The organism is Embleya sp. NPDC008237, from assembly GCF_042956465.1.
In the GTDB taxonomy this organism is placed as follows: Bacteria; Actinomycetota; Actinomycetes; order Streptomycetales; family Streptomycetaceae; genus Embleya.
Genome location: NZ_JBIBGL010000010.1, coordinates 56,512 through 111,821, shown reverse-complemented (window position 1 = coordinate 111,821; position 55,310 = coordinate 56,512). Strand labels below are relative to the sequence as shown.

Sequence of the window (55,310 nt, the reverse complement as noted above, 5' to 3'; positions counted from 1 at the left end):
TCATGCTGGAAACCGTGCTGTCCCTGCTCGGCCCACCGCGCCGGGCCGCCCGCCGGCCGTTCGACCCGAACGCGTTCGAAACCGGCAACCTGCACCCGTGGGCGCACGTGCAGACCGTCGCGCTCAAGGTCGCGCTCGCCGACCTCACCGGTCACGCGGACGAGATCGCCCCGGCCGAACTGCGCCTGCTCGTGGACACCCAGCAGGGCCCGGGGGTCTGGGAGGGCAACATCCTGGTGCACCTGCTGGTGCTGCACGCGCTCGCCGACCGGCCGCATCTGGATGCGCTGCTCGTCAACGGCGTGGCCAAGGCACTGGCCCACCAACGTGCCGACGGCGGAGTGCCGTTCGTGACCGACACCGACACGTGGTGTGCGGTCACCGCGGGCGTCGCGCTGGATGCCTCCGGTGCGCCGTACGAGGTTCGCCGGCGGATCGGTGACCACCTCGCGGCGGGCCAACGGCCGGACGGCGGTTGGTCGTACACCGACGCGGCGGCGCTCGCCGACGTGGACGACACCTCGGTGGCGATCGAGTTCCTGCACGCCACCGACCCGGTGCGCTACCGGCGCACCATCGACTTCGGCCTGCGCGCGTTGTGGTCCTATCAGGGTCCGGACGGCGGATTCCCCACGTACATCACCGGTGCGCCGTCGGAGGCGTGCATGACCGCCGCCGCGGTCAACGCGCTGAGCGTACGCGCGTCACGACACGTGCAACGGATCACCGCCGGGCGCCGGTTCCTGGCCGCCGCGCAACACCCCGACGGCACCTTCGAACCGGACTGGAGCCGCAGCCGCTACCACTCGATCTTCCGCGCCCTGCTGGCCATCGACGCCTGCGGCCCGGACGCCTACCGGGCCACCGTCAAGCGGGCGCTCGTCGCCATCCGCGAGGGGCAGAACCCGGACGGCGGCTGGGGCCAGCAACCCGGCGACCCCAGCGACGCGATCAGCACCGCCTACGCCCTGATCGCGTTGTGTCGGCAGAGCGACCCGCGCCCGGTGGCGCGCGGCGTCGAGCACCTGCTGGCCGCACAACGCGGCGACGGCGGGATCGAGTCGGTACCGGACATGCTCGGCACCAGACCCTTCCTGTACGTGATCCCTTGTCTGGCCGACCACTTCACCCTGCTGGCCCTGGGGCACCTCGGCAATCGACTGGCCCTGCGCGCGCATCGTCGTTCGGGTACCCCGCGGGGCCGAGGCGTGTCGGCGGCGCAACCCACGACTCTGCGCGCTCCCGCGCCCGGCACCGCCGGATTGCGCGGCGGGGGCAGGAACACTCCGACGCAGACCGGCGAAAGGAGCCCGGCGTGAGCACACCCACCGTCGTCGACCTCCCGATCAGCTTCCATCTGCCGAAGCTCGCGAACCTGTTGCCGATGACGTTCCATCCCGAGACCGACCGGCTGATGCGCGAATCCCGCTGGTGGGCGCACCGGCACCTGGGCTTCGCCTACGCCGGCGACGCCGCTCGGATCGACAAGAACGTGGACGGAACGCTGCTGGTGTCGTTGTCCGTTCCGCACGCCGACTACGAACTCGCCCTGACCACAGCCAAGGTGATGAACTACCTGATCGGCATCGAGAACAGCCTGGTGGACAAGGCGGGCCTGGGAGGCAGTTCGTTCGCCACCCGCAACGTCTTCGGCCGCTTCATGTCCGACCTGCTCGGCTGGGGGGACGGCTCCACCCCGCTGCGCGAGGACTTCTCCTGGTTGCGCGAACGCATGCCGCCCGCCCGCTGGATTCGTTTCGTGTCCTACATGGAGGACTTCGCCCACGGCTTCACCACCGAGCTGGAGAGTTGGCGCGACGCCGGGATATCCGACTACGACACGTACATGGACGACCGTCGGCACAGTCTGGGCGTGCGCTGGTTGTTCGGCTTCGCCGAGGAGGGCGTGCCGGGTGTGGCACTGTCCCAGGAGGCGTTTCGCACCGCCGAGATGGTGGCCCTCCACGACACCGCGATAGACGGATACACGCTGATCAACGATCTGGTCTCGTACCGCAAGGAACTGGTCATGGACGACCGGGTGAACCTGGTCTACTACCTCGGCGAGGCCGAGGGGCTCGACCTCGAAGGCGCGATGAACAAGATTTGCGGGCTGATCGACGCCACCGAGCGCAAGTTCCTCGACCTGCGCGACCGCATCCTGGCCGGCCCGCACGGCGGCGAACCGGGGATGCGGGCCTACCTCGACGAGGTCGGTCACGTGATGACCTCCAACCTGTGGTGGGCCACCGTCAGCAAACGCTACGAACCCGGCGGACTGGGCTGGGACGGCTCGACCGCCGGCACCATGACCTTCCACCGGGACCGCGCCGTGTTCGTCCCGGATCCCCAGCCGGGCGGGTGAGCGGCCGCCAACCCGTGCCCGCCGCGGCCGGGCTCCCGCCGAGGCCGACGGCGACCCGACGACGGGCCGACCGCGTGCGACTCGCATCGACCCCTTGCCTTTCCCGGTGATCCCGCCGCCGACGCGCGTTCTCCGCGCGTCGGCGGACTTTGCCCGAACCTGACACAACGTCAAGGGTGCTTCGGGGCGGCTTTAATCATTCACTCATGTAGCACGTCCATGCTGCCTACATGGACTTTCCGCGTTGTGGCACCCCGCGTCCTGCGGTTCGATCCGGCTCGCACCCCGCACGGCGGGCGCGACCGCCGGCCGCGCCCCGGCGAAATCGGCGGGCCCGCGGCGAGGTGATCGCCGAGTTCGGGGCAGGCGCTTGTTGATGGCCATCTCCTTCGACGACAGGCGGACCCGCGGACGCCGCCCGACCCGGGCGCCGAAACCCACGACCGGCCCGACCACGACCGGCCCGACCACGACCGGCCCGCACGCCGCCGGCCGCCGGCCGCACCTGCACCGGATCGACCTGATCCGTGACATCGCCTTCCTGTGCGTGATCGTGGTGCACGTCATCGGCGTCACCTACCCGTTCCCGGGCGAGGGCCCCGCGTTCACCCAACTCGTCCTGCACGCCACGCGCGCGGTGTTCTTCTTCGTCAGCACGTTCGTGCTCTTCCACAGCGCCTACGGTCGCCCGCTGCGGGTCGGCGCCTTCCTCGGCAAGCGCTTCAAGCTCCTGGGCGTGCCGTATCTGCTGTGGTCCACCGCCTACTGGGTGCTGGGCGACCACACGCGGATCCGGCACGACCTGCCCGGCGCGCTGACCGATCTGCGCGGCGGCATCGTCTGGGGCGGCTCCTGGTACCACCTGTACTTCCTGCTCGTTTCGCTCCAGATCGCCGTCCTGCTCCCGCTCCTGCTCAAGCTGGTCCGGGCCTGCGCCGGACGGCACCTGCTGCTGCTCGCGGTCGCCGGCATCGGGCAACTCGCCGCGCTGGTGGTGCTGTTCCACGAGACGCCGCTGAGCGGACCGCTGGAGTGGTATCGCATCCACGGCGGCATGCTGCTGCCCACCTACGGCTTCTTCGTGCTGGCCGGCGCGCTCGTCGCGGTACACCTGGACGCCTTCCACGCCTGGGTCCTGGGCCACACCCGGACCATCTGCGTGGGCACGCTCGCGATGCTCGCACTGACCTACGCGTGGTACCGGCACACCGTGGCCGCGGGCCGGGACACCGCGACCGCGTCGATCGCCACCCAGCCGGTGAGTCTGCTGTGGGGGCCGGTCGCGGTGCTCGCGCTGTACGCCGTGGCCACCCGCTGGGAACGCGCCCGGACGCCGATCCCGGGTCGGCGCGCCGCCGCACGCGGAGCGCAACTGGCCTTCGGCGTCTACCTCGCCCACCCGATGATCCTGCGGCTGCTGGAACTGAACGGGTTCGTCGCCGCGTTGCCGTGGGCCCCCGCCGTCGACACCGCCGTACTGGCGGCCGTGGTCGCGCTCGCATCCGCCGGATTCGCCTGGCTGGTCGCACGGACCCCCCTGAGCCCGTGGCTGATCGGCCGCGAGCGGGCGCGGGGCCGCCGGGCGGCCCGGTCCACCCGGTTCACCCGGTTCACCCGGTTCACCCGGTTCACCCGGTCCACCCGGTTCACCCGGGCCGCCCGGCGGCCCGGGCCGGCGCCCGCGAGTCAGCAGACGGGCAGCAGATCCTTCGCCGAGCCGGTGGTCTCCAACCAGGCCTCGGGCGCGTAGCCGACGCCCTGGCCGGTGGTCACGAGTACCCACTGGTCGCTCTTGCCGCCGCGCCAGCCGTACACGTTCGCACCCTTGGCCCGGCAGGTCGCGGTCAGTCGGGTGCCCGCGCTCACCTCGGCGACGGTCTTGCCCCCGCCCGGCTTCTCGCGTATCTCCAGGCCGATCGCCTGGCGTGCGATGACCGCCAGCTTGACCGTCGAGGTGGGCGAGGGCACCGACGACCCACTCGGCCGCGCGGACGGATTCGCCGCCCCGGAGGCATTGGGCAGCGCGGTCGCCGCGGCCGACTTCTTGCCGTTGTCACTGCCCCCGGAGGACAACAACCACCACGCCAGGATCACGATCGCGCCGACGATCACCGCCCCGATCACCAGACCGTTCCCGGTCCTCGGCGGGCGCGGACCACCCGCGCTCGCCGCTCTACGGGCGAGCGTCATTCGACGCCAATCGAACCGGGACGATCCCGCAGACGGCATGGTGACTCCTTCACACGGACGTGCGGTGGTACGGGGAACTCGGTACGTGCCGATCGGTACTCGATTCTTCCGTGTACCGACCCCGTCACGGTAAAGCGATCCGGAATCGCCGCGCCGTATGATTCCCGGCCACATGTCGCATCCGACCCCTATGGTCGGCTCATGACCTCTGCGTTGCCACGGATCAGCGACGATGAACGACGAGCGCGTTTGGGCATTCGGCATCGCCTGGCGCCGGGCGCACGGGCCGCGAACGCGGAGGACGCGGCCCGCGCCGTGCTCCTGCTGCACGCCACCGACCCCGCCACGGTGTACGTGTCCACCTGCGCGCGCCTGGCCGAACCGTCGTCGGCCGAGGTCGAACGTGCGCTCTACGACGACAAGTCGCTGGTCCGGATGCCCGGCATGCGCCGCACCGTCTACGTGGTGCCGCGCGAGATCGTGCACGTGGTCCAGCGCTCCAGCACCGACGCGGTCGCGATCACGCAGCGCCGGGTGATGCTCCAGTTCCTGGCTTCGGGCGGTTACGACGAGGCGTGGCTGGACGAGGTCGAGACCGCCACCGTGGCCGCGCTGACCGAGTTGGGCGAGGCGACGGCGATGCAACTGGGCGAGGTGGTACCGCAGTTGCGCACCCAGATCCGGGTCGCGATCGGCAAGCCGTACGAGGCGAACCAGGGGGTGTCCACGCGGCTGCTGTTCACCCTCTCGTGCGAGGGCCGGATCGTCCGGGCCAGGCCGCAGGGTTCGTGGTTGTCCAGCCGGTTCCGGTACACCATCGCTCCGCCGCTGCCGGAGATCGGCCGGACCGAGGCCAAGGCCGAACTGGTGCGCGGGTGGCTGGCCGCGTTCGGGCCCGGCACGTCGGACGACCTCAAATGGTGGACCGGCTGGACGGTGGCCGACACCCGCCACGCACTCGCGGCGGTGCGTGCGGTGGAGGTCGCGTTGGACGACGGGAGCGTCGGCTACGTGCTGCCCGGCGACGAGGAGCCGGGCCCGACGCCGGAGCCGTGGGCGGCGCTGCTGCCCGCGCTGGACGCCACGCCGATGGGTTGGAAGGAGCGGGACTGGTACATCACGCCCGACCTGCGCGAGCGCCTGTTCGACCGGATGGGCAACATCGGCCCGACCGTGTGGTGGAACGGCCGCGTCGTCGGCGGGTGGGCCACCCGGGCGGACGGAGAGGTGGTCTGGCAGGCACTGGTCGACCTCCCACCCGAGGCGAACAAGGCCATCGAGGCCGAAGCCGCCCGACACACCTCGTGGTTGGCCGGCACGTGTGTGACCCCCCGCTTCCGGGTGCCCCTGGAGCGCGAGCTGAGCGGCTAGTGCCGGTGCGGCGTCGCCCGGGTTCAGGGCCGGTCGGCCGTCACGGACAACTCGGCGGCGGTGTGCGTGGTGCGGGGTGCGGTGGTGTAGACGATCAGGAGCAGGTCGGGGTCGCCGGGAAAGGACAGGCTCTCGTAGGCGGTGTCCAGCACGCCGCCGTCGGCGGTGCGCAGGCGCTTGGTGCCGTGGGTCTTCTCGGCCACCTGGTGGGCGTCCCACAGCGGTCGAAAGCGCGGGTTGCCGGCCGACAACTCCTCGACGAGGGCGGCCATCCGCGCATCCGCGGTGTGCCGCGCGGCCTCCAGGCGCAGGAACGCGACCGTGTCGGCCGCGACCTGTTCCCAGTCCGGATAGAACCGACCCGCGTCCGGCGACAGGAACGTGTGCCGCGCCATGTTGCGCTCGTGCGGCGCCATCGCGCTCAGCCCCATCATCGCGTCGGCGGCCGCGTTCCAGGCCCGCACGTCCATGCACGGGCCGAGGACGAACGCGGGCGCGTCGATCCGGTCCAGGAGCACCTGTACCCCCGGCCGGGCCGTCGACGGGGCGACCCGCCGCGCGCTCGCCCGGGTCGGCCGGGCCAGATCCCACATGTGCTCGTACTCGGTCGGATCCAGCCGCAGCACGCGCCCGATCGCATCCAGCACGGCGTCCGAGACGTGCTGTCCCCGGCCCTGCTCCAGCCGCACGTAGTAGTCCACGCTCACGCCCGCGAGCTGCGCGACCTCCTCGCGCCGCAACCCGGCCACCCGACGCTTGCGCCCGAACACCGGCAACCCGACCTCCTCGGGCCCGACCCGGGCCCGACACGCGCGGAGGAAGTCACCCAGTTGTTCGAACGACGCATTGCTCATGCCCGGACTCTAATACCGTGCCCGGCACCGCGCCCCACCCGCGCTTTCCCCCGCCGACCGGTCCCGAGGGTGGTACGGGCAGACCCAGGAAAACGTGGGCTCTGGGTGTGCGTCGCGGGCGCGGGCAAGGTTGGCCGGGTCGGCGGGGAACACGCCTCGCCCACCGCTTCCAACCGGAGTCTTCCCATGAGCTACACCGCGCTTGCCGGTCGGATCGCCGTCGTCACCGGAGCCGCCAGCGGTATGGGCGCCGAGACCGCCCGGCTGCTCGCCGCCCACGGCGCGCACGTCGCGCTGCTCGCCCGCCGCGAGGACCGGCTCAAGGACCTGGCCGCCGAGATCACCGCGGCCGGCGGCACCGCCCTGGCCGTCGCGGTCGACGTCACCGATCAGGATTCGGTGGACGCCGGCGCGGCCCGGATCCGGGCCGAGTTCGGCCGGGTCGACCTGGTCGTCAACTCGGCCGGGGTGATGCTGCCCAACCCGCTCGACGACGGCCGGATCGACGAGTGGACCCGGATGATCGACACCAACGTCACCGGCGCGCTGCGGATCATCCGCGCGTTCACCGCCGACCTGGTGGCCGCCGCCGCGGACGGGCGGGCCGCCGACCTGGTGGACATCTCCTCGATCGGCGCCCACGTGACCTTCCCGAACTACGCGGTGTACGGCGCGACCAAGGCCGCGCTCACCCACCTGTCCGCGTCCCTGCGCAGCGAACTGGGCCCGCGCGACGTGCGGGTCACCAACATCGAGCCGGGCCTGACCGACACCGAACTCGGCTCGCACATCGACAACGTTGACCTGGGTGAATCGGGCCAACTGGGCGCCATGTTCGATGCGATCGGCAGCCTGGCCGCGAGCGACGTGGCCGACCTGGTGGCATACGCGGCAACCCGGCCGCGCCACGTCAACCTGCGCCAGATCGTGATCCTCCCGACCCGCCAGGCGTGAAGCGCGGCGCGGCGGACCGACTCCGGCCGCGATCGCGCCGGTTCGGCCCGCCGGGGTGATGTTGCGCCGGCCGGGGGGTGTTGACTATGACTTGTCAGGCCCGCCCGCCACCCCGTACGAGGAGCCTTCCGTGGCGTTGTTTCGTCGCCAGTCCCGCAACCAGCAGAACGCCGCCTGGGGGCAGGACGTGCGCGGCGTCCTGATGAGCGCGCCGCCGGATCGCATCCGCCAGGATCTGCGACTGATCATCAGCCGACCCGGCCCGCACCTGGGCATGCAGGGCATGGTGTGGCCGCTGGGCGATCGCGGCGAGATCGTCGCCGTGGCGTGCGTCAAGGGTCCGGACGGCGCCGCCGTCACGGTCGAGACGCCGATGGTGCAGCACTGGGGGATGGCGGTGGAGGACGTCTGGCTCCAGGCCGCGACGAACCTGCGGATGGAACGCTACGGCGGCACGCCGATGGACATCTCCACCGGCAGCACGCTGCATTCGCTGCTCGGCCAGGGCTGGCCCGGCTCCGCCCAGCTGTTCCGGCTCGGCGAGGCGATCGGGGACCCGCTGCGGGCGGGTGCGCTGGTGTCGCTGCCGGTGGACAACTGCCTGCTCGCGCTGCCGCTGACCTCGCAGCGCACCGTGGGCATGGCCGGCTTCGTGCTGAAGACCGCCCAGGGGCTGACCCGGGACCAGCAGGCCCTGTCCACCGGGATGTTCTGGTGGCACGAGGGCATCCTGGAGGAACTCGAAGTCAACTGGCAGGGGCCGGAGCACGCCACACTGACCGGGTCCGCGCGATTCGGGCAGGTGGTCCGGGCACTGCCGCCCCAGTGAGCGATCCGCACCGGCCCCGCTTCCGCCGTCCACTCCGTACCGAGGTGCCGTCATGCCCGCTGTGTTCTCCGAACTCGTCGTCGACGCGAACGACGTGCCCACCCTCGCCGAATTCTGGCGTCGAGTGCTCGACTGGGACCTCACCGTGCAGGGTGAGGACATCGAGCTGAACGCGCCCGACGGGTCGCTGCCCACGATCCTGTTCGTGCCGGTCCCCGAGGGCAAGGCGGTCAAGAACCGGCTGCACATCGACGTCAGCCCGGCGATCGGCTCGGACCAGGAGAGCGAATTGGCCCGCCTGCTCGCCCTCGGTGCCAAGCCCGCCGACGTCGGCCAGGGCGAGCAGAGCTGGCACGTGCTGACCGACCCCGAAGGCAACGAGTTCTGCCTGCTGCGCACCCCCAAGTAGCCGGGCACCCGCGATCCGCCGCCCGCCCCCGTTCCGACGCGGGCGCGGGCCCAGGCGCGCGGCGCCTCCGGCTCACGTCTCGGTCAGCCGGTACCGGTAGTGCTCCCGCTCCACCGTCCACGTGCGCGCGGCCGGTTCCGCCGCGTCCGGGAAGGCGGTGCCCGCCGGGACCGCCTCCAGGCGCAGCCGGTCGGCGTTCACCACCGGCGCGCCGGCCACGCCGTAGTACAGCTCGACCGCCGCGTCACGGTCGCCGTAGACCTGGATGCGGTCCCGGACGAGCACCGCGAGCGCGGGCCGCTCCGGGTCGAACAGGCCCCACGTCATCGCATCGCCCGGATGCCCCAGGAACAACACCGAGCGCGGTTCGGCCAACGCGAATCCGGTCAGCCGCACGTCCACCGGACCCAGCGCCGGGCCCGCGTCCACCGCGCCGTGGTCGAGCAGGTCGCGCAACACGTCCAAGGCGGCCGGCGGCAGATTCTCGCCGATCACCGCGAGGTCGCCGGTCAGCGCGTGGGTCCGGCCCGGCCCGGCGTGCGGGCCACGCAGCTGGAGGAACCCGCAGCGGGCCACCGACGCGCTGGTCAGCGTCGCGTCGGCGGTCCGCTCCCACGCGACCGCCAACTCCAGGCCCGGTCGCAGCCACATCGGGGCGACCAGGACGCCGTCCGGCGCGAGTTGCTCCACCCAGGCCGGCGGCAGATCCGGCACGCCCACCGTGGCCTCGATCCGGTCGAACGGCGCCCGGTCCGCGACCCCGGCCCAGCCGTCCCCGGCCCGTACGTCCACGTGCGTGCCGAGCCCGGCCAGGCGCCGTGCGGCGGAGCCCGCCAGCTCGGCGGACACCTCGACGCTGACCACCTCGCCCTCGGGACCGGCCAGCCGAGCCAGCAGGGCCGCGTTGTACCCGCTCCCGGTACCGATCTCCAGCACCCGCATCCCGGGGCGCACGGCGAGCTGTTCGAGCATCAGCGCGACCATCGCCGGCTGGCTGACCGTGCTGTCCGGCAGCCCGCGTTCGTCGGTGGACAACACCACGACCCGGTCCTCGTAGGAGCGGGCCGGCGAGGTGGCCCCGGGGGTGAACAGTTCGCGCGGCACCTGCGACATCGCGTTCGCCACCGCCTCGGTGCGTACGCTCCCGGTCAGCCGCAGCCGCTCCACCAGCGCCATCCGCAGGCGGGCCGCCGTGCGCTCGTCGCTCATGGCCCCCGTGTACCCGCCCGAACGGGTGTCGGCACCCGGTACGGCGCTTCGGTGCCCGCGGCGCGCCCCCCGGCTCGGGTCGTGCGCCCCCGCGGTGTGCTCACGGGTGGGCGGCGCGGGATCCGGTGCGGGCGGCGATCTCGTTCATGGACAGGTAGGCGTCGGTCTTCTCCAGGTTGCCCATCCGGCCGTCCAGATCGGACATGAAGCCGAGCCGGACCAGGTCGTCGCCGGCGAACGCGTGCTGCACCCAGTTGGACAACACCCGGGTGCGCGCCCGGATCGAGGGCACGGTCATCAGGTGGTATCCGCGGGTGATCGCCTGGGCGGGCAGGCCGCGCATCTCGTACCCCAGCGGCCGGGCCACCGCCTGGGTGCCGCCGAGGTCGACGACCAGGCCCAGGTCCTTGTGCCGGAACGGGCTCAGTCGCCCACCGCGCAGCGACGCGACCACGTTGGCCGCGGCGATCTTGGCCTGCCGGTGCGCGTACTGCGCGGTGGGCGGGCAGATCGCGCCGTCGCCCTTGGCCAGGTCGGGCACGGCCGCGGCGTCGCCGAGGGCGAATACGTCCGGGTGGCCGGGCACGGCGAGATCGGCGGCGACGGCGAGCCGGCCGCGGACCAGTTCGGTGCCCATCGTGCCCACCAGCGGGCTCGCGGTGACGCCCGCCGTCCACACCAGCGTCCGGCAGGGGAGCTTCTCGCCGGTGGTCAGCGTCACCGAGTCCTCGGTGATCTCCTGCACGCTGATCCCGAGCCGCACGTCCACCCCGCGCTTGGCCAGCATCTGCAGGGTGGCCTTGCCCAGGTTCTCGCCGAGTTCGGGCATCAGTCGAGGGGCCACGTCCACGATCATCCAGCGCACCTGCGCCGGGTCCAGGCGCGGGAAGTGCCGGAGCGAATTGGTGGTGAGCATCTCCAGGCACGCGGCGGTCTCCACGCCCGCGTAGCCGCCGCCGACCACGATGAACTGACAGCGCGACGCGCGCTCGGCCGGGTCGGTGCTGGAGTTGGCGATCTCCAACTGGGCGATCACGTGGTCGCGCAGGTAGACCGCCTCGGCCAGGTTCTTCATGCCGTGCCCGTAGGTGGTCAGCCCCGGGATGTCGAAGGTGCGGGTCACGCTGCCCGGGGCCAGGACGAGCTTGTCGTAGTGCTCGTTGGTGATGTCGCCGGAGATCTTGCGGACGACGCACACCTTGGCCGCGAGGTCGACGCCGATCGCGCCGCCGGGCAGGACGTGGGTGCGCTTGAACATCCGATGCAGCGGTACCGCCGTGGTGCGCGAGGACAGTACACCGGCCGCGACCTGGGGCAGCAGCGGACGGTAGACCATGTAGTCCATCGGACTCACGAGCACGATCTCGGCCTCGCGCGGCCCGAGGGTTCGTTCCAGTTTGCGCACCGTCTCGAACCCGGCGAATCCTGCTCCGACGACGACCACCCGCTGCACCATGGTTGCCCCTTCCGGGAAGGCTCGGACAGGAAGCCCGAGACCATTTGGCACATTTTGTCCAAACATATGGGGCTCGTCGGTGGGACACGACCGGGGCGGGCCATCCGGGGCGGCGCGCCGGCGAGGGCTCGGACGGCTCAGCCGGCCGGGCGCCGGGACCGACCCAACGCGAAGCCGGCCGCGACACACAGGACCGGGGCGGTCAGGAAGCCGGCCACCAGGTTGAGGCCGCCGTAGCCGGCCAGGCCCAGGACCGACCCGGAGGCCGCGCCGCCCGCCGCACCGGCCAGGTTCATCAGCAGGTCCGACACGCCCTGCACCCCCGGTCGCTCGCCCGCTGGCACCGATTCGCCGAGCAGCGCCGACCCGGCGACCAGACAACACGACCAGCCGAAGCCGAGCAGGATCAGGCCGACCATGGTGCGCCACGTGGAGTGGCCGGAGGTGCCCGCGACGAGCACGGCGAGCAGCAGCACGAACTGGCCGCCCAGGATCACCGGGATCCGGCCGAACCGGTCGGCGGCCCAGCCGACCACCGGCGACAGGGCGTACATGCCCGCGATATGCAGGCTGATGGTCAGCCCGACCAGGGTCAATGCGGTGCCGTGGTCCTTCATGTGTACCGGTGTCATCGCCATCACCGACACCATCACCACGTGTCCGAACGCCACCGTGGCCAGCCCGAGCATCGCCCGCGGCGCCCGGCGGACGACGGTCAGCGCACCGCGCAGGTCACCGCGCGGCTGTTGCCGGTCGCCGAGGTCGGCGCGGGCGATCAGCAGCGGATCCGGGCGCAGCGCGACCCACAGGATGCCGCCCGCGCCGGCGAACGACACGATCGAGAACAGGAACGGCCCGGCCAGCTCGGGCAGGCCGAGGGCGCGCCCGATCACGGCGCCCGGCTCGTTCAGGTTGGGGCCCAGGACCGCGCCCACGGTGGTCGACCACACCACGATCGACAGGGCCTTGGCCCGGCCCGCGTCGTCGGCGAGGTCGGTCGCGGCGTACCGGGACTGGAGGTTGGCGGCGGTTCCCGCGCCGAACACGAGCAGCGCGGCGATCAGCAGCGGGAACCATTCCAGTACGGCCGCCAGGATCACCCCGCCGGCCGCGAGCGTCGCGAGCCCCCAGCCGGCGGTGAGCGCGACCCGGCGACCGTGTCGGGTCGCCGCCCGCGACATCGGGATCGCGAACACCGCCGCGCCCAGGGTGATCGCGGTGGTCGCCAGGCCCGACCAGCTCTTGGATCCGGACAGGTCCTCGGCGAGCAGCCCGCCGACGGTCAGCGCCGACCCCATCCCCACGCCGCCGACCACCTGCGCGGCGATCAGGATGCGCACGGTCCGCCGCTGAAGCGCCGATCGGTCGACCCGCTCGGGGTCGGCCGACTCGGATATGGCCGGATCCAAGTCGGTCATGCCGGGTTCACCACCAGATCTGGAAGGGATACACGAAGCACAGCGTGACGGACGGCCCCGGGTCACCCCAAGCCGGGGCGATGGTGACCGGGTCGCCGGGTCGGTGTGGATCGTTGCGAGGACAAGATCATTCCACTGGAGTGGGCGGGCGGTCGGCTGCGATGATGCGGGCGTTCCGGGATGCGGGCGTTCCGGTGGGATGGTCGACGATCGTGGGGGAGCGGACATGTTCATCGCCGAGGTGGGCGGAGTCGAGGCGCCGGATACGGCGACGGCGCGGGCCGCGTACGGGGTCTGTGCGGAATACGCGGAGATCGGGCTGCGCAACCACTCGGTACGGTCGTACTTCTGGGCCGCCTCGGTGGGGGCGGCCCGAGGGATCGGGTTCGACGCCGAACTGCTCTACGTCGCGGCGCTGTTGCACGACCTGTCGCTGACCGCCCCGTTCGACAGCCACACGCTCGCGTTCGAGGAGGCGGGTGCGCAACTGGCCCGGGTCTTCGCGGCGGGGGCGGGCTGGGCGGAGTCGCGCCGGGATCGGCTGGCCGAGATCATCGTGCTGCACATGCGCGACGCGGTGCCGGCGGAGGTGGACCCGGAGAGTCATCTGCTCCAGATCGCGGTGGGGGCGGATGTGTCCGGGCGGGCACTGGATTCCTTCGATCCGGACTTCGCCGCGGCGCTGCTGACGGCGGTGCCGCGGGCCGGGTTCGCGCCGGCCTTCCTGCATGCCGCGCGCGATCAGGCCGCGCGGAAGCCGACGAGTGCGGCGGCCGAACTGATGCGGAGCGGATGGGCCGAGCGGATCTCCGGGAATCCGCTGGATCGCTTGGAGCGCTGACGTGGGGTTCGTAAGGGAGGCCGGCCGGGTGTGCCCACTCGCCGTCCGGTGCGTGCGCCGGCGCCGGCGGGCGGGCCCGGTTGCGGGCCGGCGCATGCCCGCCGGGCGCGGCCGGGTGTGTTCGGCCGCGGCCCGGGGTATGCGCAGGCGCCTCGGACCGCACGGATCGGCTGACTCATGACGCTGCTCGACGAAGACCAGGCCTGGGCACTGCTGCGTGCCCTGGACGACCCGGAGCATCTGACGGCTCCGCCCGACTACGACCCGGTCGCCACGCACGAGCGTTTCGACCGACTGGTCGAGCGCCTGGAGGCGGACTTCGGGTGTCGCTGTCCGGTCGAGGGCACGGCCCGGGCGGCCAGTCGACACGGGGCGATCGTGGTTCCGGCGGCGGCACTGGCGGGGACGGGGCGGATCACCCTGGTGGTCAGCAACTTCGGCGACCTGGTCGCCACGAGCGTCGACGCGCCGGACGATCACCCCGTCGGCGCGGCGCCCGCGTACGTCTCGCCGGCGGACCGGGAACGGGTCGAGGCCGCGCTCGACGACCTCGGCTATCGGGTCGTGCCGGAGGATCTGTTGCGGACGACGTACGACGGGACGAGCCGGCTCGCGGACCACTACACGGTCGAGGACGGGCCGACGTGGTGGATCAGGTTCTTCGACTACCCGTGACCGGGGGTGCGGGTGCCCGGGGTGTGGGTTCTCGCGAGGCCGCGCGGGGCTGCGCGGACTGCGTCGTCTGCAACGGGCGTCGGGAGCGCGGGGCAGGTGTCGGCGAGGGTGGTCGGGTGCGGGTGTGGGCCGCCCGATCCGGGGCCGTCGGTGGTGGCGGTTCGACCATGCCTGGCTATGGTGACTGTTCCATGACGCTTCAGGTGCCGATCGGCGACACGTTGCGGGCCGTGTTCGGCCCGCCGAAGAAGGCGAAACTCCTGGACAGCAGCCCGCGTTCACGGGTGTGGCAGGTGGAGTTCGGCGGTGAGCGGGCGATCGTCAAGCAGATCACCGACGCGGGCGACAACCGGTACGGCGCGCCCGAGCGGTTCGCCCGCGAGGTCGCGGGCCTGCGGCTGGCCGCCCGAGGCCCAGTCGGCCCCCGCGTGCTGGGCGCCGATCCCGACGGGTGCGTCATGGTGCTGGAATACCTCGACGACCTGGGCCGGACGGACGACTGGATGCCCGGCCACGCCGAGGCCCTGGCCCGACTGCACGCGCTCACCGGCCCGGCGGATGCCACGGAACTGCCCGCGTGGCGACCGCCGAGCGAGGCCGACGCGGACTCGTTCCTGGCGCTGGCCACGACCCTCGGCGTACCGATCCCGCCGGGCGCACCCGACGAGTTGGCCGCGCTGCTCACCCGACTGGATCCGGCCGGTCGGTATGCCCTGCTGCACGGCGACCCGTGTCCGGGCAACGACCTGCGGACCGTCGACGGGGTGCGCTTCGTCGACTTCGAACAGGCCGCGCTGGGTGACGGTCTGGTCGAACTGGCCTACTTCCGGGTCGCGTTCCCGACCTGTTGGTGTGCGATGTCGGTGACGGGAGCGCCGTTGGCCGAGGTCGAGGCGGTATACGCGTCGACATGGCGGACGTTGACCGGGCAGGCCACGGACACGGAGGCGGGGATCGCCGACGCGTGCGCGGGCTGGCTGATCCGCGGCGACGCGCTGGTCGAACGGGCGCACCGGGACCAGGCCGACCAACTGGCCCGCGTCCCGGTCGCGGACTTCACGTGGGGCCCGGTCTCGGCCCGCGAGCGACTGGTCCACCGGCTCGACGTCGTCGCCGCCACGACATCCGAACCACTCCACGAACTGGCCATCCTGGCACGCCGATTGCACCACCACCTGCTCAAAACCTGGCCGACCCTCCAGCCCTTGCCGGGTCCTGAAACACGCCCCTGGTAACCCCCACTGGGCTACGCCGCGCCGTGTTCCGCCGCGCCCGGCTATGCCTTGCCGGGCTACGCCGCCCGGCCTGGCGGCGCCGTGCTCCGCCGCGCCTTGCCCGGCTCTACAGCACTTCGGCTCCACCGCGCCGCCATGCCTGGCTCCACGGCCCGTGCTCCGCCCCGCTGCGCCGTTGTTCGGCCCCGCGCTGCATCCCGTCCCGCGTTGCTGCGCCGTTGCGGCATGGCATGTCGCGATTCGCCTTGCTCTGTACGTCGGCGCCGCTTCGCCCCGTTCCGGGCGCGCACCACGCCGGGCGCCACGTGTTCCGCCCGGCATTGCCTCCGCGTCACGCCCGGCGCGCCACCCCGCGCCACGCTGTGTGCCTTGCTCTGGGCCGCCTCGTCCCTTGCTCCGCTCCGCCTACCTCTCGGCGCCTCCGCTCGGTCTCGGAGGCTGGATCGTTGCGACCACTACATGTGAAGTACTATAAATGTAGTCGTTGATGGACGGCGTCAGCACACATCGCCAGACAGGAAAAGAGACCGCATGCGAAAGCTCACGTACTTCATCGGCGCGACCCTCGACGGCTTCATTGCCGACAGGGACGGCAATGTCGACTTCTTTCCGGTGGGCGAGGACGTCCTGGCGCACCTCGTTGCCGAGTATCCGGAGACGATCCCGGCACATGTCGCCCCGCACGTGGGGGTCGCGCCCGATGCCGAGTTCCGGCACTTCGACACGGTCGTGATGGGCCGGGCCACGTACGAACCGGGGCTGCGGGCCGGGTTCGCCGATCCGTACAGCCACCTGCGCACGTACGTCGTCACCGGCAGCATCACCGAGAGCCCCGATCCCGGGGTGACCCTGGTGGCCGGCGACCCGGTCGCCAAGGTCCGCGAGTTGAAGGCCGAGCCGACCGGCAAGGGCATCTGGCTGGCCGGCGGCGCGCGTCTGGCGGGGAGCCTGATGGGTGAGATCGACGAACTCGTGATCAAGACCTACCCGATCCTGATCGGCACCGGGATCCCGATGTTGTCCGGCGGGTTCGACGTCACCGCGTTCACCCGCACGGGCGGCACGGTGCTCGCGGGCGGGATGTCCATCGCGACCTACGTCAGGACGTGACGGGGCGGCGGCCGTGGCGATGTCGTACGCGCGTCGGAGGCGCGGGCCGTCGGATCCGGGGTCAGTCGAGGGCGAGTTCGAAGTCCAGGACCCGGTGTTCGATGCGTAGGCCGGCGAGGGGCAGGGCCTGGCGTACGGCGCCCTCGGTGTCGCCGTCGAACTCGAACACCGCGAGTTCGCGCACGTCCGGATGGTTCCGGCGGATCGACTCCACCAGTTCGGCGATCAGGGCGCCGAGGATGTCGGCTGCGACGCCGGGTGCGGTGATCGCCTCGCCCGCGTTGAGGTACGCCCGGTCGTCCTCGACCGAGACGGTGAGTTCGGCGCCCTCGCCGATCAGGCCGACCCGGGGCGGCGGCAGCGTGCGTACCCGGACGGCGGGCAGTCCGCCCGGTGCCCACCAGCCGTTCGGGTCCACCGTCCAGATCCGGGCGATCTCGCCGGTGACCCGGGCCGCGAGCGCGCGGGCGGCCGTGCCTTCCGGCCCGGTGTCGGTGCCGCTCCAATGCAGCACCCGGGCACCGACGGCGCGGGCCTGCTCGGCGGCGCGCCGGTACATCAGCACGAACGCGTCCCGTTCCTCGGCGGTCGCGGGCGCGTCCCCGGCGTAGGACCCCCGAACCAATCGGCGGGCGAGTCGATCGGCCCGCTCGCCCTGGGCGGCGACGCCGGCCTCGCCGTCGCCGTCGATGCTCACCCAGCCGAGCAGCCGGCCGGCGCGACGTGCGGTGACCGTACCGATCCGATCGCCGGACCCGCTCGCGTCGACCTCGGCATCGACATCGACATCGGCGTCTATGTCGGCGGTCGAGGAGGTCCGCGACGGCGGCGTCGGGGCGGGAAGGCCCCCCGACGCGTACACCTCGGTGGCATGCCGCTCCCCGATCGCAGGATCACTGTCCCATTCGAGGGAAATGTCGCGCTTCATGGACCCATCGTCCCCCCGACCGGGTGGGCCACACACGGATCGGCTGCTCGTGTCGTTCGAGGGTCCGAAGTCGTCGGTCGGATCCGCGCCTCGCTGGTTGCCGCCTGAGTTACCGCTCCCGAGGCCGCTCGAACGAAGCGGCCTCGGGGAGTGCCCCGGTCCCGGCCCTCCGCCGTGGGCACAAGGCAGGGGCGGGGGTTACCGGGGCCGGGGTCTATTCGCCCAGGTCGCGTTTCCAGTGGTCGGTGATGTTGCCGATACCCCAGACGAAGTCCGGGTCGGGGATGGGGATGGCGAACGGGCTGGGCCAGTAGCCTTCGAGCTGGACCTGGCCGTTGCTCTGGTCGGCGACCGCCTTGATCGCGTTCGACTCGGCGTCGACGAAGGCCTCCAGCGGAATCAGGATCAGCTCGAGATCCTCGAAGATCTCGGTGGCCATTTCCAGCACGTTGTTGAACAGCTCGGACGAGTTCTCGATCAGCTCGACGGCCGCCTTGTTGAGATGGATGGAGTACCAGAGGCCGTCCATCTCGCAGGCGGCCATGGGGCCGTCGTCCGCCAGGATCTGCAGGGCGAACGCGCGCAGGGCCTCGCCCGTCAGCCCCTGTTTCGCCGCCTCCTCCTCCCAGGCCGGCCGAATCACGCCGAGCACGTCGCGCGCCGCCACGCGGGGCCTGGCCCGTGCCTCCAGGGCCCGGCGCGCCGCCGCCTCCACGTCGAGCGCCGCCGCCGCGTCGAAGCCCTCGATCCTCCGCCCCTCCAGTGCGGCCCGGAACCGGGCGGCCTTCTCTCGGACCTGCTCCTCCGTGACCTCGCCACTGCCGTTCGCCATGGCTCTCGTCCTCCCCTGTCGTCAGGCGCGCTGATTCCCCCCGCGCGGATCCCCCCATTCGAGCGCAGGACGTCGCGGAATCCCCATCGTGGAATCAGCCAACTTCCGTCGGTCGTCGGCGCCGCAGGCCGAAACGGTGGGACGGTCACAGGCGGACCCCGGGTCCACATCGGTCCGGACGTGGTCTCCGGCTCGCCGCCCGCTTGCCCGCGGCCGGGTGGTGACCTGCCCGGCGCTCGGCCGAGGTCGGTCGTGCCCCACGGGGTGGACGCGTCGCGGGCTACGGCTGGAGCGCGCTCACAATCGCGTCGGCGAAGCGGTCGGCGGAGCCGTCGGCGTAGGCGAGAAACAGGGACGGTTCGGTCAGTTCGAGTTCCAGCAGGGTGGGTGTGCCGTCGGCGGCCGGGATGAGGTCGACGCGGGCGTACAGCAGGGGCCCGACCGGGATCTCGGTCAGTACCCGGGCGGCGACGGCGAGTTCCGCGGCGGAGGGTTCGCGTGCCTCGATCCGTTCGCTGCGATACAGGTCGCCGACCGTCTCGGCGGTGCCGTCGAGCATGGCGCCCTTGCGGACGGCGTGGCTGAAGACGCCGTCGAAGTAGACGAGTGCGGTCTCGCCGACGGTGTCGACGGCCTCCAGGTACGGCTGGACCATCACGGTCCGGCCGCTCGCGAGCAGGTTCGTGGCGTGCCCGGCGGCGAGCGCGCGCTGTTCGGGCGAGGCCAGGTCGTAGCGCTCGGTGTCGAGGGAGCCGGCGCTGATCGCGGGCTTGACCACATGCAGGCCGGACGTGGGCAGCGTCACGGTCGAGTCGGGCTCCAGCCACATCGTCTCCACGACGGGCAGGCCGGCCCTGGTGAGGTCGCGCAGGTAGGTCTTGTCCGTGTTCCAGGCCACGATCGACGCCGGGTTGGCCAGGCGCGGCACGCTCGCGGCCCAATCGATGAACTCCTTGCGGCGCGCCGGGTAGTCCCATACCGAGCGCAGGATCACCAGGTCGTAACCGGCCCAGTCCACCGCCGGGTCGTTCCACACGGCGGCCTCGGCGCGGATGCCGCGAGCTGCCAGCGGTTCGAAGAGCAGGCGCTCGTCCGGGTCGAGGTCCGGCAGCTCGGCGCAGGTGACGAGGGCGACGCGAGGTTCGATCATGCGGTCAGATTATCCGGACACGCGGATGGAAGATCACACAAGTCCTGCCGTGTCTCGTATGAACGAACGACGAGTTGGTCGATGCGATCTTCCGACGGCCGGCGGTGCATCGTGCAGGGCGGCCGTGCCTGGGGTGCGCTGCGGAGGCGGGGACGGCGACGCGCGGCGGGCGTCGACGGCCGGCGACGGCGACCCGACCCGACCCGGTCCGGTGCGGTGGCCGACGGTCGGATCCGGGATGGTGCCCGATGGTCGGGTCCGCCGCCGGGAGTTTCGGTACGTCTCCGGTGGTGAGAACCATGACAGGGATCAAAGCTTGGGGGCACCGTGGTCGGCACATCGGACAACGCGCCCTTCGGGCCCGCCGAGATCGTCGCCGTACGCCACGGCGAGAGCATGGCCAACGCGGCCTTCGCCGCCACCGAAGCGGCCCTCCGCTCCTCCCCGGCGGATGGGCTGCCCGAAGCGGGCGACGGGATGAACGGGTTCGATCCCGCGATGGTCGGTCGGGACGCCGACATCGCGCTCACCGCGCGGGGCGAGGATCAGGCCGGTGCGGTCGGGCGACGGCTCGCGCTCAAGGGCGAGACGCCGGACATCGTCCTGGTCTCGCCGTACCGCCGGGCGCGTTCGACAATGCGCATCATCGCCCGCGAAGCCGCCCGGCTGGGCCTGCTGTTGCCCGCGCCGCGTCGTGACGAGCGGCTGCGGGATCGCGAGATGGGGGTCCTGGAACTGCGGACGGCCGCCGCGATCGAGCGGCTCAACCCGGAGGAGGCCGAGCGTCGGCGCCGGGTCGGCGACCTGTACTACCGCCCACCCGGCGGCGAGTCGCTCGCCGACGTCGCGCTGCGGCTGCGCACGCTGCTCACCGACCTGCGGCACGAGGCGCCCGGTGCGCACGTGCTGATCGTCGGGCACGACGCGACCGTACTGATGCTGCGTTACATCCTGGAGGGCCTCACCGAGACGGACGTCGACCGTCTGATCCGGACCGACCCGGTGGGCAACGCCTCGATCTCCCGCTGGCGCGTTCGCGACGGCAGGCTGCGTGCGATCCGCTACAACGACATGCGGCATCTGCGCGGGATCGACGTGCGCTGAGCGGGCACGGTCGCGCCGGCGACCGAGGATCGGCTGTCGCGGTCACGGTGCCTCGCGGCGGCCGGCGGTCGGGCACGGGGGAGTGGGCCCGACCGCCGGCGCCTTGATACCCACGGGATGCGGCTGCGCCGTCGCGCACTGGGGGTGTCAGGTCCCCTCCCGTCCCGTTCGGTGCCCTCTGGTTTCCCCTCCGCGAGGCCGGAAAACCGTCTCCGATCGAAGAGGTCGAACCCGGCCGGACCAGGCTGCCAACCGATCGCGGACACGTCCATTCGGAGGCGATAGCGCCATTACCGAACAGAAACTTGACGATGTGTCAGTAACCGGAAGAGGAACCCTCGCGCCCCATTTCGCCGCTGATCAGCCGCTTGATCACCGATCGGGCGCCCCGCTCCGAACGGGCCGATCCGCCCCCCGTCACGCCCCGACAACCGTCCGGTCGTCGGCTGCGCGTTCGTGCCGACGGCCGGCCGCCCCGGTGCCGCGCTCACTCCTTCGACAACCGCTCCAGTGCGCCGATCAGGTCCGGGTACCGTCGGGTGCGGGCGCCACCGTCGACGCCGTACACGCTGCCGGAGACGAACGAGGCCTCGTCGGAGGCCAGGAACAGGACCACGGCCGCCACCTCCTCGGGTTCCGCGAACCGGCCCAGCGGGGCGTTCTCGACGTATTCCTCGACCACGCCCGGGACATGCCACATGCCCGCGGTGGCCTGCGTGCGGATCAGGCCCGGGGCCACCGCGTTCACCCGGATGCCGGACGGCCCCAGTTCCAGCGCGGCCACCTCGGTCAGGGCGACCACGCCGGCCTTGGCCGCGCAGTACGCGCCCATCCCGCGACCGGCCTGGACCGCGTTGAGCGAGGCGAGGTTGACGATCGAACCGGCGCGGCCGTCCTGGGCGCGCATGACCCGGCCGGCGTGCTTGACGGTCAGGAACGCGCCGTTCAGGCACAGGTCGACGACGCGGCGCCAGGTGGCGTAGTCGTGGTCGGCCAGTTCGGCCGCCGTGCCGCCGCCCGCGTTGGCCACCGCGATGTCCAGGCCGCCGAACTCGTCCACGGCGGCCTGTACCAGCGCCGCCACGTCGTCCTCGACGGTCACGTCGGACAACCGGGTGACGCATCGCTCGGCGCCCAACTCCTCGGCGAGCGTCGCCAATCCGGCCGCATCGATATCGCCCGCGACCACGTACGCGCCCTCGGCGGCGAGGCGGTGCGCGACGGCCCGCCCGATGCCCGCCGCCGCCCCGGTCACCAGCGCCACCTTGCCCGCGACGCGTCCCGCGCCGACACCGCCGTCGATCCGCGTGCTCACGCCGTGGTCCCCTTCGTGTTCTCGTAGTCCTTCACGGCCCCGCCGACGGCCTGCGCGGTCTGGTCGCGCCAGGTCCCGGACAGGCCCACCTGCCAGTCCTGGGAGGCAAGCGGGCCGTGCGCGGCACCGGTGAAGTACGGGATCACCTCGCGCGCGATCAGTTCGTAGGAGCGCTTCGTCGCCTCCGGGTCCGCGAAGTCGGCGCCCATGAACAGGTAGGTGCCGAAACCGCCGGACTTCTGCCACAGCCGCTCGATCTGACGGATCGCCATCTCGGGCGTGCCGCAGATGAACGAGCCGGTCCGATTGCCGTGGTCGATGCGCTCGGCCAGTGGCGTGCCGGTGTCCAGCGGGATCGGCAGCACCTTGGCCTGGTAGTTCTGGATGCCTTCGAGGCCGTACGCCACCTCGCGGCGCGCCTGCTCCTCGGTCTCGGCGATGTGCATCATGCCCATCAGCCGCCACTTGGACCGGTCCATGGTCTGCCCGTGACGACCCGCGACCTCGTTCGCGATGCCCCAGTGCGTGCCGAGCGCGTCGAAGCCGCCCTCCTGGCTCGCGGCGATCGAGAGCATGCCCGCGCCGAACCGCCCGGCCGTGCGCGGACCCGCCGGAGAGAAGGTCGCGGCGACGGCGAGTTCCAGCGAGGGGTGGGTGTACGGCCGCAACTGCAGGCGAGCGTCGCGCAGCGTGAACCAGTCGCTCTCCCGGGTCACCGGTTCGCGGCCGGCGAGCAGTGCGACGATCGCCTCCAGCGACTCCTCCATCATCGCCCGCTGACGAGCGGTGTCGATGCCCAACATGTGTGCGTCGGAGGCGAGTTGACCCGGGCCGACGCCGAGCATGACCCGGCCGCGGGTGAGGTGGTCGAGCAGGACCAGCCGATCCGCGACGTGCAGCGGGTGGTGATAGGGCAGCGAGACGACGCCCGTGCCGAAGCGGATGTGCCGGGTACGGGCCGCGGCGCTCGCGATGAACAACTCGGGCGAGGCGACGATCTCCCAGCCGCCGGAGTGGTGTTCGCCGATCCAGGCCTCGGCGTAGCCGAGCCGGTCCAGGTGCTCGACCAGGGCCAGGTCCTGTTCCAGCATCAGGGTCGGGTTGCGCCCCGCCTGATGGAACGGGGCCAGGAAGACCCCGAACCCGAGCGGACTGCGCTCGCCCAGGGCGACCTGCCGGGCGATCTGCTGCGGTTCCGTGTGTGCCACCGCGACTCCTTGGATATCCCCGAAACTGATGAGCCGTCACCGTTCCAGGTTGCGATGCGCGAATCAATAGTTGCACTATGCGAAAGGTGTCGATCCGCGTGCGCTCTCGCGGCCGTGTGATCGACACTCCTTCCCGTGGCATCGACACCCGGCCGGTGGCATCGGCACTCCTCCCGGTGGCAGCGGCCCTCCTGCCGGCGTGTCCCGTGCCCTCCTCGCGGCGCGCTACCGTGCGGGGGAGCCCGAAATGCGTTGGCCCGGTCGGCGTGGAGCGGGTAGGAAGGGTTGTCACCCTCGGAACGCCCGGGGAGACCACCCTCGGATCCCCCCGACCGCAGGACGAAGGACGCGCCACGCCATGGGCTACATCGATGTCAATACCGTCGGATTCACCTTGCCCGACGGGCGTGTCCTGCTGGACGAGGTGTCCTTCCGTGTCGGTGACGGCACCACCGTGGCGCTGATCGGTGCGAACGGCGCCGGCAAGACCACGCTGCTCCGGATCATCACGGGTGAGCTGAAACCCGACAGCGGCGCGGTCGCCCGAACGGGAGGGCTCGGCATCATGCCGCAGTTCGTCGGCCGGATCCGGGACGCGTCCACCGTGCGCGACCTGCTCGTCTCGCTCGCCCCGCCGCGGATCCGGGACGCGATGCGCGCCGTGGACGAGGCCGAGCTGGCGCTGATGGAGAACGACGACGAGAAGCACCAGATGCGGTACGCCACGGCGCTCGCCGAGTTCGGCGACGCGGGCGGCTACGACATCGAGCCCGCCTGGGACCAGTGTTGTCAGGCGGCGCTGGGCACCACCTACGACGGCGCCAAATGGCGCGAGGTGCGCACGCTGTCCGGCGGCGAGCAGAAGCGGCTCGCCCTGGAGGCGCTGCTGCGCGGCCCGGACGAGGTGCTGATCCTCGACGAGCCGGACAACTATCTCGACGTCCCGGGCAAGCGCTGGCTCGAACAGTCGCTGCGGGAGAGCCAGAAGTCGGTGCTGCTGGTCTCGCACGACCGCGAACTGCTCGCCCAGGCCGCCGACCGGATCGTCACGATCGAACTCGGCGCGGCGGGCAACACGGTCTGGATCCACGGCGGCTCGTTCGGCACCTACCACGAGGCCCGGCGGGCCCGGTTCGAGCGCTTCGAGGAATTGGGCCGGCGCTGGGACGAGGAGCACGCCAAGCTCAAGGCGTTGGTCCTGATGTACAAGAACAAGGCGGCGTACAACGACGGTCTGGCCTCGCGGCTGCAGGCCGCGCGGACCCGGCTGCGCAAGTTCGAGGAGGCCGGGCCGCCGCAGAACATCCCGCGCGAGCAGGACGTCAAGATGCGGCTGCGCGGCTCCCGCACCGGCAAACGCGCGGTGATCGCCGAGGCGCTGGAACTGACCGGCCTGATGCGGCCGTTCGACGCCGAGATCTGGTACGGCGACCGGGTCGCGGTGCTCGGCTCGAACGGCTCGGGCAAGTCGCACTTCCTGCGCCTGCTCGCGGCCGGCGGTACCGATCCCGAGGTCGAGCACGAACCGGTGGGCGACACGGTGATCGCGCCGGTGGCGCACACCGGCCGGGCCCGGCTCGGGGCACGGGTGCGGCCCGGTTGGTTCGCGCAGACGCACGACCACCCCGAGTTCGCGGGCAAGACGCTGGTCGACATCCTCGGCCGGGGCGACGAACACCGCAGCGGGCTGGGCCGCGAGGGCGCCGCGAAGGTGCTCGACCGGTACGAACTCGCCTACGGCGCCGAGCAGCCCTTCGACACCCTCTCCGGCGGCCAGCAGGCCCGATTCCAGGTGCTGTTGCTCGAACTCTCCGGCGCCAACCTGCTGTTGCTCGACGAGCCGACGGACAACCTGGACCTGGTCTCGGCCGAGGCGCTCCAGGACGCGTTGGAGGCGTTCGACGGCACCGTGCTCGCGGTCACCCACGACCGGTGGTTCGCGTCCTCCTTCGACCGCTTCATGGTCTTCGGCCAGGACGGGCGGGTCCGCGAGACGGACGGCCCGGTATGGGACGAGGGGCGCGTCGAGCGCGCCCGCGGCTGAGCGAAGCAGCCGGGTGGGGGCGGGTGCCGGGAACCGGAATGACGTCGGCGGGCGCTCTGCCCTACGGTTCGGCGGATGCATCCCCACTTCGACGCGGCGAACGAATCGAACGAGCCGACCGGATCGCCCGACCCGAACGACGTGATCATCCGGTGCAACGACCGTCCGGCCATTCGAATTCGCCTGCGCGACGCGGTCAGCCCGGACGACGAGGTCGCCGCGCGCTACACGGCATCGCGGCTCGTGCATTACACCGTCGAGATCCAGGCGCCCGGGATGGCCGCGCATCTCGATCGGGTGGTCGCCTGGACCGGCGAGGCCAGGGAGATAGACGGCTTCCTGACCGATCTCGCCCGTGACTTCGGCGGTTGGGACGGCGAACGCCGCTGGCACACCGACGATCACGACCTCACCGTCACGGCGGCCTTCCGGTCCGGCGGGCGGGTCGAACTGACCTGGGAGCTGCGACCGCGGCGGATGGGCGGCTGCGGCTGGGCGGCCTCGGTGACCCTGGTGGTGGAGGCGGGCGAGCAGTTGGCGGCGCTCGCGGCGGACGTCCGCCACTTCCTGTCCTGTCCGGGCGGATGAACGGACCCCGAATCGACCCCGTGCGGCGCGCGCCGGCCCGGCTCGTCGGGTCTCCGACTCATCCGTGCTCGGTGAAGGCCGCGGCGATCGCGTCGCGGTCGCTGCCCGAGGCGATGAGCAGGCGCAGCAACACCCGTGCCTTGTACGGGTCGAGCAGACCGGCGTTGAGCAGACCGCGGCGTTGCAGGTCGGTTTCCGAGCCCGGCGCGCCGTAGGTGTGCCGCAGCACGGAACCGGCGCCGGTACGCGAGGTCAGTACGACCGGGAAGTGCGCGGCCAGTTCGCCGAGCACCGGCGCCAGCCCGGCCGGCACGTGGCCGACACCGAATCCGGCGACCACCAGGCCCCGTTGGTCGGTCGGGAAATCGGCGAGCAGCGCGCCGTCGTCGTCGAGGGTGACCGTGTACAGCGCGACCCGGGCCGAGGTGAGCGCGGCCGGTTCCGGGATCGGCAGCGGCGCGTGTACCGGCGGTGTGGCCAGGATCCGTACCCGGCCCTCGACCACGACCCCCAGTGCTCCGGTGTCGGGCGAGCGGAACGTGGCGGTACTCGTACTGTGCGTCTTGCGCACCCGGCGCGCGGCGTGGATCTCGTCCCCGAACACCACCAACGCGCCCAGCCCGCGCGCCGGTTCGGCCGCCGCGACCCGGGCGGCGGCGAGCACGTTCGCGGGGCCGTCGGGCCCGGCCAGTGTCGGGTTGCGCATCGCGCCGGTGAGCACGAACGGCTCCGGGTGCGGCCAGACCAGGTCGACGAGGTAGGCGGTCTCCTCCAGCGTGTCGGTGCCCTGGGTCACCACGACTCCGGTCGCCCCCGCGGCGACCGCGCGCGAAGCGGCGGCGACCACGTCCAGGACCTGAATGAACGTCAGACTCCCGCTGGGCACCGCCTGTACGTCCTGCACGTCGAGTGCGACACCCAGATCCGCGAGGCCCGGCACGGCGGCGGTCAACTGCGCGCCGTTGAGGCGGGCGACGACCGTACCGGCATCCGTGCCGACCGCACCGGCCATCGCGATCGTGCCTCCGAGTGTGAACAACGCGACGCTCATCGGCGGAGTCTCCTCATCGATACCTTCAGCGAACGCCGCCAAGGTAGCCGCCCCCGACGTCGGCCGATGGCCGGCGCCGTCCCGAGCGACACGCGTGCGTCGTCGGCGTCGCCGCGGACGCGGTGGGCCGGGTTCGAACACCGGGCCCGGACGTGCAGCGACCCCGAGGGACGGAGGTCCACTCGGGGTCGCCGGGGGATTTCTTTGTTGCCCTGTCGCCGTCCACTGTCCGGCGGTGCCGCGTGCCGTTCGGCCGGTGGTGACATCGTCCGGTCGGTCCGGATCGTGCGTCGGGGGTCACCGTCGCCGTCACCGGGTGAGCAGCTGCAGGTTCCGACGCATGCGTACCGATTCGACCGCGGCGGCGCTCTGCACCACCTCGTGGGCCACCCGCTCGGCACGCCGGGCCTTGGCGGCGGCGCGCCGGGTGCGCAGGGCCGTCATGACCAGGCGGTCCTGCTCGGCACCGGCGAGAAGCTCCTGCTGACGGGTCTTGTAAAGCTCGTACTCGATCACTGTGTCCACCTTCTGTTACTTCGACCCGGTCTCCCCGGCTCGTGGTAACAGCTTCTCGCCCCAGTGGGGGTCCGGACATGAGGCGGATGCCGCATCTATCCCGCCCCCCGAACCCGGCCCGATACCTAAGCCGCGCCGAGGAGCCCTAAGGCGAAGCAAGGCGGAGTAAGGCGGAGTAAGGCACCCTCTGAGGCCCCCGAGCCGGCCCGGTCCGCGGGGCCGAGCGGCGGTGCGGGTGCGGCCCGTTGCGACGGGTGGGCGGCCGGCCGGGCGATCGATCGTATGCGGAGGTATACCGCCGATCGGCGCGGCGGACAACCGCCGTGGGCGGGGTCCCGGCCGACCGAGGCGGGCACGCGCGCGGACGCGGCCGGGAGCTATGCGTCGGGCGGGGCGACGGGTCGAGGAGCGGCGATGGCGGTACCGACGCGTGTCGGGCGGGGCGCGATGCGGCCGAGATCGGCTCCGCCGTGCCTTCCGGGGCGGCACGCGGGCTCGACCCCGGGCCGGCCGCCGTCGCCCGGCCCGCGAGGATGGCGGTCATGGCGTCAACCGTGCTCGCATCGCTGACCGTGCCCTGGATCTCCACCGCGCACCGGATGGACGTACTGCGCTGTGCCGACCCGCCCGAGGGCTACATCGTCACCACCGCCTTCGTCCTCGCGTTGGACGGCCTCGGGCGCACGCTGCTGACCCGGGTGGACCGCCCGGGACGCGGCTGGGAGGTGCCGGGCGGGCACCTGGACCCGGGGGAGACTCCGGTCGGAGCGGCGGCGCGCGAGCTCGCCGAGGAGGCCGGGCTGCGGGTGGCCGCCGAGCGCCTCACCCTGTTCGGTGGCCAGCGGATCACCCTCCTGGACATGCCGCCGGCCGACTACCGCTATCCGCGCCGGACATTCCAGGCGTTCTTCACGGTGCGGCTGCCGGATCCGGGCGTGCCGACCCGGCCCGACCCCGGGTCCGAGTGCGACGCGGCCGAGTGGGTCGAGCCGGCCGAGGTGGCCGCGCGCTGCCCCGGCGCGGCCTGGCAGGCGCTGCACGCTGCGCTGCTCGGCTGAGACGGCCGCCGCGGCCCGGCGCCGTCGTACGGCCCGGGCGGCCGTACGGTCCCGCCCGCCGATCCGGGGTCGCCCGACGTCGACGGCCCGCCCCGCCCGCCGATCCCGGGCCGCCGCACCCCCCGACTTCGCACCGACCCGAAACGGGCTAATCTGCACCGATGATCACCGTCTCCACCGCCAACGTGAACGGCCTGCGTGCCGCCGCCGGCAAGGGCTTCACCGAATGGCTGAACACGACCGAGGCCGACGTGGTGTGCCTCCAAGAGGTGCGGGCCACCCCCGACCAGCTCGCCGACGAGGTGCGCGACCCCAAGGGTTGGCACGCCTACTACGCCCCGGCGACGGCCAAGGGCCGGGCCGGCGTGGCCGTGTACAGCAGGGTCGAGCCGACCGCGGTGCGGATCGGGTTCGGGTCGGCCGAGTTCGACGCGGCCGGGCGGTGGATCGAGGTGGACCTGCCCAAGGTGACCGTGGCCAGCCTGTACCTGCCCACGGGCGAGGCGGAGACGCCCAAGCAGGAGGAGAAGACCCGGTTCATGGCCGACCTGGTCGCGCACCTGAAGGTGATGCGGGCGACGGCGGCGATCGGCGGGCGCGAGTCGTTGGTGTGCGGGGACTGGAACATCGCGCACACCGAGCACGACATCAAGAACTGGAAGGGCAACGTCAAGAAGTCCGGCTTCCTGCCGGAGGAGCGGGCCTGGCTCGACGCGTTGTTCGGCGCGGCCGGCTGGCACGACGTGGTCCGCCGGATCCACCCCGACGGCCCCGGGCCCTACTCGTGGTGGTCCTACCGGGGGAAGGCGTTCGACACCGACGCGGGCTGGCGGATCGACTACCACGTGGCGACCCCGGCCCTGGCGAACGCGGCGGTCACCGCCGTGGTCGAACGCGCCGACACCTACGCGGAGCGCTGGTCCGACCACGCGCCGGTGACCGTGGCCTACGACATCTGAACCGCCCGAGGCAGCCGAGCCCGCAGCGATCCCGGCCCGGCCCGGACCGCCCGCCGGCCGAGCCGGGCCCATTCGCGGGGCCGGAGAGGGATCTGCCCGCTCGGCGCCCGGTCAGGGATCCGGTCGCCCCGCCCCGATCAGGAAACCTGGCGCGCCGGGACCCGATCGGCGAACCGGACGCACCGGACCCGGTCAGCGACCCGGGCCGGGTCGGCCCGAAATCGTGCCCAGCGCGTGCCCGAGCCGGGCCAACCAGGCCGCCTCCGGCCCCCGCGCCGACGGATGCGCCGCGCGGAACCTGTCCCAGTCCGGCACCGACCAGGACGCGACCTCGCCCGGGGCGACCGGCACCCCGCCCACGACCCGACCCAGCAGCTCCCGGCGCAGCCGGGTGTGCGGCGATTCGGCGAGCAGGACCGCGTCGTACAGGTCCTTGGCGAAGACGCCGGCCTCGGCCGCGTCCCTGCGCAACCAGCGCAGCTTCCAGGCCAGGGACAGCGCCCGGCTCGCCGCCGGCGCCACCACCGGCGGCCCGCCGCCCGCGCGCGGGATCGCCGTCCAGCGCGCCGGCTCCGGCACCCACTCGTCGAAGGCGTAGTCGACCCGGATCGTGCCTTCCGGCAGCCCGTCCGCACGCCAGGGGACGATCAACCGCACGCCGCGCGCGCCGTCGCCGTCGCCGTACGAACCTCCACCCTCGGAGTGCGCGCGACCGGCGTCCAGGACCACCCCGGCGCCCGCATCGGGGCACCTCGCCAGGGCCTCGACGAGTTCGTGGTGCGGTGACTCGCCCACGTCGGCCCACTCGTCGTCCCACTCGGCGTCCCACCGGTCGTCGTACTCGTCGTCGTACGGGTCGTCGCAAAGGGTGTCGACCTGTACCCACGCGGTGCCCTCGGGCGGTGGGCAGGCCCGGATGCCCCGCGTGTCGAACTCCTCGTCGCACCACAGGTCACCCGCGCCCGCGCCCGCGAACACCTCGGGCCACTGTTGGACCACGGCACGCTCCGGGACGTGCGGGTGTGGGCGATCCGGCCGGACCGGCCGGATCGGCGAGGGCGACACGACCCAGTCCAGATCACCCGGCTCGCGCGCCGCCGCGCCCAACCACGCGATCAACGGCATGCTTCCGCGCAGCACCAGTGCGCCGGCCGAGGGGCCCTCGGTGCACAGCCGCAGTGCGTGCTCCAGCGCCCGCCGCCGAGCGGCCCACCAGCGCCGATGCTGCGTCGGATCGGCGAACGTCGGTGCTTCGATCCCGCGCCCGCGATCGGAGGCCGGGCCGTTCGGTGTGCTCGCGGTCACCCGCTCACCCGCTCACCCGTTGCCCGGCTCACCCGCTCACCCGCTCAGCCGGGCGGTGGGGCCCGCGGTCGCCGGGTCGTCGGTCCGGTCCGTCGTCATGGCGAGTGCCGAAGTGGGTTGGCTCCAGCGGGACTTCTTCCGGCAGCGCGCGCAGCACCAGTGTGTGGTCGTCATCGCCATCAGCTCGGCCATGCGCTCCCGTGTGACGTCGTCGGCCGGGGTGTACACCATCATCCGGGTCTCCGGCACGCTCGGCAGCAGCTTGGTGCCCGCGAACTCCATCCGGCCCAGCTGGTTGTGCATGATCCGCTTGACGTGCCGATTGCCCGAGCCGACCTCGCGGCGCGCCCACAGCCGGGCGAACTTCGGACTGCTGCTCGCCAGGCGTCGCACGAACGACTCCCACTCCGGTTCGCCTACGTGCCGGGCGAACGAGGCCTGCAACTCGGCGACCATCCGCGGTTCCTCGAAATCCCGGTCGAGGAACGGATTGCACGGGTCGGGCGACATGAACGTGGCCCAGATCACGTTGCGTTCGTCGGCCGCCTGCTCGACCAGGCCGGGAAACAACTTGTGGTACGCCTCGTTCCAGGCCAGTACGTCGTACCGGGCGTTGTACACGGCGGCCGGATTCGGGACCAGGCCGTCCAGGATCTCCTGGATCTCCACCGGCAACGTCGTCCCCGACGGCGCCTCGATCTCCCACGGCACCTGGGCGAGTCGGTACAGGTGGGTGCGCTCGGCCGCGTCGAGCCCCAGTGTGCGGGCCACCGCGTCCAGCACCTGCACGCTCGCGTTGATCGGACGGCCCTGCTCCAGCCACGTGTACCAGGTCACCCCCACACCGGCGAGCATCGCGACCTCCTCGCGGCGCAACCCGGGGGTGCGCCGGCGCAGGCCCGGCGGCAGGCCGACGTCCTCCGGGGTCCGGCGCTCGCGCCGGCTGCGCAGAAATGCGCCCAGTTCGGTGCGTCGGCTGGCGGTGTGGGTGCTCATCCGGCCATCCTCGTGCCTGCCGTGGTTCGCTGCCAGGTGCTCTCGGTACCAGGATCGACAGGCTCTCGGCAACAGGACCACACTGCCCGCACGCTCCTGGCATGACCACCACGACCGCGGCGCCGGACACGGCGCGACGCGCCCATCCGCTCCTACTGACCGCACTGCTCACCGCCCAGTTCATGGCGTTGCTGGACACCTCCGTCGTCAACGTCGCCGGCCCCACGATCCGTACCGACCTGGACACCAGCGGCGCGGGACTGCAACTGGTCATCTCCGGCTACACCATCGTCTACGCGATGCTGATCGTCACCGGCTCGCGGCTGGGCGGTCGGCACGGCTTCCGCCGGGTGTTCGGCATCGGCCTGGTCGTCTTCACCGCCGCGTCGCTGCTGTGCGGCCTGGCCTGGGACGACACCTCCCTGATCGCGGCCCGCGCGATCCAGGGCGGCGGCGCCGCGCTGATGGTGCCGCAGGTGCTCAATCTGATCCAGGCCACCTACGCGGGCGCCGACCGGGCCCGGGCGATGGGGCGGTATGCGGCGACCATCGCGGGCGGCATGGTCGCCGGCCAGGTGTTGGGCGGACTCCTGGTCAGCGCCGACCTGTTCGGGCTGTCCTGGCGGCCGGTGTTCCTGATCAACATCCCGGTCGGGATCGCGCTGTACGTGCTCGCCCGGCGGGTGATGCCGGCCGGTGGTACCCCCGCGGCACGCGGCCTGGACGTCCCGGGCCTGGCACTGCTCGCTCCCGCGCTGCTCGCGCTGGTCGTCCCGCTGGTGATGGGGCACGAGTTGCACTGGCCGACCTGGGGCTGGTTCAGCCTGGGCGCATGCGCCGTGCTGTTCGGGCTGTTCGCGATCGTCGAACGACGCGCGGCGGCGCCGCTGATCCCGGTCGAGCTGCTGCGGGTGCCGGGTGTGGTGGCGGGGGCGGCCACGCTGCTGTTGGCGATGACGGCATTCGGCGGGCTGATGTTCGCCACCGCGTTGTACGTGCAGAGCGGGCTGGGCTACAGCGCGCTGGAGGCGGGGCTGACCTTCATCCCGTCCTCGGTCGTGTTCGCGACGGTGTCGCTGCGGTGGCAACGGTTGCCCGCGGCCTGGCATCGGCGGTTGCCGATGATCGGGATGCCGATCGGTGCGCTCGGGTTCGCGGCCACCGCGTGGGGGTTCGGCAGCGGACAGCCGCTGGCGGTGCTGCTCGCCACGATGATCCTGAGCAGCTTCGGACTGGGCGTCGCGTACAGCCCGGTGATGATGCTCGCGCTGCGCCGGGTTCCGCTGCCGCGGGCATCGGACGCGTCCGGGCTGATGGTGACGATGATCCAGCTCGGGCAGGTGCTCGGGGTGGCCGCCTTCGGCACGCTCTACCTGTCGGTGGGTGCCGACTTCCACCACGCGGGCGAATTGACGGCGTGGACGATCGCGGCGACGGCGCTGGCCACCACCGTGCCGGCGGCCCGGTTGGCTCGGTGATCGGGAGCCGGGCCGGCGGGTCGATGAATGAGAGCCGGGCCGGTCGGGTCGGTGCTCGGGAGCAGGAAGCCGGGGCCGGGAGCCGGCTCGTTCATTTCGGTCGGTGCTCGGGGCCCGGTTCCTCAGCCGGTGTTCGCCGCTGCGTCCGCCGCGTCCTGGGCGGCCAGGACGCGGTGGCCGTGTTCGACCGACCAGGCGCCGAGTGCGCGGAACGGGACCAGCAGGGTCTCGCCGAGGTCGGTCAGCGCGTACTCGACGCGCGGCGGGGCCTCGGCGTAGGCCCGGCGGATCACCAGGCCGTGGTATTCGAGTCGGCGCAGCGTCTCGTTGAGCACCTTGGCGCTGATCCCGCCGATCTGCGCGGCCAGCGCGCCCGGCCGCATCGGGCCGTGGGCCAGGGCGTAGACGACCACGCTGTTCCAGCGGTTGGTGAGCAGGTCGAAGCCGATCCGGGCACGGCAGTCGGCGACGAACTCGCCTTCGTGTTCGGTCCTGACGTGCTCGCCCTCGCGTCGGGTCACCTCGTGCTCGCCTTCGCGTCGAGTCGCGTCGTACTTGCCCCCGGGCTCGGTCATGGGTCCATTGTGGCCCGGTCGATGGTTACCGAATGGTGTGGATCGGCCCGCCTAGCTTCGAGGGGTCGGAGACGGCGAGGGTCGGGGACGACCTCTCGAAGCGAGCGGGGTGGCTGCGGTGCGAATCGGAATTCTGGGTGCGGGCAACATGGCGGGCGCGTTGGGCGCCAAGTGGGTCGAGGCCGGGCACGATGTGCTGATCGGGGCACGATCGGCGGAGCGGGCGCAGGCGTTGGCGAAGCGGATCGGGGCGCGGGCGGGCGGTTTCGCCGAGGCGGCCGAGCACGGTGACGCGGTGTTGGCCTCGGTCGGGCACGCCGCGACCGCCGAGGTGATTCCGCCGGTGGCGGGCCTGTTGGTGGGGAAGGCGGTGCTGGATTGCGCGAACCCGATCGTGCCGGGGCCGGGGGGCCTGATGTTGACCACCGACGGCGGGCCGTCGGCGGCGCGCACGCTCGCGAACGCGGCGCCGGGGGCGCACGTGGTCAAGGCCTTCCATCTGGGCGCGGCCGAGCTGTGGGCGGGCCCGCACGCGGCGGGACTCGCCGTGCCGCTGTGCGGGGACGACCCGAACGCGCTCGCCGTGGCGCACACGTTGGTCGCGGCGCTGGGCGCGGTGCCGCTGCCGGTCGGCGGGTTGGATCGGGCGGGCTACCTGGAGGCGACCGCGGCGATCGTGATCGGGATGTGGTTCGCCGACCAGGACCCGCGGACGATGTTGCCGGCGGCGGAACACGCGCACGGGTAGGGCCGCGACGTCGTCCCTACGGGCCCTCGCCCAGGTACTCGATCAGGACCGGCACGTGGCTGTGGTCCGGATCGCGGACGGCGGTGAGCAGGGTGAGGCGGCCGTCGCCCGCCCGGGCGAGCAGCGCGGCGCGGGCCGCGTGCGCGGGTGCGGTGTCGAGTTCGTCGCGGTAGCGGGCGCGGAACACCTCCTCGGCCAGGCCGCCGGCGTGCCAGGCCCGGCGCAGCTCGCTGGAGGGGGTCAACTCCTTGGGCCACGCGCCGACATGCGCATCCGCCTTGGCGATGCCCCGCGGCCACAACCGGTCGATCAGGACGCGCAGGCCGTCGTCCGGATCGGCCGGCTCGTACACCCGGCGCACGGTGATGGTGGGTCCGCCGGTGGTGTCGCGCCGAGCCATCGTGCCTCCCGCTCGTGTGGTGATCGGTGGCCTGTACCCGGCTCGGGGCGATCTCACCGCGGGGCCGGCGCGGCGCCCGATCCCGGTGCGGGTTCAGTACGCGATGCCCACCGGTCGGCGGTAGGTCGCCGGGTCGTCCAGGACCGCGAGCATGCCGTGCGCGAGGTCGGCCCGGGCGATGGTGCTGCCGCGCGGGACACTGCCGCCGATGTGGGTGCGGTAGGTGCCGCGGCCGGCGCCGTCGGTGAGCTTCGGTGGCCGCATCGTGGTCCAGTCCGCGTCGCTGCGGGCCAACTCGGCCTCCATCGCCGCCAGGTCCGCGTACACCGCCTTGAGCGCCGCGCGCAACATCGGGATCAGCGCGCCGCGTACGAACACCGAGTCCTCGCGCGGCGTCGGGCCCACCGGCGCCGCGCTGATCGTCACCACGCGTCGCACGCCGGTGTCGGCCATCGCGGTCAGGATCGCGGCGGTCGCCGCCGCCGCGATGGCGGGGCTCTTGCGATTGCGTGGTCCGATCCCGGACAACACCGCGTCGCGGCCCTCGATCGCCTCGTGCAACTCGGCCGGGTTCGTCACGTCCGCCCGCACGACCTCGATGTTCGGGTGTTCGAAGGCCGGTCGGGACGGGGCCCGGACCACGGCGGTGATCTTGTGTCCGGCGGCTGCGGCGTGGCGCAGGACGTGTTCACCGGTGGCACCGGTCGCGCCGAGGACGGTGAGCCTCATATCTGCCTCCCGAGGTGGGTGAGTGTTCACTCACCCTTCCATGGTGAATACTTGCTCACCACTACGTCAAGTCCGGGAGACGGACCGCCCCGAATCCCCTCGGAGCCACTCGAAACCCCCGGATCGCACCGCCCACGACGAACGGACGACCGCCTCGATGCCGCACTCGCCCCGCCCGGAACCCCAGCGGCGGGAGCCGCAGTCGGCGCCGACCCCCGGACGGCGCCCGGCCGTGCCCACCCGGCAGCGGATCCTGGACGCCGCCGAGCACCTGATGCGCACGCTCGGCCTCGCGCGGACCACGACCAAGGAGATCGCCCGGGCCGCCGGTTGCTCGGAGGCCGCGCTGTACAAACACTTCACCGGCAAGGAGGAACTGTTCGTCGCGGTCCTCCAGGAGCGGCTGCCGCCCCTGGGCCCGCTGCTCGCCCAACTGGCCGAAGAGCCGGACGAATCCGATGGGTTCGGCGGCTCGGGTGGCTCGGTGGGCTTCGTGGAGGCCGGCGGCTCCGGTGGTTTTGATGGCTCCGGCGATTCCAGTGGCTCCGGTGGGTCCGTGGAGTCCGGCACCGACCCGGTCGAGCGGCGGCTGGCCGCGATCGCGAGCCGCGCGGCCGAGTTCTACGAGCAGAGCATGCCGATCGCCTCGTCGCTGTTCGCCGAACCCGCGCTGCTGCACCGCCACCGCGAGGCGCTGCGCGGCATCGGCGCCGGCCCGCACGTCCCGCTGCGATTGCTCGCCGCCTACCTCACGGTCGAACGCGACCGGGGCCGGATCGACCCGGACACCGACCCCGAGGCAGCCGCCGCGATGTTGCTCGGCGCGTGCTACCAGCGGGCGTTCCTGCGGCACTTCATGGGCATCGAGGACGGCCCCACGGTGGCCGAGTTCGCCGCGAGCACGGCCCGGACGCTGATCCGAGGCATCGCCGCCCGCTCCTGAGCGCGGCCGAGGCCGGGCCGGTGCGTGTCGCGGGGCGCGCCGCGTCGGTGTCGGTGCGCAGTGCGACACTCCGATGAGGAAGGTGGGCCGCGATGTCGGACCCGGCTCCTATCGTGCGCGTATGGAATTGAAACAAGAGATGATCACGATCGACTGCGCCGACCCGGGCACGCTGGCCGCGTGGTGGGCAAACGCACTGGGCGTGGAGATCGCCCAGGACTTCGGCGAGTTCGTGATGGTCGCGGCCCAGCCCCTGGTCCTCGGTTTCCAGCAGGTCCCGGAGGATCGGGCCGGCAAGAACCGGCTGCACGTGGACTTCTCCACACCGGACCGCCCGGCCGCGGTCGAGCGCCTGGTGGCCCTGGGCGCGACGGTGGTGGCCGAGCGCAGTGCACCCGGCCTGAACTGGACCACGATGCAGGACCCGGCGGGCAACGAATTCTGCGTCTCGGGCTGACCGACGACCGGCCGCCGGCATCGATGGGGACCGTGACCGGTCCCGGTCGATGTCGGCGGCCGTGTTCGTTCGTGGGCGTGCACGTCTGCCGCGTGCACGTCCGCCGCGTGAATGGCTGCCCCTTGCCCCAGGCGCCGCATCTCGGGTCGCCCTGATTGCGCCGCGGCCTTCCGGCGCCCGTCGCGGCACGGTCCGTTCCCGCCGCGGCCCATCCGAGGCATGACCCGCGGCGCCGCTCACCTTCGGGTCAGGGGTGGGTGCGTAGGTAGCGACCGCGGGGGAGTTCGGTGACCAGGACCGGTTTGCCGTGGGCGGGGACGGTGGTGCGGCGTTCCTCGGTCATGCCCAGCTTGCCCATCACCGCGAGGGATGCGGTGTTGTCCACGTGGCAGATGGAGATCAGGCGCGGTACGCGGGCGTACTCGAATGCGAAGCGCAGTACCTCGAAGGCGGCCTCGGTGGCGATGCCGTGTCCCCAGTACGGGCGGGCCAGTCGCCAGCCGATCTCCACGGCGGGCATCACCTCGGGCAGGAACTCCGGTACGGCCAGGCCCACCCAGCCCGCGAGCGCACCGACCGGGCCCGGGTCGGGGGTGCGCAGCTCGACCGCGAAGAGGCCGAACCCACGGGTCTCCCAGGTGAGTTCGTATCCGGCCAGGGCGGCGGCGCTCTGCTCGGGGGTGCGCGGCAGGCCGTCGCCCACGTAGCGCATCACCTCGGGGTCGGCGTTCATCGCGGTGAGCTCGGGCAGGTCGTCGTCACGCCAGCGGCGGAGCAGGAGACGGTCCGTTTCGATCATCGGACCATCCTGCCCGACGCGGCGGGCGGCCCGTTCGGATCGACCCCGCCGTGACCCCGGCCCCGCCGCGCCGCTCGCCGCGCCGCTCGCCGCGCCCCGCGGCGAGCCCGCGTCCGCGCTCGGCTCGGCGCTTGGGTCGAGGTCTGGGTCGAGGCTTGGCCCGGGGCCCGGGCCGGCATTCGATTCGGCGCCCCGCCGGGCACCCGCTCGGCATGCGATTCGGCACCCGCCCCGCTTCCGGATCGGCGCTCGAATCAGGGTTCAACGCCATGTCCGATTCCCGCCGGACGACGGGCTCGTCATCACGCACAGTGGAACCCGGAAGCACCTGTGACCAGTGCACACGGCAACCGGCCGGTGCCCGCGGCGACCGCCGCGGCCTCGACGAAGGAAGCGCTCATGACCGTCCACACCACCCTCGACAGCCCCCTCGGCGAGCTGCTGCTGATCGGCGACGAACGCCCCGACGGCACGCTCGCGCTGGCCTCGCTGTCCGTGCCGGGCCAGAAGGGCGGCGCCGCCGTGCCCGCCGATTCGCGCCCGGCCCCGGCCGCGTTCGCCGAAGTGGTCCGCCAACTCACCGCCTACTTCACGGGCGACCTGCGCGTCTTCGACCTGCCGACGGCGCCGCGTGGCTCGGCGTTCCAGGAACGCATCTGGGCCGCGGTCGACGAGATCCCGTACGGCACCACCACCACGTACGGTGCGATCGCCGAACGGGTGGGCACCTCGCGAGCGGGGGTGCGCGCGGTCGGTACCGCGATCGGCGCCAACCCGCTGCTCCTGATCCGGCCGTGTCACCGGGTGATCGGCGCGGACGGCGCGCTGCGCGGGTACGCCGGCGGCCTGGACCGCAAGGAGTACCTGCTCGGCCACGAAGGCGCCCTCCCGGCACAGGTGCGGTGAGCGCCGTGGACACACTGTTCGCCGCCGAGCCGGCGACCACCACGGAACTCGCCGCGCACGTGGACGAGCACGGCCACGCGCTGACCCACCGGATCCTGGACCCGGACACCTGCCGCGAGATCGCCGAGCTGTACGACCGCCCGGAACTCTTCCGGGCCACCATCGACATGGCCCGGCATCGTTTCGGCTCCGGCCGGTACCGCTATTTCGCCGCGCCCGTGCCGGAGCCGATCGCGACGCTGCGCGCGTCCTGCTACCCGCACCTGCTGCCGATCGCCCGCGCGTGGGCCGCCCGCCTGGGTCGGCCCGCGCCCTGGCCGGACACCCTGGACGAGTGGCTGACGATGTGTCACACGGCGGGCCAGACCCGGCCGACGCCGATCCTGCTGCGCTACGGACCGGGAGACTGGAACGCGCTGCACCGGGACCTGTACGGCGACCTGGTCTTCCCGCTCCAGGTGGTGATCGGCCTGGACGAGCCCGGAGTCGACTACACCGGCGGCGAGTTCCTGATGGCCGAGCAGCGATTTCGGGCCCAGTCGCGAGGCACCGCGATCAGCCTGCCGCAGGGGCACGGGCTGATCTTCACCACCCGGGACCGACCGATCCGTTCGGCCCGCGGCTGGTCGGCGGCGCCGATGCGGCACGGCGTCAGCACCGTGCACACCGGGCTGCGCCGCACGCTCGGCCTGGTCTTCCACGATGCGGCGTGAGGTGATGTACACGCTGATCGGACCGGACGGGCGGCCCTACCGCAGCACGACCCCCGGCACGCTGGGCGGCACCACGAACGGTCGGCTGTACGGGCGGTTGGACTGCCGCAGTGCGCTGCGGGCGATCGCGCGCGGCGGCTATGTCGCGAGTCGGGTGTTCTTCGCGGACGAGGCCGTCGCGGTCGCCGCCGGGTTCCGGCCGTGCGCGGTGTGTCTGCCGGCGGCCTACGCCCGTTGGAAGGGCCGCCCGCCGGCGCCGCACACCGACACCGAACTGGCCGCGCTGTTGGGCCGGTTGACCGGCTGCCGGACTCTGGCGATAGGGCACGGGCGAGACCGCGCCTCGACCGCGGCTGCGCATGCGCTCGCGGCGGCCTGGCCGGGCGAGGTGACTGCCCTCGTCTCGTGGCCGGAGCAGGCCGCGTCGTGGCTGCGCCCGGCGTTGCGGCTGACCGCCCAGGCTCCGGACGCGTGGGTGGTGGCGGGTGCGGCACCGGGCTGGGCGGGCATGCGGGACCGGCTGCTGCGCAGTACCGATTGGGATCCGCAACGCACGTACGCCTTCGCCTCGTTGGCGGACGCGATCACCGATCCCGATCGGGACGACGGGCCGTGGTGGGCGGCGGCCCGGCCGGGTTGAGGACGGCCGGGTCGAGGTGGCCGGGGCGGGCGGTGGCGGGATCGACGCCGGCTACCGTTTCGCGTACCGGATCCGCTCGAACGGCCAGTGCTCGGCCAGCCACGCGGAGACCTCGCGGTAGACCGGCTCGTCGAGTTCGGCCCGATCGGCCCGAACCCAGGAGCGCACCGAGGTGACGGCGGGGTCGTCCCGGTCCGGGTGGATGTAGACGCAGCCGATCACGTCGTAGTCGCCGGCGTTGCCGCCGTTGTCGAGCACGGTGTAGGTGAAGCCGGTGCGCCTGGTGAAGTCGTCGGCGTGCCGGACCAGATCACGCAGATTGTCGTCCGCGGACAGCCCGTCGAGTGGTGGCCAGTGGCGACCGGCGAAGCCGGGGGTGGCCCGGATGTGCTCGATGCTCGACGACCACGCGGCCAGATCGGCCCGGTTGTGCCGGGCGGCCAGTGGCTCCAGTCGAAAGGACGGGGTGCTCGGCGGCGCGGGCACGACGAAATCCGTCGGGACGAAGGTGGGTTCAGCCATGCGGGGAGCCTACGCGGGCCGGTGGGGCCGATGGGGCCGGGGGACCGCGGGTTGATTGCCTCCGATGGCGGGCGCGGCGGGTTCGCGCCACCCCGCGGGTGGCGTGCGGCCCTGTCCGGGGTCGGCACGCGGAGACCGCCGTAGCCGAGCCCCTCGACGTCGGCTGCCACCTCGCGTACCGCGCCGGCCGGTTGCCCGTCGACCACGACGGTCCACGGGTTCGACCGCGACGGCCCACGGGCCGAGTCGTGCGGACCTCGCCCGTCGGGCCGGGACCCCTTCGGTCGGTGGCGTGCGGGCTGGGTCAGACTTCGTGGTCATGGACACCCAAGCGGACGGCCACGCAGGCACCCATGCGGACGGTCACCGGGACGGCCTTGCGGACAGTCACGGAGGCACCCGAGCGGACGGTCGTGGAGGCACCCATACGGGCGGCCCCCCGGACCGCCTTGCGGAGAGTGCTGCGGATCGCCGGACCGACGGCGGCGCGGACGGGGGAACGGATCGGGAAGTGGTAGGCCGGTTGACCACCGCTGCCGGGGCGTTGTTCTTCGATGGCGAGGGACGTGTGCTGCTCGTCGAGCCCGACTACAAGCCGGGGTTGGAGTTTCCCGGCGGGATCGTCGAGCCGGGGGAGTCGCCGTGGGCGGGCTGTGTGCGGGAGGTTCGGGAGGAGTTGGGGATCGTCCTGGACGGGCCGCCGAGCCTGCTCGTCGCACAGTGGGTGGCGCCGGTGGACGGCCACCGGGGTGGGATGCGCTGGTTGTTCGACGGTGGCGTGTTGACCCCGCGTCGACTCGCCGGAATCCGGCTCCAGGCCGACGAGTTGCGGGCCTGGCATCTGCTGACCCCGGATCGGGGTGCGGCGGCGATGCCGGCGGAGCGGGCCCAGCGGTTGTGGGCCGCGCTGCGGGCGCGTGACAGCGGTCGGCCGATGTATGTGGAGGCCGCGACCTGATCCGCGCGCCGACCGGGCGATCGAGCGCCCGCCGCTTGTTGTCCGCTCGTCGCCCGCTGATCGTGCGTTTATGGCGGCAGACCCATGGGGCAACCGGCCCCGGACGAGCCGCCGGTCGCGCCGGTCAGCCCTGCGGCGCGTCGTTCGTCACGACCGTCGCGAGTACCTCGACGAGCGGGATCGGCGCGGCATCGGCCGGCGGCGGATACACCAGCAGCGTGCCGTCGGCCGCGACGCCGAAGCAGCCGCCGGCGCGGCCGGTGCGCGCGGCCTCGTCCGGGTCGAGCACGATCGGCGGCCCCGCGACCAGGGTCGGGGTGTCCGGGGTCAGGCCGGCCCGGAGCACGGCCGCGCGCAAAGCGTGGGCCCGACCCGGGTGCGAATTGCGCAGCCACACCTCCCGAGCCGGTACGGCGCCGCGCTCCAGGAACGGCCGGCCCGCGCGGTCGAGCGAGAACAGGTCCAGGACCGGTCGACGCCGATCGACGACGGTCGGCCGTCGGCGGAAGAGCCGGGCCGGCCCTCGCACGGGCGGGTAGCCGATGACCGGCAGCCCCGGGACGCCCCGGCTGTCGAGCTCCGCCGCCGTCGCGGCCAGGAGGATCTCGATGCGTTCGATGATCCGGGCCCAGTCCGCGGGTCGACTCGCGGTCGGTCCCGTGCCGGCTTCGGCCGCCGGGTCCGCCGGCCGCCGCCGCTCCGCTTCGATGCGGGCGTCGAAGTCGCTCATGGCGGCAACCTACCGGCGCGAACCCGGCGGCGGGCGGGCGGCGATCGACGCCGACGGGTCGGCGGTTCGGCCCACCCCGGTGCGGAGGTCCGACCCGCTCGCCTCGCAGGGGCTTCACCGGCCTGCTCGACCGTCAGTCCGGCCACCTCCGGCCCTGGCCGAACGGCAAGCCACTTTCCTTGCGAACAACGGTGTCGAGATGAAAATTGACGCCCCATCAGCCTTGTCGATTGGCAGAGGTCGACGTATGTTCATGCCCAACAGGAAGGGGGACCCGTGGCGATCCCGGCACCCGAGGACACCTATGACAAGGTGCTCCAGGCGGCAGAGGAACTGTTCGGCGAACAGGGCTTCGCCGGCACCTCGCTGCAGGCCATCGCCGACCGGGTCGGGGTGACCAAGGCCGCCCTCTACTACCACTTCCGCACCAAGGACGAACTGCTCGACGCCCTCCTGCGCCCGGCCCTGAACGATCTGGACCGGGTGTTGGAGGTCGCCGAGAGCAGGCGCGGCAGCACCGCCCGCCAGCGCCTGTTGTTCGAGGGCTACGTCGACTTCCTCATCCGGTATCGCACCCTCGCCGTCATCCTCGACCGGGACGTCGCGATCGGACGCCACCCCGCCATCCAGCCCCGACTCGCCTCGATCACCGCACGGGTGCGCGAAGTCCTCGACGACGTCGACGACTCGATCGAGTACCGCGTGTCCACGGCCGTGGCAATGGGCGGCATCTATTCCGCCGTCGCCGCCTTCCCGGAACTGCCCGACGACGAACTCGCGCGCATCCTGCGCGGCGTGGTCCGCAAGCTGCTGGGCCCACGCCGCAGGGCGCCGGGCCCGGTCGCCGGGACCTGACCAGCACTCCGCACCCACCACCACCGGCCCACCATCGGTGGCCGGTACGCAGCACCGCAGCACCGCACCACCGCGCTTCCCGGCACTCGTCCCCGGCCGGTTCCCGCGGCGACCTCGCACACCCTCCGGCAACGGGAGTTCCACCATGACGTGTCCGGTCCTCGACCACGGCTTCGACCCCACCGACCCCGACCTGTACACCACGCGCATCCCGCTCGACGAGTTCGCCGAGCTGCGCAAGACCTCGCCGGTGGTGTGGGTCCCGCAGACGCCCGAGGTCTCCAACTTCGGCGACGACGGCTACTGGCTGGTCACCCGGCACGCGGACGTCAAGGAGGTCTCCACCAAGCCGGAGATCTACTCGACGAACAAGAACACGGCGATCATCCGGTTCGCCGAGGGCATGGACATGAGCAACATCGATGCGCAGAAGCTCATCATGATCAACATCGATCCACCGGAGCACACCCGGCTGCGCAGCATCGTCCAGCGCGGCTTCACGCCCCGGGCGATCAACGCGCTCCAGGCCGCGCTGACCGAGCGGGCCGCTCAGATCGTGCGCGACGCCAAGCTCAAGGGCTCGGGCGACTTCGTCACCGAGGTCGCGTGCGAGCTGCCGTTGCAGGCGATCGCGGAGCTGATCGGCGTACCGCAGGAGGACCGCAAGAAGATCTTCGAGTGGTCGAACAAGATGCTCGGCTACGACGACCCGGAGTACGCGGAGTCCACCGAGGTCGGCGCGCAGGCCGCCGCCGAACTGATGTTGTACTCGATGGGCATGGCCGAGGAGCGCAAGGCGTGCCCGGCGCAGGACATCGTCACCCGGCTGATCACCGCCGAGTCCGACGGCAGCCTGTCCTCGGACGAATTCGGTTTCTTCGTCCTGCTGCTGGCGGTCGCGGGCAACGAGACCACGCGCAACGCGATCACCCACGGCATGCTCGCGTTCTTCGACAACCCCGACCAGTGGGAGCTGTACAAGGCGGAGCGGCCGGAGACCACGGCGGACGAGATCGTGCGCTACTCCTCGCCGGTGATGTCCTTCCAGCGCACCGCGACCCAGGACACCGTGCTCGGTGGCCAGGAGATCAAGGCGGGTCAGCGGGTCGGCATCTTCTACAGCTCGGCCAACTACGACGCCGACGTGTTCGAGAACCCGATGAAGTTCGACATCACCCGCAACCCGAACCCGCACCTGGGCTTCGGCGGCGGCGGTCCGCACTTCTGCCTGGGCGCGTCGCTGGCCCGGATGGAGATCAACCTGATGTTCAACGCGATCGCCGACGCGATGCCGGACATCAGCAAGGCCGCCGACCCCCGACGCCTGCGACACGCATGGATCAATGGGATCAAGGAACTTCAGGTGAACTACACGGGCAAGTAGCCCACCGGAACCCGGTCGGGTCACATGTTCGTGACCCGACCGAACACGACGGGCGCCGTCCGCTACGGGAGCAGCGGGCGGCGCCGTCATGCCGTCGGAGGGGGCGGCTCCGCGCGGAATGGATCACGACTCGGTGAAGGACGCCCGTTCGGGTGGTTCGGGGGCGTAGCCTCCGCGGCATCCGACTGTGGGGAGTCCCGTGAGCAATCAACCGCCGCCGCCGCGTCGACGGATCGGCAACCGTGTCGTGGGGGCATGTGTTGCCATCGTCCTGGTGATCGGCGCCGCCGTGTTCGTGGCAAGTCTGGTGCAGGGAAAGGAAGACGGCGAAGCGGCGGGTCCGGCATCGGCCGGGCGGCCGGACTCCTCGCCGGCCGATGGGAGCCGCTCGCCCACCGATGCCAGGTTCGTCGCCGAACTCGGCCGCTCCGCACCGCAACTCGTGGACGGCAAGGCCGACTTGGGCGTCCTGTTGAGCATGGCCAATGTGGCCTGCGGGTGGGTGCAGATGGGCAAGGACCGGGAAGAAATCGCCGGCCGCATCATGGGCGTCACCTACACCCACGACGAGGCCCTGGCCATCACCAACGCCGCCATGACCGGCTACTGCCCGAACAGAGGGCGCAAGTAGGGACGTGGGCCGGCGGGCGACATGTGGGTGCGGCGTGCAAGGGTGACTGGTTCAAGATCATGGATCGGGACCAGGGGTGCGACGTGGGTGGCGTTGACGAGGGCGTGTACGTGCTGCGGAATGTGCACAGCGGGCTGGTCCTCGAAGTCGAGGGAGGGCGGACCCACAGCGGGGCCAATGTGTGGCAGGGCGTGGAGGACGGTTCGAGCGCGCAGCACTGGCGGATCACCGCCGTGCACGCGGGCGGTGCGGTGTACCACGTGGAGCACGTGACCAGCGGGAAGCGGCTGGACGTGACCGGGGCCTCGGAGGAGAACGGGGCCAACGTGCAGCTGTGGCGGGCGAACAACTTCGGCGCGCAGGAGTGGATCCTGGAGCAGCACGCCGACGCGCCGGGCCGGGTCACGCTGGTCAACTACGTCAGCGGGCTGCTCCTGGAGGTGGCGGACGGCAGCACCGAGCCCGGCGGCAACGTGCGGCAGTGGGAGGACACCGACCGCGCCTCGCAGTGGTGGGCGCTCGAACCGCGCTGACCGTGCCGCCCGGGCCGGCTGGGGCGCGCTGACCGTGCCATCCGGGCCGGGTGACCGTGTCGTGCGAGACGGGTGACCGTGTCGTGCGAGACGGGCCGGGGCGCCGCCGGCCTGCCTGGCAGTGGGGGCGCTCGAACCGCGTCGACCGTGCCCGGGGTGCGACGGCCCTGCCGGGCGAACCGTGCCGGCTGTGTCGTGCGAGACGGGACGGCCGCCGCCGGCCCGCCTCGCGTTGCGACTATGCGGCGGCGACCACGTGGGTGCGTGCGAGTGCCGGGGCGACCGGGCGCGGGCGGGCAGCGGGGCGGACGAAGACGAACAGGCGCAGCACCACGAACCGGCCGATCCCGGCCAGGCCGGACGCGCCCAGGTAGACGCCCTGTTCGACCAGGACCCCCGCGCCCGGCGCCGCCGCGTGCAGGCCGAGCACCGCGGCCGTGGTGAACAGGTAGGCGACCAGCGCGCTGAGCGCCGACTGGCCGTGGGCGCGCAACCCGGCACGCCCGCCGCCGAAGGTGAACCGGCTGTGCAGCTCGGTGGCGGCCACCGTGGAGACCACGGTCACGAACGCGTTGGCGACCGCGATCGGCATCGTGCCGGAGAGCACGACCAGCGCGCCCGAGGAGGCGATCCCGGTGCCGCCACCGAAGACCACGAACCGCGCGAACGCGGCGATCGAACCGGACTTCCCGGCCCTGCCGCCGGCTGCGTTGGTGTTCTTCCCCGTGGTCTTCATGTCCTTCAGCCTAGAAACGAATGAGGCCAGAGACGTTCCTGATTCACCCGATGCGCGCGAGGTGTTCGGCAAAAACACGGCGGTTCGCCGAAGCCCCTCTCCCGCTTGGCCTCCGGGCACCCCGTCCCTCGCTTCGGAACGGCCGTGCCGACCCCCAGCCTGCTGGAAGACCGGCGCCCGGCGCACCCGATTTTCGCCCGCGCGACGTGTCCGCACGGAACGGTTGTGGGGCCGCCCCGGGCCGGTTCGCTCGGAGGTCGTTCGCTCCGCCCGCACCGTCCGCTTCGGTCCCGCTGTGTCACGCCGCGCCCCGCCTTGCGTCGCACCGTGCCGCCCCGCCCACTCGATCCGCTTCCTTCGCGACCGAGGCGCGGGCATGCGACGACCCCGGTCGGTGCGTCGGGACGCGGGGACCGGGGTCGGGCGAGCGCGGTGTTTCCTCGGGGGCCGTACCCCCGCCAAGTCCCGCCGGATGGAGCCTAGTTCGCCGAGGTGAAGACCAGGGCGGCGTTGTGGCCGCCGAAGCCGAAGGCGTTGGCGACGGCGACGTTCAGGGGGCCCACCCGGGGCTCCTTGGCGACCACGTCGAGGTCGATGTCCGGGTCCTGGGAGTCCAGGTTGAGGGTGGCCGGGATGACGCCGTCGCGCAGCGCCGACACCGCGGCGACCGCGGCGATCGCGCCGGCCGCGCCGCACAGGTGGCCCAGCATCGACTTGATCGCGGTGACCGCCGCGTGCTTACCGATCGCCTCGGTGATCGAGGCGGCCTCCAACGCATCGCCCCCCGGCGTCGAGGTCGCATGTGCCTGGATGTGGTCCACGTCCGCGGCGGCGACGCCCGCTTCGGCCATCGCCATCCGCAATGCCCGGACCTGGCCCGGACCGTACCCGGCGGTGATGTGGTTGGCGTCCGAGGTGACCCCGGCGCCGGCCAGGTACGCGTGCACGGAGGCGCCGCGTGCCGCCGCGAAGTCGGCCCGCTCCAGGACCAGCAGCGCGGCCCCCTCGCTCATCACGAACCCGTTCCGCCCGGCGTCGAACGGACGCGACGCCGCGGCCGGGTCGCCCTCGTAGGTGGACAGCGCGCGGGCCTGCGCGAAGCCCGCGATCGGCAGCGCGCCTATCGTCGCCTCCGCGCCACCCGCGATCACCACGTCGGCGCGGCCGAGTCGGATCAGGTCCAGGGCGTACGCGATCGCCTCCGAGCCCGACGCGCACGCGCTCACCGGGGTGTAGGCGCCGGCCCGGGCGCCGAACTCCATGCTGACCTGCGCGGCCGGTCCGTTGGGCATCAGCATCGGCACGGTGTGCGGGGACACCCGGCGCACGCCGGACGCGGCCAGCACATCGTGCTGCGCGAGCATCGTCATCGCACCACCCATGCCGGTGCCCACCACCACGGCGAACCGTTCCGGCTCGACCGTCGGCGCGCCCGCGTTCTCCCACGCCTCGCGCGCCGCCACGAGTGCGGCCTGCTGGCATCGGTCCAGCCGCCGCGCCCGGACCCGGTCGAGCACCGTCTCGGGGCAGACCCGCATCCGTCCGGCGATCCGCACCGGCAGGTCGGCCGCCCACGCGTCGGCCAGGGCTTCGATTCCCGACTCGCCCGCGAGGAGGGCCGCCCACGTGGACGGTACGTCCCCGCCCAACGGCGTGGTCGCACCCATCCCCGTCACCACCACATCGGTCTTGCCGAGCGTCATAAAACGCACCCCAGCTCTGTCGAAGCATTGTGGAAACACGACACGGGTGGCCCACGCGCGCTCGCGTATGGGCCACTTGATCCGCAACGCTGTCAGGGAAAAGTCGGCGGGCGGGTATCGACACCGATAAAGAGGACGTCCTATTACTTGTGGAGTCCCGACAACCGACCGGTAACCGGCTCAGCCCCGCAAATACGTCAGAACGGCCAATACCCGCCGATGATCGTCGGCCGCGGGGGGCAGATCCAGCTTGGTCAGGATGCTCGCGATGTGCTTGGACACCGCCGCCTCGCTGACCACCAGGGCCCGGGCCACGGCCGCATTGGAGCGCCCTTCGGCCATCAGCGCGAGCACCTCGCGCTCGCGCGGCGTCACCCTGGCCAGCGGGTCGCGCCGCCGGGCCAGCAGCTGGCGGATCACCTCGGGATCGACCACCATGCCGCCGCCGGCGACCCGCTCCAGTGCGGCCATGAATTCGGTCACATCGCCGATGCGATCCTTGAGCAGATAACCCGTACCCGCCCCGTCGCGAGCGTCCAGCAACTCGTCGGCGAACGTCTGTTCGATGTACTGGCTCAACACCAATACCGCCAGGTCCGGACGCGTCCGCTGGAGCTCGCGGATCGCCCGCAGGCCCTCGTCGGTGAAGTCCGGCGGCATCCGGACATCGGCGATCACCACATCCGGGGCGTGCGCGTGCACCGCCTCCACCAGCGAGGTACCGTCGCCCACCGCCGCCGGCACCTCGTGTCCGAACCGCTCCAGCAGGCCTACCAGACCCTCGCGCAACAACACCGAATCCTCCGCGATCACCACCCTCAACCGCCGCACGGTATCTCCACTCGCACCAGGGTCGGCCCGCCGATCGGGCTCGACAACAACATCCGACCATCCACCGCCGCGACCCGGTCGGCCAGCCCCGTCAAGCCCGAACCGGCAGCCGGGTCCGCGCCGCCGCGCCCGTCGTCGGCGACCTCCAGGACCAGCACCCCGTCCCGGATCCGCCCATCCACCCGGCAGCGCTCGGCGCCGCCGTGCCGGGCGGCGTTAGCGAGCGCCTCGCACACCGCGAAGTACGCCGCCACCTCCACCGAGGCGGGCAGCCGCGACACCTGCACGTCGGTGTCCACCGGCACCGGCGAACGCCCCGCCACGTCCCGAATCGCGGCGGGCAGCCCGCGCTCGGTGAGCACCTGCGGATGCACCCCGCGGATCAACTCGCGCAACTCCGCCAGCGCCTCCCGGGCCATCGCGTGTGCCTCGGCCACCTCCCGAGCCGCCCGCGAATCCGCCGGCAGGTCCAATGCGGCCAGCCCGAGCTTCATCGTCAATGCCACCAGGCGCTGCTGCGCGCCGTCGTGCAGATCCCGCTCGATCCGTCGCTGCTCGGCCTCGAACGCGTCCACCAGGCGGGCCCGCGAGCGGCGCACCTCGGTCAACTCGGCGTCCCGCGAGCCCAGTACCGCGACCGCGACCGCCGAGCGTGCACCCGCCCACGCCGCGATCGGATAGGCCGCGACCGGCAACAACACGAGCCCCGCGAAGACCCCACCCACCGATGCCCACGGCGTCGCGGTGGGTTGCCACGGCGCGCTGAGCAGCACACCGGGAATCCCCACCGCGACGAACAACACCGCCAGGTCCACCCATCCCAGGGTGAGCACCGACAACGCGCCCCAACCCACCTCGCGCCACCCGGCGGGCTCGCGCAGCGAGGACCGGTTCGGCCGCGCGTCCGGCGCCACCAGGCGCAACCTGCGCCGCTCGAACGGTCCCGCCACCGCGACCAGGACGGCCAACACCAGACCCGCGCAGAGCACCGCCGCGACCGGCCCGACCCGGTCCCAGGACGCGGCGATCCCACCCGCCGCGACGCCGCCGGCGACCCCGGGCACGCCGCCCGCCAGCAGATACGCGATCGAGCGCCACGGCCAGGCCGAGGACAGGAAACCCACCGGGCGCGAGGTCAGCGCCTCCAATACGTTGCGAGGAATCACCGCTCGACCGTAGCCGGCACCCGAACCGCTGTCGGTAGTGCCAGGTGGAGTGTTCGAACCAGACCTGGCACCAATGCGCCGACCCCACCCGGCGACTTGACTCGACGCCGTGACGAACCAACCCGGCGCCGCACCGCGCCACCGCGCAGACCCGTCCGAACCTTCGCCACCCGGCGCCGTGCCGCGCGAGCGCGCGGACCTGTCCGAACACTCACCCGGCGCCGTGCCGCGCGACCGCGTTCGGCACCCGGCCGCGACCCGCGGCGGCGGTGTCGCGGTGCGGCTGCGCGACGTCACCCGGGTATTCCCCACCGGCGGCGAACCGGTCACCGCGCTCGACGGGGTCGATCTGGACATCGCCGTGGGCACGATGACCGCCGTGATGGGCGCCTCCGGCTCCGGCAAGTCCACCCTGCTCCAGTGCGCCTCCGGCCTGGACCGACCCACCTCCGGCCTGGTCACCATCGCCGATACGGTCACCCGCGACCTGGACGAGCGTGCGCTGGCCCGGCTGCGCCGTGAGCACATCGCGTTCGTCTTCCAGACCCTCAACCTCGTCTCCGCGCTCACCGCGGAGCAGAACGTCGCACTTCCGCTGCGGCTGGCCGGCCGGCGCGCCGACCCGGTGGCGGTGGCCGAGGCGTTGGCCGCCGTGGGGCTGGCCGATCGTGCCCGGCATCGACCCGACCGACTGTCCGGCGGTCAGCGGCAGCGCGTGGCGATCGCCCGAGCCCTGATCACCCGGCCCGCGGTTCTGTTCGCCGACGAGCCGACCGGGGCGCTGGACAGCACCGCGTCGCGCACCGTGCTCGGCCTGCTGCGAGCGCTGGTCGACGAGTACGGCCACAGCGTGGTCATGGTCACCCACGACCCGGCCGCCGCGTCCTGGGCCGATCGGGTCGTGCTGCTCGCCGACGGGCGCGTGGTCGACGAACTCGCGCACCGGGCCGACCCGCAGACGATCGCCGCCCGGGCGGCGGCGGCCGAGGGGCAGGCGTGAACACCCTCGCCACGCTGCGCGAACGCGGCATCGCGGTACTGGGGTCGCTGCTCGCACTGGTCGTGGGCACGGCGATCCTCACCGCGAGCGCGCTGATCCTGCTCACCGGCGATACACCCGTGCCCGAGCGCTACGCCGGCACCCCCGTCCTGCTGCAGAGCACGCATGGTGCACAACGGGACGGCGCGTTCGCCGAGCCCGCGCCGTGGTCGCCCGAGCGCACCGCACGGCTCGTGCGCGAACTGGCCGCGATCCCGGGGGTGCGGGCGGTGGTCGCGGACCGATCCTTCTACGCGCAGGCCCTGTCGGACGGGCGACCGGTGGGCGGGTCGGACCGGGACGCGTGGGTGGGCCACGGGTGGTCCGGTTCGACACTCGCGCCTGCTCCGCTGGTCGCCGGGCGCGCTCCGCAACGCGCCGACGAGATCGCCGTGGACGCCGGACTCGGGCTGCACCCGGGCGAGTCCGTCACGGTGCTGACCGCGAGCGGGCCTGCCGCGTACACCGTCAGCGGCACGGTGCGCGGTTCCGGCTACTACGTCACCGACGAGCGGGCCGAGGCATTGGCCCCCGGCGTGCGGGTGCTCGGCCTGCACCTGGCCGACGGCGCCGACCCGCGGGTGGTGGCCGCCGCGGCGCGCTCCCTGGCGTCCGCCGACGCGCGCGTGCTCACCGGCGCCGACCGGCGCGACCTGGCGCCGGCCGCGGATCGACGCACGTCGTGGATCGGCGCCCAGGTGATCACCGTGTCGGCCGTGCTCGCGGGCTTCGTCACGATCCTGGTGGTCGCCGCCACCTTCGCCTTCGGCGTGCTCACCCGGCGCCGCGAACTCGCCCTGCTGCGCGCCATCGGTGCCGATCCCGGTCGGGTTCGCCGCGCGTTGTACGCCGAGGCGCTGGTGTTGGGCGCCCTCGGGTCGGCCGCCGGTGTGCTGATCGGCGTGCTCGGCGCACCCGCGGCGGCCGCCGCGCTGGTGGACGCCGGCTTCGAACCGATCGGATTCGCGATCCGGATCCCCGCCGGGATTCCGGCCGCGACGTTCGTGGCGGGCGTGGGCACCGCGCTGGTCGCCGTGTGGTCGGCGTCCCGGCGAGCAGGTCGGATCGATCCGCTGGAGGCGCTGCGCGAGGCGACCGTCGACGAGCGGCCGATCGGGCGGGTCCGTCTGGTCGCGGGCATCGCGAGCGTGGTCCTGGGCGGCGGCTGCGCGCTCGCGAGCGCGTTCGCGGCGCCGACCGAGATGATCACCTGGGCGTTGGCCACGGCGGTCGCCTCGATCACGGGCGCGACCCTGCTCGCCCCGGTGTTCGTGGCCCCGTTGGCCCGCGCGCTCACCCGGCCGTTCGTCCGCCGCGCGGGCGCCGGCGCGCTGCTGGTCCGGGAGAGCGCCTGCGCGGCCGTGGGGCGCACCGCCTCCACCGTTGCACCGGTGCTGGCCACGATCGCCTTCGTGGTGCTGATCACCGGCAACACCCGCACCGGCGCGGAGGCCTACGCGGGCCACGCGAGCGCGACGACGCGCGCGACCGGCGCCGTGGTCGCGCGCGGTACGCCGGGCCTGTCCGACGCCGCGGTGGCGCGGGTGCCCGGCAGCGCGCTTCTGGTCGGCACCGTGTACGCGGGGCCGGCCGAGATCGCCCTCGACGCGGCGGGCATCGACCCGGACGCCTTCGTCCGCACCCACGACCGGCTGGACCTCGTGCGAGGCACGCTCACCGACCTGGTCGGCCCGGACACCGTCGCGGTGACCACCTCGACTCTCGCGGCACTCGGTCGAATCCCGTCCCAGGGCGCGGAGTTCACCTTTGCGGACGGGCGGACCCGGACGTTGCGCATCGTCGCGGTGCTCGAGGACGGCGCGGTCCCGCACGGCGTACTGCTCGCTCGGGAAACCCTCCGGGCACACGACCCGGGCGCGCTGACCGAGGTGGTTCATCGCACCGACGGGCCGGCGATCGGGCGCGGCGACCGTGCCGCGACCGCACTCGGTCTCCGGGAGACGAGCGTCGCGGCGTACGCGAGGCGGGCGGACGCCGAGGAGGACCGGCTGATCGACATGTTCACCCTGATGCTGGTGGCGACGACCGCCGGCTACACCGCCTTGGCCATCGGCAACACGCTGCTCATGGCGGGCGCCGGCCGGGTCGCGGACTTCCGGGTGCTGCGACTGTCCGGGGCGACCCGCCGCCAGGTGTTGTGCGCGGTCGCGGGGGAGACGACGCTCGTGGTCGCGCTGGGTGTGCTGCTCGGCAGCCTGGTCGCGGTGCCGTCGTTGTTGGGGATGCGGGCCGGGCTCGCGGGCACGCTCGGCACGTCGGTGCGCCTGGTGGTGCCCTGGGCGCCGGTGACCTGCGCGATCGTGGTGTGCCTCGGAATCGCCCTCGCGGCGAGCGTGCTGCCTGCCCGACGGGCGATGCGCGGGGTGGCGCCGTGAGTGCGAGCCGGGGCGGCCCGGCACGTTGACTCCTGTGCGGGCTGTGCCGCCGGCATTATGGGCCATTTCGTTCCGATCGACCCGGCCTTTCGGGAAATTGCCGAAAAGCCGGCGAACCGTGGCGACCATGGGCATTTGCGACCCCGTCCCCCGACCTCGATCACAGGGAGACCGCCATGGCCTGGTACCCCGGAGCCACCAAGCGCGAGCTGGAGCCGGAATCCGACGCGCAGCCCGCCATCCGCCCGACCCAGTTGATCCTGCACTCGATCGCGGCGCCCTGGTCCGGGGAGCGGATGTACGAGTACTGGCGCGACTCGACCAACCTCGAATCGCACTTCGGCTGTGCGTACGACGGCGGGCTGTGGCAGTACATCGGCACCGAGACCCGGGCCGACGCCAATGCCTCGGCGAACCGACGATCCGACGGCACCGGCGCGGTCAGTTGCGAGAGCGCCAGCAACCTGGAGCACACCGACCCGTGGACCGACGCCCAGGTGGACAGCCTGATCCGGCTCGGAGTGTGGATGCACGAGCGGCACGGCCTGCCGCTGCGGGTGTGCCGGGCCTGGGACGACCCCGGCTACGGCTACCACCGGCTGTTCGCCAAGTGGTCCATCGACGGCACGGCGTGCCCCGGCGACGCGCGCGTGCGGCAGTTCCACGACCTGGTCTTCCCGGGCATCGTGGCCGGAGCCGGCGGCACACCGCCCGTCGACATCCCCGCCCCGCGCCCCGCCGTCGACCTGGTCGAACTGGTGGCCGCCGCCCGGTCCGACCCGGGCCGCGAGGGCACCCCGGTCACCTACGTGGGCACCCGCATGGTCGAGAACGCCCTGGTCGCCGAGGGCCTGCTCGCCCGCAACCTGGCCGACGGCCACTACGGCACCGCGACCGTGAAGGCGTATGCCGAATGGCAGCGCCGACTGGGCTACAACGGCGCGGACGCGGACGGCATCCCGGGCCGTCGGTCACTGACCCGGTTGGGCGCCAAACACGGCTTCACCGTCGTGTGAGCGGGCCGGGCACGCGTCGCCGCGCGGGCCTCGCACGCCCCGGCGGACGCGCGATCGTCACACGCCTAAGCCGGTGCACGGGTCTCACCCGCGTGGGTCGATGCGTGGGGGTCAGATGCCTCGGTCGGTGGCCACCAGGAGGGCGGTGACGATCGCCATCAGCGACCACACCAGCCACGTCCAGGCCATCGCGTCGTACACCGCGCTGTACAAACCCAGGATGGTCAGCAGCACGAGGGTGCAGACCACCATGCCCCGACTCTGTGGACCGTACGTACGGATCATCGTCGCCTCCACCTCGGAGCCCGGGAACAACCGGTACCCGGCACGGTAGCGCAGCAGCTCACGACACGGACAGAGCGTGGCGGCCGGCAACCGCGTGGCGCGGCGGGTCGGTGCGCCGCGTTCGGGTGGACCGGCAGCCGCCCGAGTGCGCGGGGGTCATGGCATCC

Annotated in this window: 56 protein-coding genes (1 of these 56 running past the window's edge); 31 read left to right on the top strand and 25 right to left on the bottom strand. The window is 72.5% G+C overall.

What is annotated here, in order from left to right; translation table 11 throughout:
• From ACFZBU_RS25620 to ACFZBU_RS25610, 3 genes are all read left to right on the top strand, one after another.
• Positions 1-1,319 carry the 3' portion of a prenyltransferase/squalene oxidase repeat-containing protein gene (locus ACFZBU_RS25620; RefSeq protein WP_391585987.1) on the top strand. The gene continues 379 nt to the left of window position 1, outside the view, so the window shows 1,319 of its 1,698 coding nt (coding positions 380-1,698); its start codon lies off the left edge, out of view; the stop codon is at positions 1,317-1,319.
• Positions 1,316-2,365 (top strand): hypothetical protein, encoded by a 1,050-nt coding sequence (locus ACFZBU_RS25615; RefSeq protein ID WP_391585986.1) that lies wholly within the window; start codon positions 1,316-1,318, stop codon positions 2,363-2,365. The genes ACFZBU_RS25620 and ACFZBU_RS25615 overlap by 4 nt, the downstream gene beginning before the upstream one ends.
• Before the next feature lie 376 nt (positions 2,366-2,741).
• On the top strand, positions 2,742-4,115 hold the full coding sequence (locus tag ACFZBU_RS25610) for an acyltransferase (protein WP_391585985.1): 1,374 nt from the start codon (positions 2,742-2,744) through the stop codon (positions 4,113-4,115).
• Here ACFZBU_RS25610 and ACFZBU_RS25605 read toward each other — a convergent pair.
• Positions 4,052-4,594: a hypothetical protein gene (locus tag ACFZBU_RS25605; protein ID WP_391585984.1), complete on the bottom strand. Its 543-nt coding sequence runs from the start codon at positions 4,592-4,594 to the stop codon at positions 4,052-4,054. The two genes, ACFZBU_RS25610 and ACFZBU_RS25605, sit on opposite strands and share 64 nt — an antisense overlap.
• A 162-nt stretch (positions 4,595-4,756) precedes the next feature.
• Between ACFZBU_RS25605 and ACFZBU_RS25600 the strand changes: the two genes are divergently transcribed.
• On the top strand, positions 4,757-5,926 hold the full coding sequence (locus tag ACFZBU_RS25600) for a winged helix DNA-binding domain-containing protein (RefSeq protein WP_391585983.1): 1,170 nt from the start codon (positions 4,757-4,759) through the stop codon (positions 5,924-5,926).
• Positions 5,927-5,949: 23 nt separating this feature from the next.
• Here the strand turns inward: ACFZBU_RS25600 and ACFZBU_RS25595 are convergent, their stop codons facing one another.
• Positions 5,950-6,780: a helix-turn-helix transcriptional regulator gene (locus tag ACFZBU_RS25595; protein ID WP_391585982.1), complete on the bottom strand. Its 831-nt coding sequence runs from the start codon at positions 6,778-6,780 to the stop codon at positions 5,950-5,952.
• A gap of 186 nt (positions 6,781-6,966) precedes the next feature.
• On the opposite strand from ACFZBU_RS25595, the gene ACFZBU_RS25590 reads away from it, so the two are divergent.
• From ACFZBU_RS25590 to ACFZBU_RS25580, 3 genes are all read left to right on the top strand, one after another.
• Entirely contained in the window at positions 6,967-7,734 is a 768-nt protein-coding gene (locus ACFZBU_RS25590; protein WP_391585981.1) for an SDR family oxidoreductase, read from the top strand.
• A 130-nt stretch (positions 7,735-7,864) separates the two neighbouring features.
• Complete coding sequence (locus ACFZBU_RS25585) at positions 7,865-8,563, top strand: hypothetical protein (protein WP_391585980.1); 699 nt, start codon at positions 7,865-7,867, stop codon at positions 8,561-8,563.
• Positions 8,564-8,615: 52 nt separating this feature from the next.
• Positions 8,616-8,972 (top strand): VOC family protein, encoded by a 357-nt coding sequence (locus ACFZBU_RS25580; protein WP_391585979.1) that lies wholly within the window; start codon positions 8,616-8,618, stop codon positions 8,970-8,972.
• 72 nt (positions 8,973-9,044) lie between these two features.
• On the opposite strand, the gene ACFZBU_RS25575 is transcribed toward ACFZBU_RS25580, so the two are convergent.
• From ACFZBU_RS25575 to ACFZBU_RS25565, 3 genes are all read right to left on the bottom strand, one after another.
• On the bottom strand, positions 9,045-10,181 hold the full coding sequence (locus ACFZBU_RS25575; protein WP_391585978.1) for a protein-L-isoaspartate O-methyltransferase: 1,137 nt from the start codon (positions 10,179-10,181) through the stop codon (positions 9,045-9,047).
• 100 nt (positions 10,182-10,281) lie between these two features.
• Positions 10,282-11,637, bottom strand: coding sequence for an NAD(P)/FAD-dependent oxidoreductase (locus tag ACFZBU_RS25570; RefSeq protein ID WP_391585977.1), 1,356 nt, complete (start codon positions 11,635-11,637; stop codon positions 10,282-10,284).
• Between the two features lie 137 nt (positions 11,638-11,774).
• Positions 11,775-13,055, bottom strand: a complete 1,281-nt coding sequence (locus ACFZBU_RS25565) for an MFS transporter (protein ID WP_391585976.1) — start codon at positions 13,053-13,055, stop codon at positions 11,775-11,777.
• A gap of 226 nt (positions 13,056-13,281) precedes the next feature.
• Here ACFZBU_RS25565 and ACFZBU_RS25560 point away from each other — a divergent pair, with 226 nt between their 5' ends.
• From ACFZBU_RS25560 to ACFZBU_RS25545, 4 genes are all read left to right on the top strand, one after another.
• A complete protein-coding gene (locus tag ACFZBU_RS25560) occupies positions 13,282-13,896 on the top strand; it encodes an HD domain-containing protein (protein WP_391585975.1) in 615 nt (204 codons plus the stop codon).
• A 177-nt stretch (positions 13,897-14,073) separates the two neighbouring features.
• Positions 14,074-14,571 (top strand): hypothetical protein, encoded by a 498-nt coding sequence (locus ACFZBU_RS25555; RefSeq protein ID WP_391585974.1) that lies wholly within the window; start codon positions 14,074-14,076, stop codon positions 14,569-14,571.
• A gap of 191 nt (positions 14,572-14,762) precedes the next feature.
• Positions 14,763-15,806, top strand: a complete 1,044-nt coding sequence (locus ACFZBU_RS25550; protein WP_391585973.1) for a phosphotransferase family protein — start codon at positions 14,763-14,765, stop codon at positions 15,804-15,806.
• A 531-nt stretch (positions 15,807-16,337) separates the two neighbouring features.
• Positions 16,338-16,916, top strand: a complete 579-nt coding sequence (locus ACFZBU_RS25545) for a dihydrofolate reductase family protein (protein ID WP_391585972.1) — start codon at positions 16,338-16,340, stop codon at positions 16,914-16,916.
• 61 nt (positions 16,917-16,977) lie between these two features.
• Here the strand turns inward: ACFZBU_RS25545 and ACFZBU_RS25540 are convergent, their stop codons facing one another.
• The 3 genes from ACFZBU_RS25540 to ACFZBU_RS25530 form a co-directional block, all read right to left on the bottom strand.
• Positions 16,978-17,844, bottom strand: coding sequence for a hypothetical protein (locus ACFZBU_RS25540; RefSeq protein WP_391585971.1), 867 nt, complete (start codon positions 17,842-17,844; stop codon positions 16,978-16,980).
• Positions 17,845-18,058: 214 nt separating this feature from the next.
• The gene (locus ACFZBU_RS25535; RefSeq protein WP_391585970.1) at positions 18,059-18,676 is read right to left on the bottom strand and encodes a hypothetical protein; all 618 of its coding nucleotides are present in this window, start codon (positions 18,674-18,676) and stop codon (positions 18,059-18,061) included.
• Between the two features lie 280 nt (positions 18,677-18,956).
• A complete protein-coding gene (locus ACFZBU_RS25530; protein ID WP_391585969.1) occupies positions 18,957-19,826 on the bottom strand; it encodes a RimK family alpha-L-glutamate ligase in 870 nt (289 codons plus the stop codon).
• 327 nt (positions 19,827-20,153) lie between these two features.
• Between ACFZBU_RS25530 and ACFZBU_RS25525 the strand changes: the two genes are divergently transcribed.
• A complete protein-coding gene (locus tag ACFZBU_RS25525; RefSeq protein WP_391585968.1) occupies positions 20,154-20,930 on the top strand; it encodes a histidine phosphatase family protein in 777 nt (258 codons plus the stop codon).
• Positions 20,931-21,417: 487 nt separating this feature from the next.
• Here ACFZBU_RS25525 and ACFZBU_RS25520 read toward each other — a convergent pair whose 3' ends face one another.
• Both ACFZBU_RS25520 and ACFZBU_RS25515 read right to left on the bottom strand, forming a co-directional pair.
• Positions 21,418-22,245, bottom strand: coding sequence for an SDR family NAD(P)-dependent oxidoreductase (locus ACFZBU_RS25520; RefSeq protein ID WP_391585967.1), 828 nt, complete (start codon positions 22,243-22,245; stop codon positions 21,418-21,420).
• Positions 22,242-23,453, bottom strand: coding sequence for an LLM class flavin-dependent oxidoreductase (locus ACFZBU_RS25515; protein WP_391585966.1), 1,212 nt, complete (start codon positions 23,451-23,453; stop codon positions 22,242-22,244). Before ACFZBU_RS25515 ends, ACFZBU_RS25520 begins: the two co-directional genes overlap by 4 nt.
• Positions 23,454-23,811: 358 nt before the next feature.
• On the opposite strand from ACFZBU_RS25515, the gene ACFZBU_RS25510 reads away from it, so the two are divergent.
• Positions 23,812-25,497 carry an ABC-F family ATP-binding cassette domain-containing protein gene (locus tag ACFZBU_RS25510; protein WP_391585965.1) on the top strand — a complete coding sequence of 562 codons (1,686 nt, stop codon included), beginning with the start codon at positions 23,812-23,814 and terminating at the stop codon, positions 25,495-25,497.
• 75 nt (positions 25,498-25,572) lie between these two features.
• Positions 25,573-26,085, top strand: a complete 513-nt coding sequence (locus ACFZBU_RS25505; RefSeq protein ID WP_391585964.1) for a DUF6228 family protein — start codon at positions 25,573-25,575, stop codon at positions 26,083-26,085.
• A 58-nt stretch (positions 26,086-26,143) separates the two neighbouring features.
• On the opposite strand, the gene ACFZBU_RS25500 is transcribed toward ACFZBU_RS25505, so the two are convergent.
• Together ACFZBU_RS25500 and ACFZBU_RS25495 are read right to left on the bottom strand one after the other, a co-directional pair.
• Complete coding sequence (locus ACFZBU_RS25500; RefSeq protein ID WP_391585963.1) at positions 26,144-27,136, bottom strand: asparaginase; 993 nt, start codon at positions 27,134-27,136, stop codon at positions 26,144-26,146.
• Positions 27,137-27,445: 309 nt separating this feature from the next.
• Entirely contained in the window at positions 27,446-27,652 is a 207-nt protein-coding gene (locus ACFZBU_RS25495; RefSeq protein WP_391585962.1) for a hypothetical protein, read from the bottom strand.
• A 542-nt stretch (positions 27,653-28,194) separates the two neighbouring features.
• Between ACFZBU_RS25495 and ACFZBU_RS25490 the strand changes: the two genes are divergently transcribed.
• Positions 28,195-28,710: an NUDIX hydrolase gene (locus ACFZBU_RS25490; protein ID WP_391585961.1), complete on the top strand. Its 516-nt coding sequence runs from the start codon at positions 28,195-28,197 to the stop codon at positions 28,708-28,710.
• A gap of 161 nt (positions 28,711-28,871) precedes the next feature.
• Positions 28,872-29,669: an exodeoxyribonuclease III gene (locus ACFZBU_RS25485; RefSeq protein WP_391585960.1), complete on the top strand. Its 798-nt coding sequence runs from the start codon at positions 28,872-28,874 to the stop codon at positions 29,667-29,669.
• Between the two features lie 192 nt (positions 29,670-29,861).
• Here the strand turns inward: ACFZBU_RS25485 and ACFZBU_RS25480 are convergent, their stop codons facing one another.
• Both ACFZBU_RS25480 and ACFZBU_RS25475 read right to left on the bottom strand, forming a co-directional pair.
• Positions 29,862-30,974 (bottom strand): nucleotidyl transferase AbiEii/AbiGii toxin family protein, encoded by a 1,113-nt coding sequence (locus ACFZBU_RS25480; protein WP_391585959.1) that lies wholly within the window; start codon positions 30,972-30,974, stop codon positions 29,862-29,864.
• A 36-nt stretch (positions 30,975-31,010) separates the two neighbouring features.
• On the bottom strand, positions 31,011-31,970 hold the full coding sequence (locus tag ACFZBU_RS25475) for a helix-turn-helix transcriptional regulator (RefSeq protein ID WP_391585958.1): 960 nt from the start codon (positions 31,968-31,970) through the stop codon (positions 31,011-31,013).
• Positions 31,971-32,071: 101 nt separating this feature from the next.
• Between ACFZBU_RS25475 and ACFZBU_RS25470 the strand changes: the two genes are divergently transcribed.
• The gene (locus ACFZBU_RS25470) at positions 32,072-33,448 is read left to right on the top strand and encodes an MFS transporter (protein ID WP_391585957.1); all 1,377 of its coding nucleotides are present in this window, start codon (positions 32,072-32,074) and stop codon (positions 33,446-33,448) included.
• 122 nt (positions 33,449-33,570) lie between these two features.
• Here ACFZBU_RS25470 and ACFZBU_RS25465 read toward each other — a convergent pair whose 3' ends face one another.
• The gene (locus ACFZBU_RS25465; protein WP_391585956.1) at positions 33,571-34,023 is read right to left on the bottom strand and encodes a winged helix-turn-helix transcriptional regulator; all 453 of its coding nucleotides are present in this window, start codon (positions 34,021-34,023) and stop codon (positions 33,571-33,573) included.
• A gap of 118 nt (positions 34,024-34,141) precedes the next feature.
• Between ACFZBU_RS25465 and ACFZBU_RS25460 the strand changes: the two genes are divergently transcribed.
• A complete protein-coding gene (locus ACFZBU_RS25460) occupies positions 34,142-34,771 on the top strand; it encodes an NADPH-dependent F420 reductase (protein ID WP_391585955.1) in 630 nt (209 codons plus the stop codon).
• A gap of 16 nt (positions 34,772-34,787) precedes the next feature.
• Here the strand turns inward: ACFZBU_RS25460 and ACFZBU_RS25455 are convergent, their stop codons facing one another.
• Positions 34,788-35,171 carry a DUF488 domain-containing protein gene (locus ACFZBU_RS25455; RefSeq protein ID WP_391585954.1) on the bottom strand — a complete coding sequence of 128 codons (384 nt, stop codon included), beginning with the start codon at positions 35,169-35,171 and terminating at the stop codon, positions 34,788-34,790.
• Positions 35,172-35,264: 93 nt separating this feature from the next.
• Positions 35,265-35,900: an NAD(P)-dependent oxidoreductase gene (locus ACFZBU_RS25450; RefSeq protein WP_391585953.1), complete on the bottom strand. Its 636-nt coding sequence runs from the start codon at positions 35,898-35,900 to the stop codon at positions 35,265-35,267.
• Positions 35,901-36,174: 274 nt separating this feature from the next.
• Here ACFZBU_RS25450 and ACFZBU_RS25445 point away from each other — a divergent pair, with 274 nt between their 5' ends.
• Both ACFZBU_RS25445 and ACFZBU_RS25440 read left to right on the top strand, forming a co-directional pair.
• On the top strand, positions 36,175-36,843 hold the full coding sequence (locus tag ACFZBU_RS25445; RefSeq protein WP_391586239.1) for a helix-turn-helix domain-containing protein: 669 nt from the start codon (positions 36,175-36,177) through the stop codon (positions 36,841-36,843).
• A 121-nt stretch (positions 36,844-36,964) separates the two neighbouring features.
• Positions 36,965-37,300: a VOC family protein gene (locus ACFZBU_RS25440; RefSeq protein WP_391585952.1), complete on the top strand. Its 336-nt coding sequence runs from the start codon at positions 36,965-36,967 to the stop codon at positions 37,298-37,300.
• Between the two features lie 247 nt (positions 37,301-37,547).
• Here ACFZBU_RS25440 and ACFZBU_RS25435 read toward each other — a convergent pair whose 3' ends face one another.
• A complete protein-coding gene (locus ACFZBU_RS25435; protein ID WP_391585951.1) occupies positions 37,548-38,099 on the bottom strand; it encodes a GNAT family N-acetyltransferase in 552 nt (183 codons plus the stop codon).
• A 399-nt stretch (positions 38,100-38,498) separates the two neighbouring features.
• Here ACFZBU_RS25435 and ACFZBU_RS25430 point away from each other — a divergent pair, with 399 nt between their 5' ends.
• The 3 genes from ACFZBU_RS25430 to ACFZBU_RS25420 are packed head-to-tail and all read left to right on the top strand — an operon-like array spanning position 38,499 to position 40,358.
• Positions 38,499-39,005 (top strand): methylated-DNA--[protein]-cysteine S-methyltransferase, encoded by a 507-nt coding sequence (locus tag ACFZBU_RS25430; RefSeq protein ID WP_391585950.1) that lies wholly within the window; start codon positions 38,499-38,501, stop codon positions 39,003-39,005.
• Positions 39,002-39,718 carry a 2OG-Fe(II) oxygenase gene (locus ACFZBU_RS25425; RefSeq protein ID WP_391585949.1) on the top strand — a complete coding sequence of 239 codons (717 nt, stop codon included), beginning with the start codon at positions 39,002-39,004 and terminating at the stop codon, positions 39,716-39,718. Before ACFZBU_RS25430 ends, ACFZBU_RS25425 begins: the two co-directional genes overlap by 4 nt.
• Positions 39,708-40,358, top strand: coding sequence for a hypothetical protein (locus ACFZBU_RS25420; protein WP_391585948.1), 651 nt, complete (start codon positions 39,708-39,710; stop codon positions 40,356-40,358). Before ACFZBU_RS25425 ends, ACFZBU_RS25420 begins: the two co-directional genes overlap by 11 nt.
• Positions 40,359-40,409: 51 nt before the next feature.
• On the opposite strand, the gene ACFZBU_RS25415 is transcribed toward ACFZBU_RS25420, so the two are convergent.
• On the bottom strand, positions 40,410-40,880 hold the full coding sequence (locus ACFZBU_RS25415; RefSeq protein WP_391585947.1) for an N-acetyltransferase: 471 nt from the start codon (positions 40,878-40,880) through the stop codon (positions 40,410-40,412).
• Positions 40,881-41,403: 523 nt separating this feature from the next.
• On the opposite strand from ACFZBU_RS25415, the gene ACFZBU_RS25410 reads away from it, so the two are divergent.
• Complete coding sequence (locus ACFZBU_RS25410; RefSeq protein ID WP_391585946.1) at positions 41,404-41,838, top strand: NUDIX domain-containing protein; 435 nt, start codon at positions 41,404-41,406, stop codon at positions 41,836-41,838.
• A gap of 124 nt (positions 41,839-41,962) precedes the next feature.
• Here the strand turns inward: ACFZBU_RS25410 and ACFZBU_RS25405 are convergent, their stop codons facing one another.
• Positions 41,963-42,568, bottom strand: coding sequence for a hypothetical protein (locus tag ACFZBU_RS25405; protein ID WP_391585945.1), 606 nt, complete (start codon positions 42,566-42,568; stop codon positions 41,963-41,965).
• Between the two features lie 276 nt (positions 42,569-42,844).
• Here ACFZBU_RS25405 and ACFZBU_RS25400 point away from each other — a divergent pair, with 276 nt between their 5' ends.
• From ACFZBU_RS25400 to ACFZBU_RS25385, 4 genes are all read left to right on the top strand, one after another.
• Positions 42,845-43,423 carry a TetR/AcrR family transcriptional regulator gene (locus ACFZBU_RS25400; RefSeq protein WP_391585944.1) on the top strand — a complete coding sequence of 193 codons (579 nt, stop codon included), beginning with the start codon at positions 42,845-42,847 and terminating at the stop codon, positions 43,421-43,423.
• A 145-nt stretch (positions 43,424-43,568) separates the two neighbouring features.
• Complete coding sequence (locus ACFZBU_RS25395) at positions 43,569-44,807, top strand: cytochrome P450 (protein WP_391585943.1); 1,239 nt, start codon at positions 43,569-43,571, stop codon at positions 44,805-44,807.
• Positions 44,808-45,006: 199 nt separating this feature from the next.
• Complete coding sequence (locus tag ACFZBU_RS25390; RefSeq protein WP_391585942.1) at positions 45,007-45,438, top strand: DUF732 domain-containing protein; 432 nt, start codon at positions 45,007-45,009, stop codon at positions 45,436-45,438.
• Positions 45,439-45,521: 83 nt separating this feature from the next.
• The gene (locus ACFZBU_RS25385; RefSeq protein ID WP_391585941.1) at positions 45,522-45,971 is read left to right on the top strand and encodes an RICIN domain-containing protein; all 450 of its coding nucleotides are present in this window, start codon (positions 45,522-45,524) and stop codon (positions 45,969-45,971) included.
• Positions 45,972-46,209: 238 nt separating this feature from the next.
• On the opposite strand, the gene ACFZBU_RS25380 is transcribed toward ACFZBU_RS25385, so the two are convergent.
• The 4 genes from ACFZBU_RS25380 to ACFZBU_RS25365 form a co-directional block, all read right to left on the bottom strand.
• Complete coding sequence (locus ACFZBU_RS25380; RefSeq protein WP_391585940.1) at positions 46,210-46,707, bottom strand: hypothetical protein; 498 nt, start codon at positions 46,705-46,707, stop codon at positions 46,210-46,212.
• Between the two features lie 479 nt (positions 46,708-47,186).
• On the bottom strand, positions 47,187-48,410 hold the full coding sequence (locus tag ACFZBU_RS25375) for a beta-ketoacyl-[acyl-carrier-protein] synthase family protein (RefSeq protein ID WP_391585939.1): 1,224 nt from the start codon (positions 48,408-48,410) through the stop codon (positions 47,187-47,189).
• Between the two features lie 180 nt (positions 48,411-48,590).
• Positions 48,591-49,223 carry a response regulator gene (locus tag ACFZBU_RS25370; RefSeq protein WP_391586238.1) on the bottom strand — a complete coding sequence of 211 codons (633 nt, stop codon included), beginning with the start codon at positions 49,221-49,223 and terminating at the stop codon, positions 48,591-48,593.
• A 5-nt stretch (positions 49,224-49,228) separates the two neighbouring features.
• Entirely contained in the window at positions 49,229-50,407 is a 1,179-nt protein-coding gene (locus tag ACFZBU_RS25365; RefSeq protein ID WP_391585938.1) for a histidine kinase, read from the bottom strand.
• 223 nt (positions 50,408-50,630) lie between these two features.
• Between ACFZBU_RS25365 and ACFZBU_RS25360 the strand changes: the two genes are divergently transcribed.
• The 3 genes from ACFZBU_RS25360 to ACFZBU_RS25350 all read left to right on the top strand — a co-directional run bounded on the left by ACFZBU_RS25360 (position 50,631) and on the right by ACFZBU_RS25350 (position 54,858).
• Positions 50,631-51,407 (top strand): ABC transporter ATP-binding protein, encoded by a 777-nt coding sequence (locus ACFZBU_RS25360; protein ID WP_391586237.1) that lies wholly within the window; start codon positions 50,631-50,633, stop codon positions 51,405-51,407.
• The gene (locus tag ACFZBU_RS25355; RefSeq protein WP_391585937.1) at positions 51,404-53,842 is read left to right on the top strand and encodes an ABC transporter permease; all 2,439 of its coding nucleotides are present in this window, start codon (positions 51,404-51,406) and stop codon (positions 53,840-53,842) included. Before ACFZBU_RS25360 ends, ACFZBU_RS25355 begins: the two co-directional genes overlap by 4 nt.
• Positions 53,843-54,018: 176 nt before the next feature.
• The gene (locus ACFZBU_RS25350; RefSeq protein WP_391585936.1) at positions 54,019-54,858 is read left to right on the top strand and encodes an N-acetylmuramoyl-L-alanine amidase; all 840 of its coding nucleotides are present in this window, start codon (positions 54,019-54,021) and stop codon (positions 54,856-54,858) included.
• Positions 54,859-54,969: 111 nt separating this feature from the next.
• Here ACFZBU_RS25350 and ACFZBU_RS25345 read toward each other — a convergent pair whose 3' ends face one another.
• The gene (locus tag ACFZBU_RS25345) at positions 54,970-55,143 is read right to left on the bottom strand and encodes a hypothetical protein (RefSeq protein ID WP_391585935.1); all 174 of its coding nucleotides are present in this window, start codon (positions 55,141-55,143) and stop codon (positions 54,970-54,972) included.
• Positions 55,144-55,310: the final 167 nt, after the last annotated feature.

Bases quoted from the DNA above. Each gene is read 5' to 3' on its own strand.
- ACFZBU_RS25610 (WP_391585985.1), top strand. From the start codon at position 2,742: ATGGCCATCTCCTTCGACGACAGGCGGACCCGCGGACGCCGCCCGACC.
- ACFZBU_RS25605 (WP_391585984.1), bottom strand. From the start codon at position 4,594: ATGCCGTCTGCGGGATCGTCCCGGTTCGATTGGCGTCGAATGACGCTC.
- ACFZBU_RS25600 (WP_391585983.1), top strand. From the start codon at position 4,757: ATGACCTCTGCGTTGCCACGGATCAGCGACGATGAACGACGAGCGCGT.
- ACFZBU_RS25595 (WP_391585982.1), bottom strand. From the start codon at position 6,780: ATGAGCAATGCGTCGTTCGAACAACTGGGTGACTTCCTCCGCGCGTGT.
- ACFZBU_RS25590 (WP_391585981.1), top strand. From the start codon at position 6,967: ATGAGCTACACCGCGCTTGCCGGTCGGATCGCCGTCGTCACCGGAGCC.
- ACFZBU_RS25580 (WP_391585979.1), top strand. From the start codon at position 8,616: ATGCCCGCTGTGTTCTCCGAACTCGTCGTCGACGCGAACGACGTGCCC.
- ACFZBU_RS25575 (WP_391585978.1), bottom strand. From the start codon at position 10,181: ATGAGCGACGAGCGCACGGCGGCCCGCCTGCGGATGGCGCTGGTGGAG.
- ACFZBU_RS25570 (WP_391585977.1), bottom strand. From the start codon at position 11,637: ATGGTGCAGCGGGTGGTCGTCGTCGGAGCAGGATTCGCCGGGTTCGAG.
- ACFZBU_RS25565 (WP_391585976.1), bottom strand. From the start codon at position 13,055: ATGACCGACTTGGATCCGGCCATATCCGAGTCGGCCGACCCCGAGCGG.
- ACFZBU_RS25560 (WP_391585975.1), top strand. From the start codon at position 13,282: ATGTTCATCGCCGAGGTGGGCGGAGTCGAGGCGCCGGATACGGCGACG.
- ACFZBU_RS25555 (WP_391585974.1), top strand. From the start codon at position 14,074: ATGACGCTGCTCGACGAAGACCAGGCCTGGGCACTGCTGCGTGCCCTG.
- ACFZBU_RS25550 (WP_391585973.1), top strand. From the start codon at position 14,763: ATGACGCTTCAGGTGCCGATCGGCGACACGTTGCGGGCCGTGTTCGGC.
- ACFZBU_RS25545 (WP_391585972.1), top strand. From the start codon at position 16,338: ATGCGAAAGCTCACGTACTTCATCGGCGCGACCCTCGACGGCTTCATT.
- ACFZBU_RS25540 (WP_391585971.1), bottom strand. From the start codon at position 17,844: ATGAAGCGCGACATTTCCCTCGAATGGGACAGTGATCCTGCGATCGGG.
- ACFZBU_RS25535 (WP_391585970.1), bottom strand. From the start codon at position 18,676: ATGGCGAACGGCAGTGGCGAGGTCACGGAGGAGCAGGTCCGAGAGAAG.
- ACFZBU_RS25530 (WP_391585969.1), bottom strand. From the start codon at position 19,826: ATGATCGAACCTCGCGTCGCCCTCGTCACCTGCGCCGAGCTGCCGGAC.
- ACFZBU_RS25510 (WP_391585965.1), top strand. From the start codon at position 23,812: ATGGGCTACATCGATGTCAATACCGTCGGATTCACCTTGCCCGACGGG.
- ACFZBU_RS25505 (WP_391585964.1), top strand. From the start codon at position 25,573: ATGCATCCCCACTTCGACGCGGCGAACGAATCGAACGAGCCGACCGGA.
- ACFZBU_RS25500 (WP_391585963.1), bottom strand. From the start codon at position 27,136: ATGAGCGTCGCGTTGTTCACACTCGGAGGCACGATCGCGATGGCCGGT.
- ACFZBU_RS25490 (WP_391585961.1), top strand. From the start codon at position 28,195: ATGGCGTCAACCGTGCTCGCATCGCTGACCGTGCCCTGGATCTCCACC.
- ACFZBU_RS25485 (WP_391585960.1), top strand. From the start codon at position 28,872: ATGATCACCGTCTCCACCGCCAACGTGAACGGCCTGCGTGCCGCCGCC.
- ACFZBU_RS25475 (WP_391585958.1), bottom strand. From the start codon at position 31,970: ATGAGCACCCACACCGCCAGCCGACGCACCGAACTGGGCGCATTTCTG.
- ACFZBU_RS25470 (WP_391585957.1), top strand. From the start codon at position 32,072: ATGACCACCACGACCGCGGCGCCGGACACGGCGCGACGCGCCCATCCG.
- ACFZBU_RS25465 (WP_391585956.1), bottom strand. From the start codon at position 34,023: ATGACCGAGCCCGGGGGCAAGTACGACGCGACTCGACGCGAAGGCGAG.
- ACFZBU_RS25455 (WP_391585954.1), bottom strand. From the start codon at position 35,171: ATGGCTCGGCGCGACACCACCGGCGGACCCACCATCACCGTGCGCCGG.
- ACFZBU_RS25450 (WP_391585953.1), bottom strand. From the start codon at position 35,900: ATGAGGCTCACCGTCCTCGGCGCGACCGGTGCCACCGGTGAACACGTC.
- ACFZBU_RS25445 (WP_391586239.1), top strand. From the start codon at position 36,175: ATGCGCACGCTCGGCCTCGCGCGGACCACGACCAAGGAGATCGCCCGG.
- ACFZBU_RS25440 (WP_391585952.1), top strand. From the start codon at position 36,965: ATGGAATTGAAACAAGAGATGATCACGATCGACTGCGCCGACCCGGGC.
- ACFZBU_RS25435 (WP_391585951.1), bottom strand. From the start codon at position 38,099: ATGATCGAAACGGACCGTCTCCTGCTCCGCCGCTGGCGTGACGACGAC.
- ACFZBU_RS25430 (WP_391585950.1), top strand. From the start codon at position 38,499: ATGACCGTCCACACCACCCTCGACAGCCCCCTCGGCGAGCTGCTGCTG.
- ACFZBU_RS25420 (WP_391585948.1), top strand. From the start codon at position 39,708: ATGCGGCGTGAGGTGATGTACACGCTGATCGGACCGGACGGGCGGCCC.
- ACFZBU_RS25415 (WP_391585947.1), bottom strand. From the start codon at position 40,880: ATGGCTGAACCCACCTTCGTCCCGACGGATTTCGTCGTGCCCGCGCCG.
- ACFZBU_RS25405 (WP_391585945.1), bottom strand. From the start codon at position 42,568: ATGAGCGACTTCGACGCCCGCATCGAAGCGGAGCGGCGGCGGCCGGCG.
- ACFZBU_RS25395 (WP_391585943.1), top strand. From the start codon at position 43,569: ATGACGTGTCCGGTCCTCGACCACGGCTTCGACCCCACCGACCCCGAC.
- ACFZBU_RS25380 (WP_391585940.1), bottom strand. From the start codon at position 46,707: ATGAAGACCACGGGGAAGAACACCAACGCAGCCGGCGGCAGGGCCGGG.
- ACFZBU_RS25375 (WP_391585939.1), bottom strand. From the start codon at position 48,410: ATGACGCTCGGCAAGACCGATGTGGTGGTGACGGGGATGGGTGCGACC.
- ACFZBU_RS25350 (WP_391585936.1), top strand. From the start codon at position 54,019: ATGGCCTGGTACCCCGGAGCCACCAAGCGCGAGCTGGAGCCGGAATCC.
- ACFZBU_RS25345 (WP_391585935.1), bottom strand. From the start codon at position 55,143: ATGATCCGTACGTACGGTCCACAGAGTCGGGGCATGGTGGTCTGCACC.